Raw genomic sequence first — 54179 nt, 5'->3', positions numbered from 1 at the left:
GAGATTCCCGAGTGCCAGTGCCGCCGACGCGCTGAATCCCGCCGAGTCGATCGGGAGGCGTGCCACGTTCGGCACCAGCCCCTTCTCGTTCGTCACCCAGTTCCCGGCGGCGGCGTGCCAGGCGTGCGCGGTCAGCATGGCCGTCGTGGTTCCGCAGAGGGAGACGTATGCGACGTCTCCCGCCTTCGCGCCCTTCACCGCCGCGTTCAGCAGGAAGTCGACCTGCCAGAGGCTCGTGAGGAACGCCTCGCGCAGCGCCGCGGGATAGGGGGTGACGCTCCGTGCCAGACCGACCAGGAGTCCCTCCGGATCGCGAAGCGGCACGCTGGTGGCCACCTCGCCCGCATAGGCGACATCGAGGAAGCCGAGGGGGTGACCCGGTTGGGTGTGGAAGGCGAACTCGCCGCGGACGGCGCGAGCGCATTGCTCTCCGACGCGGGTGACGTCGCGGAGGATGAGGTCGACCGGCACGCCGTCGACGATCAGCCAGGCGCCGCCGTCGACCCAGGGTCCCCATCCGCCGCGCTCGGCGACCTCGACGGGTTCGCCCGTCCACCCGCTCGCCACGCGCGCGATACCGGCGCGGTCGACATCCGAGTCCACGTAGAGCCCCAGATCGATGTCGGAGTCGGGTCGGTGCGTCCCGCGGGCGCGACTGCCGCCCAATGCGACGGCACGCACGCCGGGAACCCGGCTCAGTTCGTCGGCCATCGAGCGGAGGCGGTCTTCATCGAGCACGACACCGATCGTACTCACGTGGTCTCACGCCGTCGGAGAACAGACGCCATCCGGAGATCGACCCACCCGACGCGTTCTCGGGCGGCGTGGGCTCCGTCAGTCCTTCCCGCCCCGTACGAGTTCGAGCCCGGCACCCGCGAACTGGCGCAGCGTCGCATCCGGCAGGAACGCCCGCGTGAGTGCTCCACCGATGCGGGTGAGGTCGCTCTCGTCGCGGAAGAGGAGATACATGGTCTCGTAACGGGGGTGGAACTTCTGCTTGAACCGATGCAGCGACCCGAAGCCGTACACCGGTTCCAGCGCATCGGCCAGCCGGTCGCTGAGAGCGGCGATCATCCCGGCATCCGGCGGATAGTCGTGGGCGAGGGGCGCGCCGGAGAGCGACATGATCTGCGCGCCCTCCTCGGCGAACTGCTTGGCCGAGGAACCGATCAGATACTCCATGACGGGCCCGAAACCGCCTTCGCGGCGACGCATGAGGTCGAGGGTCCAGCCCCGCACCGCACCGTCGTCGCCGTACACCGGCAGCCAGGAGAGGAAACCGTCGACGTCGCCGTTGGGAGCGAGCGCCAGGGCGAGCCGCACCTCCGGATCCTCGGCCTCGTCGAGGGTGCCGAGCGTGAAGCGCATCTCGGGCAGGTCCTTGTCTCCGACCCAGGCCTCCGAGATCGCTCTGAGCTGCTGCTGCACACCCCACGGCTCCGCTTTGAGGTGTGTCATCCGGAAGGTCATCTCCTCGCGACCGGCCTTGTTCAGTGAGGTGCGCACCGAGTTCCAGCGCTTGCCCGTGAACTCCAGCCCCGGCAGGTCGACGATCGTGTCGTCGGCCACGACGATGCTGCGCCAGGTCGAGGGGACGGCCGCCCGCGTGGCCTCATCCGCACTGAAGAAGCAGGGAACGAGGCCGGCGAGCTCCACGGCGTGGATGAAATCGTTCACGGCTTCTGCGCGTGTCTCCGCAGGGCCGATCGGGTCGGCCAGGGCCAGGGCGACGCCGTTGCGACGCTGGTACGCGACGATGCCGCCGGCCACCCGGGCATAGCTGTTGCCCTCCCAGGTGGTCATCCACGAGAGCGTTCCGCCGCCATGAGTGCGCAGCTCGCGCTTCATGTCATCGACGTTCGGAGCGGGCTGGATGCCCAGCTTGGCGCGGCGCTTGGCTCGGAACGCGCGTCGCACCCACACCAGGTATACGAGCATGATGAGCCACAGGAAGCCGTTGGCCATCGCGAGCTCGGTCTCACCGTCCCAGCGCAGATCGAGCTCCGCCTGGCTCGTGATGATGATGAGGGTGAGCACCAGCGCGGCGCCCGAGATGTTGAACAGGCCGAGCAGGATCGCGAGCACCCACGCGAAGCGCCGCCCGCGACGGAGCCCGTTCACGAGCACGACGATCACGACGAGGTCGATCGCGAGGTCGATGAATCCTCCCGACGCGGGATCGGTCGGTCCGAAGGGTCCGTCCGTGGGCAGGAAGGTCGTGATGATCTCGACGGCGCCCAGGACGAGGATCGCCACCACGGCGATCAGCCGCTGCTCGCGGACCGTCGTGTGCCGCACCCGCAGCGATCGGTCGACGACGAGGATCAGCAGCACCGCGAGCAGGTGCTCGAGGTCGGCGACCTTGCCCCAGAAGAGCATCGCGATGAACACGAAGCCGAGCAGGATGAGCCAGCCGCGCACCCGCCACGGCGGACGGAACAGGCCGACCGCGGCGGCGATGCACGCCATGGTGCCGCCGGATGCTCCCACGTCGAGCGCCTGGGCCTGCTCCGCCGCCCACGCCCACGGGAACTGCGAGAGCACGTACAGCAGCAGGGCGGTGGCGAAGATCGCGAACAGCTGACCGAGCCAGTAGTAGGCGAGCGCCACGCGCGATCCGCGACGGAACTCCAGGTAACCCATACCCCAGAAGCCTGCGATCGTGAACAGGTACACCCAGGGCTGGTTCACGAAGAACGTGCCGGTCAGGGGCGTCCACCACTTGCCGTCGGCGAGGTTCGGGAGCCCGTAGGCGACTGTCTGGAAGAGCGCGGTGTCCTCGAACGGCGCCCAGAGGCCGCTCCAGACGACCCCCACCGCGATGATCAGCAGCACCATCGTCAGCGTCGCCGGAATGCGCCGGACGACGGCCATCACCGGATGGGGAGAGGGGGAGTGCTCCTCGGTCATGCGCTCAGCGTAGCGAGGGCTGCGTCCGCACGGGCGCGGGCACTCCTACTCCCCGCGAAGCACTCGACGAAGGTCGGCGATCTCGTCGTCGGTCAGACCGCCGCTTCGCAGATAGCCCGCGACGTCGCCGTGGTTGTCGTCGATCCAGTCCATCGCAGCCTCGATGGCGGATGCCGGAGCCTCGGTCGCGAGCGTCTTCAGGGCCGGCGTGAGGGGGACGCCGAGCGAGGTGATCAGTGCGGTGAGGGCTTCGGCGAAACCCCGCGCCAGATTCTTCTCCGTCTGCGTGTAGTCCTCGACGATCGCCTCGCGAGGTGCTTCGGCGACGAGCAGCAGGATCGCGGCGGCGAGCCCCGTGCGGTCCTTGCCCGCAGTGCAGTGGAACAGCACGCCGGGTCGTTCGGTGCGCGAGGCTTCGAGCACCGTCCGCGCGATGGTCGCGAACGGGGTGGCGCTGGCCGCCAGGATCGAGACGTACAGCTCCTCCAACGTCGGCACCTGCTTCAGCACCTCGGCGACCTGGGTCACCGAGAGTCCCGCTCCGCCGGTTGCAGGGAGCAGCTGCTTCACCATCTCGTCCATCGCGCCGCCCTGCATGGGCAGAGTCAGGAGCGTCACGCTGCCGTCGTCGGGCAGGCGATCCGCGGCGCGTGCGCGTTCGCCCTCGGTGCGCAGATCGATCACGGTGCCGATGCGGAGGTCGGCCAGCGCCTGCATCCCCTCGTCGGTCAGCGCTGCGAGCGCGTCCGATCGGAAGAGCAGACCGGAGGCGAGCGTGCCGCCGCCCGAGGTCGGGATCCCGGCGAGTTCGCGGGCGTTGTGGGTCGTCTGCAAGGCGGTCGTGATGTCGATGGTCATTCTGGCCCTCTCCTGGGTAGGCGGCCAGAATATCGGTGCGGCGGGATCGCGCGGCTTCGACACGGAAGCCGCGCGATCCGCCTTTCCATGTCAGCCGTTCACGGCCTTCTCGATGGCCTGTTCGAGGTCATCCCACTCCTGCAACACGATCTTCTCGCCGTCGATGAAGAACGTCGGCGTGCTGTTCACCCCGAGCTTCTCGCCGTCGGCCTTGTCGGACTGCACGCGCTCCGCGGTGGCCGGGTCGGCGATCGCGGCATTGTACGCGCCCATGTCGAGCCCGAGATCCTGGGCGAACCCGCGGAACACCTCGGGGGTCTCCTCGGGCTGCTCGCCCCACTGCGCCTGCGTCTCGAACAGACGGCGGTACATGTCCTCGAAGCGGTCCTGCTGCCCGGCGGCCTCGGCGGCCAGCGCGGCCTGGGTGGAGTTGATGTGCCCGGGCAGGGGGAAGTAGCGGACGACATACGTGATCTCGCCGTCGTACTTCTCCCTGAGGTCTTCGACGACGGGGTAGAACGCCCCGCACGCCTCGCACTCGAAGTCGAGGAACTCGACCACGGTCACGGCGCCCTCGCCCCCGTCGTCGAGCACATGGGAATCGGTGCGGACGGTCTGCTGCGGCTCTCCGCCCTCCGCGGGCGCGGCGGGTTGCTGTTGGCTGATCGCGAAGACGATTCCGGCGATCAGCAGGACGATGGTGACGGCGATGGCGATCAGGGTCGCTTTGACAGAGTTCTTCATGGGGTCTCCAGACACACGGGTACGACGAGGGAAGGGTGCCGCTTTCGGGCGGCTCGATGCGCGCGTCGGCGGGTCAGGTGCGGGAGATGGAGAGCTGCGTGAGAGTCAGGGCGGGGACGAAGGCGCGCGGACCCGCGCGACTCGGCGACACCGTGCGCGGGGCGCGGGTGCCGAGCGGCCGGGTGCCCCCGGCGAGCCGGCGGAACAGCAGGACCAGCGCGACGCCGCCGAGCACCGCGAGCAGGCAGATCCCGACACCGGAGCTGAGCACGTCGATCGTGGGCGCTGCCGCCGGGTCACCTGCCGTCGGGGCGGCAGCCGTCGACTCCGAGACGCCGGAGGCGAGACACAGCGTCGCGTGCACATCGGCCGAACCCCGCGAGGTCGACCAGGCGCCGACCACGAGCAGGAGCGCGAGGCCGACGGCGGTGATCACCCGGGCGATCAGCATCCGCTCGGCCCGCGCTCGCGGCATCGGATCCGGCGATGAGGGCAGCATTTCCCGCGCAGTCTAGCAACGGCGCCTCTGTCCTCCCCGGGGCCGGGGAAGCCGTGGCGCGCCTACACTGGAGGGGTGGCGAGACTACTGATCGTCGGCGGCTTCCTCGCCGCCGTGTTCTGGGTGTTCAGCATCGTCGACTGCGCAGTGCAGCCGGCGACGCGGCACCGCGGTGTGTCCAAGCCCGTCTGGATCCTGATCGTGGTGCTCCTTCCCGTGATCGGAGGCATCCTCTGGTTCGTGATCGGCCGTCGACGTGCGAACGATCCCGGGGTCCGTCCGGTCGTCGCGCCCGACGACGACCCGGCCTTCCTGCGCAGCATCAGCAAGACCGAGCAGGATGCGCGCATCCGCCGCCTCGAAGAGGAGCTCGCCCGTCTGGACGAGGAGACCGACGAGCCTCCCGCCACGGACCAGCGCCCGTGACCCCGTCGCCGGCCATGGATGCTGCGGCATCCCTGATCGCCGACCTCGTCGCCCAGGGCGTGCGCCACATCGTGGTGTCTCCGGGCTCACGCTCGCAGGCCCTCGCGCTCGCCGCGGTACGGGCCGCCGATGAAGGACACGTCCGGGTGCACGTCCGGATTGACGAGCGGGTCGCCGGCTTCACGGCTCTCGGAATCGCCCGTGAGACGGGCGTGCCCGCCGCGGTGGTGTGCACCTCGGGAACGGCCGTCGCGAACCTGCTGCCCGCGGTGATGGAGGCTTTCCACTCCGGGGTGCCGCTGCTGCTGCTCACCGCCGACCGGCCGCCCGAGCTGCGCGGGGTCGGTGCCAACCAGGCGACGCTCCAGGACGGCCTCTTCCACCCCTGGGTGCGTGACCAGTTGGACGCTCCGGTGCCCGGGGATGGCGACTGGTCGGGACTCGCCGCGCAGGCCGTGGCCGCGGCGATGGGGGCTCGCGAGGTCGAGAGCGGCCTTCGCGGGATCTCCGGACCCGTGCATCTGAACCTCCCGTCCCGGGAACCGCTCTCGGGCGATCTGCCCTCGATCGCCATCACCCCGGGCGAGGCGCCGGAGGCTCTGAGAAGCACACCGTTCGAACTCGACCGCGGGCCGCGCACCGTCGTGGTCGCCGGGGCCGACGCCGGCCCCGATGCCGAGGAGATCGCGCACGCCGGCGGCTGGCCGCTGATCGCCGAGATCGTGAGCGGCGCGCGATTCGGACGCCAGATCGTACACGGCTACCGTCGACTGCTCGCGCGTGAGGATCTCGGCGGACGCGTCGAGCGGGTCGTCGTCCTCGGGCATCCGACACTCAGTCGCGAGGTCGCGGCACTCCTCTCGCGTCAGGATGTCGAGGTCGTGGCCGTGCACCGCGGCGGCGAGGAGCTGAACCTCAATCACCGTACGAGGGGGGTCGACGCCGTCGTCGTCGCTCCGGGCGTCGCGGATCGCAGCTGGCTCGGGGAGTGGATGCGAGCATCCGCGGCCGAGACCGTCGACCTGAGCGAGCGCGCCCCCGATCCGGAAGCGCTGGCGTCCTCCGATTTCGCGGCGCGCAGGCAAGCCGTGAAGGCCGAGCTCGACGCCGTCCGCCGTCCGCTCGATCGCGAGCTGCTCGTCGATGCCGTGTGGCGCGCCACCTGGCCGCACGACCGCCTGGTGTTCGGCTCCTCCCGGCTCGTCCGCGTCGCCGATCAGGTGCTCGGCGGCAAGAAGGTCCCCGTCCATGCCAACCGCGGTCTCGCCGGCATCGACGGCACGATCGCCACCGCGACCGGAGTCGCGATCGCGAGTCAGGCGGCCGGCGCCCCCGGCGTGACGCGGGTGCTGCTGGGCGACCTCGCCTTCCTGCACGACGTCGGCGCCCTGCTGCTGCCGCCTGACGAGACCGAGCCCCGGTTGCAGGTCGTCGTCGGCAACGACGGCGGGGGCACGATCTTCGACTCTCTCGAGGTCGCATCGTCAGCACGCCCCGGCGACCTCGATCGCGCCTTCTACACGCCGCACACGGTCCGCCTCGAGCACCTCGCCCTCGCGTACGGCTGGGAGTACCAGCGGGTCACCACCCGCACGGCACTGGATCAGGCCCTGACCTCGCCTCGTGGTGGACGTCAGATCATCGAGGTGCCACTGGCGCGTTGACTGGCAGGATGTGCGTATGAACGCGCACACCTGGACGCAGACGCTGCGAGTCGACGAGGGATTCCGTCTCGCCGACATCGACCCCGACGCCAAGCCCGGATACGACCACGGCAAGTCCCGCGGGGTCTCCGACCTCGCAGCCGGGCTCACCGACCTCAATGTGCTGCAGGAGCGGCTCTTCGCCGAGAGCCGGGCAGGGGTGGCGAAGGATGCGGTGCTGCTGGTGCTGCAGGCGATGGACTCGGCCGGCAAGGGCGGCATCGTGCGGCACGTCGTCGGCGGCGTCGACCCGCAGGGCGTCGCGCTCGCCGCGTTCAAGGCGCCGACGGCAGAGGAACGCGCGCACGACTTCCTCTGGCGCATCGAGAAGCGTCTGCCTGAACCGGGGTTCATCGGGGTGTTCGACCGCTCCCACTACGAGGATGTGCTGATCGGGCGTGTGCGCGAACTCGCCCCGCCGGACGAGATCGAGCGCCGCTACGACGCCATCAACGAGTTCGAGTCCCGGGTCGCGGCATCCGGTACCCGCATCGTCAAGGTCATGCTGCACATCTCACCGGATGAGCAGAAGTCGCGGCTGATGGAGCGACTCGAGCGTCCGGACAAGCACTGGAAGTACAACCCCGGCGACGTGGACGAGCGCATGCTGTGGCCGCAGTACATGGAGGCGTACCAGACGGTGTTCGAGCGCACCTCGACCGAGGTGGCCCCGTGGCACGTGATCCCGGCGAACGCCAAGTGGTACGCCCGGCTGGCCGTGCAGGAACTGCTGCTCGCGGCCCTGGAAGACATCGACCCGCAGTGGCCACGTGCCGACTTCGATGTCGAGGCCGAGAAGAAGCGTCTCGCCGCCAGCTGAGGGTCGGCCGCGGTCAGGCCAGCGCGTCGACCAGGGGGCGGAACTTCACGCGCGTCTCGAGCAGTTCGCTCTCCGGGTCGGAGCCCGCGACGATCCCGGCGCCCGCGTAGGCCGTCACCCCGATCTCTCCCTGGCGCACGGTGAACTGCGCGCAGCGCAGCGCGATCGCCCACTCGCCGTTGCCGGCGGCATCCACCCAGCCCACGGGGCCGGCGTAGCGCCCGCGGTCGAAGGGTTCGAGCTCGCGGATCGCGTCGATCGCCGCCGGTGTCGGCGTGCCGGCGACGGCGGCGGTCGGATGCAGTGCCCGCACCAGGTCGAGCGCGCTCTCCCCATCGGCCAGCTCGCCCTCGACGTCGGTGGCCAGATGGAACAGATTCGGCAGCTTCAACAGGAAGGGCTGCTCGCTCGCCGCCAGCGCCCGGGTGTGGGATCGGAGCGAGGCGAGCACGCTCTGCACGGCGTACTGGTGTTCGTCGAGGTCTTTGACGCTCGACGCGAGGTGAGCGGATGCGGCGGTGTCGGCGTCGGCGTCCGCGCCACGGCCGATCGTCCCCGCCAGCACCCGTGCGGTGACGGTTCCGTCGTGCACGGTGACGAGCGTCTCCGGGCTCGCACCGATCAGCCCGTCGACGGCGAACGCCCACGTGTCGGGGTAGCCGGTCGCAAGGGCGCGCACGAGCCGACGCAGGTCGGAGCCTGCCGGGATGCTCCCGGTGAGGTCGCGGGCCAGCACGACCTTGCTCAGGTCTCCGTCGGCGATGCGGGCGAGGGCGCGGCGCACCGAATCCTGGTATCCCTGCGGGCTCTGCGCTCCGGGGCCGACGGTGCCGGCCCAGTGCGGGCCGTAAGGCTGGGTGACGAGCTCGTCACGGTCGTCCGGAGCGCCGGCGAGGCGGAGCGTGGTGCGCCAGAACCGGTCGCCGTGTCGCCCCACCACCTGCGTGGGCACCACGAGCACGCTGTCCGCGGCCGAGTCCTCGTCGAACGCGAATGCCCCAAAGGCCACGAGCCCCGTGCCCGGGAGGCCCATCGGGTCGGAGATCTCGGACTGCGCCGCCATGGTGCGCCAGGCAGCCGCGAGGGTCTCGACGCGTGACGTTCCCGCTTCGACCGCGGGACGGATCTCCGTGAGCGGTCGGCCGACGGCGACGATCCCGTCTCCGCGGCGCAGCCAGGCAAGAGGGCGGGCGGGGTCCGCGTAGGCCAGGAGGTCTTCGACCGGGTCGATCTCGCGGGTCTCCACGACCAGGTGGGTGGTGTGCACGTCTCCAGCCTATGCCGCTCAGGGCGCATGGATCCGCGTGGTCGTAGGGTGAGCGGATGAGCGACGCACGTCCTGCACCCGGCACCGAGATGGTCTTCCAATGGCGCAAATGGGATGGCTCGCCGCACTGGCGGCACGAGTGCGTCTATCTCGGCGCCGACGAGTGGGGCGACTGGATCGGGCAGCCCGTCGGATGGCACAGTGTGCGCCCCGGCGCCGAGTTCCACGCGGGCGGTCCGAACGTCACCCTGGTCCCGGCGAGCGGTGACCATGCGCTCACCGTCAATCGCCGTCACCGCAAGGGCATGCGCATCTACATCGATCTGGGGTGGGACATCCGCTGGTCCGATGATCCGCTGCTGGCGACCGGGATCGACATGGACCTCGACGTGGTGCGCGTGGAAGGGGAACGGGGAACGTGGGTCGACGACCGCGACGAATGGGCCGACCACAGTGCCCGTTACGGCTACCCGACCGATGTCATGGCGCATCTGGAAGCCCTCGCGCTCGACCTCGAGGAGCGGGTGCGGGCCCGGGTCGCGCCGTTCGACGATGCGACCGCCGATCCCTGGCTCGACCGCCTCGAAGCGCTGGGCCTCGCGCCTAGACTGAACTCGTGACCTCGAACGAGAAGAACCGCGCCGATCTCGGCAAGGACCCCGCCCGCGTCAGCGGCATGTTCGACCAGGTCGCCGCAGGGTACGACCGGACGAACACCGCGATGACCTTCGGCAACGACGTGCTGTGGCGTGCGGCGACCACCCGAGCGGTCGCTCCGAAGCCGGGGGAGCGGATCCTCGACCTGGGGGCGGGCACGGCCTCGTCGTCGGCGTCCCTTGCGCGGAGCGGTGCCCAGGTGGTCGCGGCCGATTTCTCTCCCGGCATGCTCGCCGAGGGCGAGCGCCGGCACGGCGCCATGCGCAACCTGTCGTTCGTGCAGGCCGATGCCACGGATCTTCCGTTCCCGGATGCGACGTTCGACGCGGTCACGATGTCGTACGCGCTGCGCAACGTGAACGATCCGAAGAAGGCGCTGAGCGAGCTCTACCGCGTGACCAAGCCCGGAGGACGGCTCGTGATCAACGAGTTCTCGACCCCGCCGGGAAAGCTCTTCCGCAGTGCCTACCGCTTCTACAACGCCCAGGTGCTCCCGCGGGTGGCCCGCGTCGCCGGTACGAACGGCGAGGCCTACGACTACCTGAACGAGTCGATCCGCGAGTGGCCGGACCAGAAGCGGCTCTCCGCCTGGATCCGCGAGGCGGGCTGGAGCGACGTCGCCTACCGCAATCTCTCGTTCGGCATCGTGGCCCTGCACAGAGCGCGCAAGCCGGAGTGAGTCTCTCGGGCGAAACCTCGACATCCGACGAAGGTAGGCTGAGAACGTGACTTCGAGCCCCATCGCCCCGGGTTCGCGACTGGCGAGCCGTCTCGGCTTCAGCGATCGCGTCTTCATCGGCCCTGCCGCCCGACGTGTCGCGCGCGCCATCGAAGACGGGCTGGAGCTCGTCGAGACCGGCCTGGCCGACGACGTCCGCGTCGCCGACCCGCTGGCCGACGCCGCCAGCCGTTACCTGTACGAGGCGGGTGGGAAGCGCATCCGCCCCGTGCTCACGCTCCTCGCCGCGCAGCTCGGCGACGGCAACACCACCGAGGTCATCGACGTCGCGAAGGCCCTCGAGATCACGCATCTCGGCTCGCTGTACCACGACGACGTGATGGACGGTGCCGACCGCCGCCGAGGGGTTCCCGCCGCGCATGCCGTGTGGGGCAACAACATCGCGATCCTCACGGGCGACATCCTGTTCTCCCGCGCCAGCCAGCTGATGTCGCGGCTGGGGGAGCGTGCCATCCGTCTCCAGGCCGACACGTTCGAGCGTCTGGTGCTCGGTCAGATGCACGAGACCCTGGGACCGCAGGACGGCGACGACCCGATCGAGTTCTACATCCAGGTGCTCGCCGACAAGACGGGCTCCCTGATCGCCGCGGCCACGCAGGGCGGGGTGATCTTCTCGAACGCTCCCTCGGAGTACGAGGAGCCCCTGCGCGTGTACGGCGAGAAGATCGGAGTCGCGTTCCAGCTGCTCGACGACGTGATCGACCTCTCCGCGAAGCCCGAGGAGACCGGCAAGGTGCCGGGCACCGACCTGCGCGCCGGCGTTCCGACGATGCCGTATCTGCTGCTCAAGGCGGAGGGGGACGAGGCGTCGATCGACCTCGCGGCGCGCATCGATGACGGCGTCGCCCTCATCGCCGACGGAGCGGACCCGGCCATCCTCGACGGCCCGTTGGACGAGTTGCGCGACCATGTCGTGACGCAGAAGACCCTCGAGCTCGCCCACGCGTGGACGCGCGACGCCGTCGACGCTCTCCGGCCTCTCCCGCGCGGAACCGTGCGCGAGGCGCTGACCCGATTCGCTGAGACCCTCGCCGAACGCTCCAGCTGACTCCGCGCGGCGGCCCTTCGGGCCGCGGGCACCGGCTGCGACGGCATACGAAAGGACCTCCCATGACCAAGCTCAGACTGGCCATCGTCGGTGCGGGCCCCGCCGGCATCTACGCGGCAGACATCCTGCTGAAGGCGGAGCGCAAGTTCGACGTCTCGATCGACCTCTTCGAACAACTCCCCGCGCCGTACGGACTGGTGCGCTACGGCGTCGCCCCTGACCACCCCCGCATCAAGGGCATCATCACCGCCCTTCGCGACGTGCTGGACCGCGGTGACATCCGCCTGTTCGGCAACGTACGCTTCGGCGAGGACATCACCCTCGAAGACCTCAAGAAGCACTACAACGCGGTGATCTTCGCGACCGGTGCGATCCGTGACACCTCGCTCGACATCCCCGGCATCGATGCCGTCGCCTCGTACGGGGCGGCGGACTACGTCAGCTGGTTCGACGGCCACCCCGACGTGCCGCGTGAATGGCCGCTCGACGCCGCTTCCGTCGGCGTGCTCGGCAACGGCAACGTCGCGCTCGACGTGGCCCGCATGCTGGCCAAGCACGCGGAGGACCTGCTCGTCACCGAGGTGCCGGCCAACGTTTACGAGGGCCTCAAGGCCAGCGAGATCACGGATGTGCACGTGTTCGGGCGGCGGGGGCCGGCGCAGGTCAAGTTCACCCCGCTCGAACTGCGCGAGCTCGGCGAGCTGCGCGACGTCGACATGGTCGTCTACGACGAGGACTTCGACTACGACGATGCCGCCAAAGACGCCGTCGCCAGCAACAAGCAGGTCATGGTCATCGATCGCATCCTGCAGTCGTGGCGCAAACGGGGGTCGGTCAACAACGCCGGAGGCACGGCATCGCGCCGTCTGCATCTGCACTTCTGGGCGAAGCCGGTCGAGGTCCGCAAGGACGAGAACGGTCGCGTCGCGGCTCTCGTGTACGAGCGCACCCGGCCCGACGGCCAGGGTGGCGCGGTCGGCACCGGCGAGTTGCGCGAGGTGCCCCTGCAGGCTCTCTACCGTGCCATCGGCTACTTCGGATCCCCGCTTCCCGGCGTTCCGTTCGACAAGAAGCACGGGGTGATCCCGAACCGCGAGGGCCAGGTCCTCGCGAAGGACTCGAACGACCGCGTGCCCGGCATCTACGCGACCGGATGGATCAAGCGCGGCCCGGTCGGGCTGATCGGGCACACGAAGTCCGATGCGATGGAGACCGTGCGCCACATCATCAACGATCAGGGTTCCTGGTGGCACCCGGAGGACCCATCGGAGGAGGCGATCGTCGAACTCCTGCAGGAGCGCGGTGTGCGCTGGACCGACCTCGATGGCTGGCACCGCCTCGACGAGCACGAGATCGCTCTCGGCGCCCCGGAGGAGCGCGCCCGCGTGAAGGTGGTCCCGCGCGACGAGATGGTCCGCGTCTCGCGCGGCGAATAGCGCGGTCGCGGTCGGCCTTCCCCCGACCGGTCGCGCTCTCGGCTAGCCTGGCGACGACGGGGGAGGAACGCATGGCCGAGTGGATCCCTGATGTCCTGGGCGACGAGTTCGAGCAGCTGACGCTCGATCTCGGCACGGACGATCAGGGCCCCGTGGTGGCGACTCTGGTGCGTGCGCTGCCGAAGAGGCCCGGTCTGTGGGCGCGGGCGAGCGGCAATCGTCCGCCTCTCGACGGAGTCGATGTGCTGTACGTGCACGGCTGGTCCGACTACTTCTTCCAGAAGCGGCTCGCTCGATTCTGGACGTCTCGGGGGGCCCGCTTCTTCGCCCTCGACCTGCGCAAGTACGGTCGCAGCCTCCGCGACGGGCAGACCCCGGGCTACATCGCCGACCTCGCCATCTACGACGAGGACATCGGGGCGGCGCTGGATGGGATGGGTCGAGGTGAGGGCGGCCTCGAATCCGATCGACGACTCGTTCTTCTCGGGCATTCCACGGGCGGCCTGACGTTGAGCCTGTGGGCTTCCCGGCACCCGGGCGCGGCCGACGCGGTGATCCTCAACAGCCCCTGGCTGGAATTCCAGTTCGCGCCGGCGAGGGCCGCGATCGCGCCGATGGTCGAACTGCAGGCGCGGATCCGGCCGATGGAGGCCGCACCGCAGATCGACCTCGGCTTCTACACCCGCGCGCAGCAGGAGGTCGCCGATCCCGACGACCCGATGGAGGTCAACCCGGTGTGGCGCCCCGCGCAGACCATGGCGGTGTACGCGGGGTGGCTGCACGCCGTGCTCTCCGGGCACAAGACGGTGGCCGCGGGGCTGTCGATCACCGCACCGGTATGTGTGCTGCTCTCGGCACGATTCGTGCCGCCGACGCGCTGGTCGAACGATCTCACCTCCGCCGACTCGGTGCTGGTGGTCGACGACATCGCGCGTGCGGCACTCCGCCTCGGTCCCAGTGTGACCGTCGAGCGCATCGACGGCGCGCTCCACGACGTCTTCCTCTCCCGACACGACGCGCGGGAGGACGCCTACCGGCGCTTGGACAGATGGGTCACGGGTTGGCGCGCGGCGCTGTGACGGGGCTCACAGGTAGTACATCGCCCTGACCAGGCGTTCGGCTCCATCGCCGTCGGCATCGCGCACGGCGTCGCGGAAATCGTCGTAGACCTGCCCCATCCGCGCCCGATCGGACGCGGGAACCACCCAGTCCCGAAGGTTGCGGAAAAGCACCATGCTCGCATCGTCGATCAGTGTGCGATGCTGCTCGTTGCCGCTGTGCGAGCCCAGGTACGAGAACACGGCCCAACGGGCGCCGGAGGTCGTCGCCAGGTCGTCCAATGACGCATTCATCGCGGCGACGAGCGTGATGACATGCTCGCGCTGAGCCGCCGTGAGCCTCGGCACCGCCAGTCGCGCCGCGATTCCGGCCTGATACCCCGCGAACTCGAGCGACTGCGCCATCGTCTCGGGCGTCACCGCCGTGACCTCGGTGTACCGGCTCGGGTACATCGTGACCATTCCCAGTCGCTCCAGGCGCTGAAGCGCCTCTCGAACAGGTGTGCGCGACACATGCAGCTCTTCGGCGACGTCGACATCGCGGATGCGCTCACCCTCTGCCAACGTGCCGTCGATGATCTGCCTTCCGATGTGGTGGAAGACCTCCTCGGCCAAGAGCTGCTTGCTCTCTCCGATGTTCGTCGATCCGATACTCGCCATGGACCTGCCCCCAGTTGTCCTTCTGATCCCGAGCGCCCCATGATTCGCCCGGGAGGGCAACTACATCATGAAGTCGCATCGGATGCCAACAGCCCCACCCGAGTCCGCGAACCGCGTGGGGGCGCGCAGCGTGACTCAGGTGGGCTCTTCTTACTCGCGGTCTCCTTGCTCGCGGTTCCGTGGCCGGCGGATGCAGGGCATCCGCCGGCCACCGAAGACGCGAGCGCATGGAACTGCCGCGGCCTCGTCCCCACGAGGGCAAGCTCGCAATCCCGAGATCGCGTAGCCCTACGACGGCAGTGCGTCATGCGGCGTTCGCGTCATCGGTCGCATTGAGTCGACCACTCCCAGTCTTGGGCACCGCAACCCATATATCGGTATGCAATCCAACAATGACGAGAGAGGGGGCCGAGTGCGCTGCACCCGACCCCCTCCCCGCGACGTGTCGCGGCGGCTTACCGGTAGTTGATGAACTGCAGATCGAGATCGAGGTCGGCACCCTTGAGCAGTGCGATGACCGACTGCAGGTCGTCTCGGCTCTTGGATTGCACGCGCAGCTCGTCGCCCTGGATCTGGCTCTTCACTCCCTTGGGGCCCTCGTCGCGGATGATCTTGTTGATCTTCTTCGCGTTCTCCGAGGAGATGCCGTCCTTGAGTGTCGAGACGATGCGGAACTCCTTGCCGCTGGCGAACGGGTCGCCCGACTCGAGGCTCTTCAGGGAGATGCCCCGCTTGATGAGCTTGGACTGGAACACGTCGAGCACGGCCTTGGCCCGCTCCTCGGTGTTCGCGATGATGAGGATGCTCTCGCCGCTCCAGGCGATCGACGCACCGGTGCCCTTGAAGTCGTAGCGCTGCTCGATCTCCTTGCGGGCCTGGTTCAGGGCGTTCTCCGCCTCCTGGTGGTCGACCTTCGAGACGATGTCAAATGAACTGTCAGCCATGGTTTCATCCTACTCAGGGGCTCAGCGCGTACACATTGTCGGAGATCCGGGTGGCTCCGTCCGGGGCGGGGTAGTCGTCCGGAACGGTCACGAAATGGCCGGCGGGGCCGCTCATCTCGACGGGGCCGCCTTCGCTGCCGCACCCCATGATCCCTGCGGTCTCGTCCCGGTAGGCGAGTATGCAGACAGAGCCCTGATCCAGCCCGCGCAACAGCCAGAGCGAGCTGCCGGAATGCTCGCCGACGTACCGCGCCGACGAAAGGTCGGCGATGTCTGCGGGGTCCTGCTCGATGAACGCGTCCGGAAGGGCGTCTGCGCCTTCGGCTTCACGGTCCAGAACGGCGTAGCCGGTGGCGAACGCGGTGCACCCGCTGAGGACAGCAGCGGAGAACGCCAGGACGAACCCTGCCGTCATCCGCGCGCTGCGAAGCGAACCATCAGCCATGTCGGCAGTCTACGGGGCGACCTCTTCTCCGCAGGTGGAAGCGTTTTCACACCTGACGGCCACTCCTCTTCTCGGTCACGGGTTGATATCGACGCCCGGTCTCATTGCAAACAGCGTCGTTTTCGATGCATACTGTAAGCGCTTGCAGTCCTTGCAGGTGATCAGCACTGAGAGAGGCACACACCAATGAAGGTGAACAAGAGGGGCATCGTCGCCGCGGGCGCGATCGCCATCGTTTCGACTCTGACGCTTGCCGGCTGCTCCACGGGGACCAGCAGCGACGACACCTCGGGCTCCGACGACAGCGGGAAGCTGGTCGTCTGGGTCGATGCCGAGCGCGTCGATGCACTGCAGGGCGCGGCAGACGCCTACCAGGAGAAGACCGGCGTCAAGGTCGAGCTCACGGGCAAGTCGGTCGACGACATGAAGGACGACTTCATCCAGCAGGTCCCGACCGGCAAGGGCCCCGACATCGTCATGGGCGCACATGACTGGCTGGGTGAGCTCTCCACGAACGGCGTGGTCGCCCCGATCGAGCTCGGCGACAGTTCGGAGGACTACCTTCCCGTCGCCCTCCAGGCCGCCACGTACGAGGGCACCGTCTACATGCTCCCGTACGCCGTCGAGAACATCGCGGTGCTGCGCAACGCCGACCTCGTCCCGACCGCTGCGACCAGCTTCGACGACATGGTCGCCAAGGGCACGTTCGTCGTGGAGCAGGGCGCCGAGGGCAACCCGTACCACCTGTACCCGTTCCAGACGGCCTTCGGAGCCCCGGTCTTCGGCACGGATGACACCGGCAGCTACGACCCCACCGACCTCCAGCTCGGTAGCGAGGGCGGCTTCGCCTTCGCCGACTGGCTGGGCGCGCAGGGCGCAGCGGGTGTTCTGAACACCGACGTCGACGGCGAGATCGCCAAGCAGCAGTTCCTCGACGGCACCGCGGCCTTCTGGCTCACGGGTCCGTGGAACGTGGGTGCGGCCACCGACGCGGGCATCAACGTCGCGATCGACCCGATCCCGAGCCCGACCGGTGAGACTGCTTCGCCGTTCGCCGGCGTGAAGGGCTTCTTCGTGAGCTCGGAGTCGAAGAACAAGGTCGCGGCCAACGACTTCCTCGTCAACTACATCGGCACCGAAGACGTTCAGCTCGAGCTGTTCAAGGCCGGCAACATCCTGCCCGCCCTGACCGCTGCCGCCGACACTGCCGCCGCTGACCCGATCATCGCCGGCTTCCAGGCCGTCGGCGCCGACGCTGTGCCGATGCCGGCCATTCCGGCCATGGGTGCGGTCTGGCAGTACTGGGGCGTGGCCGAGGCCGCGATCATCAATGGCGAGGACCCGGCGACGACGTGGCAGAAGCTCGTCGACGACGTGACCGCCGCGATCAAGTAACAGCCAGCACACTGACCCTGCCGGGGTGGGCGTATTCGCCCGCTCCGGCAGGATCATGACGAGGACGACATGACTGACACCGACGAGCGCACGGCTCCTCCGACCAGACGCCAGCGCCAGGCCGCGAAGATCGCGGAGGCCGCATCCGGACCGATCGGGTGGATGCTGCTGAAGATCCTCCTGCTGGCCGTCGTCGACGCGATCGCGCTCTATGCCGCGTTCGTGCTCTTCGCCCACCAGGAGTGGTTGATCCTCGGCATCGTCGTGGTGGTCGCCGTGCTCGTCAACTACATCTACTTCTCCCGCAAACGCATCGCGGCGAAGTACCTCACACCGGGCATCATCTTCCTGATCGTGTTCCAGGTTTTCACCCTGCTCTACACGGGGTACATCGGCTTCACCAACTACGGAACCGGCCACAACGGCACCAAGGATCAGGCGATCTCCTCGCTCCTCGCCTCGGCGCAGGAGCGGGTCGAGGACTCGCCGACCTATCCGGTGACGGTGGTGGAGCAGTTCGGCACCTATGGTCTGCTCGCGACCGACCCGGAGTCGGGCGACGCGCTCCTGGGCACTTCGGAGCAGCCGCTCGAAGAAGTCGACGCCCAGTTCGAGGGCGGCAAGGCCGTTGCCGTCGACGGGTGGACGACCCTTCCCCTGGCGACCGTCTTCACGCTCTCCGAAGAGCTCGAGAAGCTGTCGGTCCCGTTCAGTGACGACCCGAACGACGGAAGCCTGCGTGCTCCTGACGGCCAGAAGGGTTACCTGTACGTCTCGACGCTCGAGTATGACGAGGCCGCGGACACCATCACCGACACCACCACGGGCACGGTGTACTCCGACACGGGCGACGGAGCCTTCACAGCCGAAGGCGGAGAGCAACTGCTCCCCGGATGGCAGACCACGGTTGGCTTCGACAACTTCGTCCGCGCGGTCACCGACTCCTCGATCCGCGGGCCGCTGATCTCGGTCACGCTGTGGACCTTCGCGTTCGCGCTGATCTCGGTCGCGACGACGTTCTTCCTCGGACTCCTGCTCGCGCTCGTCTTCAACAACACCCGCATGCGATTCCGCAACGGGTACCGGATCATCCTCATCCTCCCGTACGCGTTCCCCGCCTTCCTCTCGGCGCTCGTCTGGGCCGGCATGATGAACGAGAGCTTCGGCTTCATCAACCAGGTGATCTTCGGCGGGGCCGCGATCCCGTGGCTCACCGACCCCGTGCTCGCCAAGGTGTCGGTGCTGCTGGTGAACCTGTGGCTCGGCTTCCCGTACATGTTCCTCGTGTGCATGGGGGCTCTGCAAGGAATCCCCGAGGACGTCAACGAGGCGGCCGTGATGGACGGCGCGAACCCCTGGCAGGTGTTCCGTCGGATCAAGCTTCCGCTGCTTCTGGTCACCGTCGCGCCGCTGCTGATCTCGTCGTTCGCGTTCAACTTCAACAACTTCAACCTGATCTACATGCTGACCAACGGTGGTCCGCGGTTCAGCGACGTGTCGATCCCGGTCGGGCACACCGACATCCTGATCTCCATGGTCTACAAGGTGGCGTTCACGGGCCAGACGCGCGACTACGGTCTGGCGTCGGCCTTCACGATCCTGATCTTCATCGTGGTGGCCACGATCTCGATCATCAGCTTCCGCAAGACCAAGGCCTTCGAGGAGCTGAACTGACATGAGCACCGCAAGCCGCGCCACCACTCGCTCCACCTCCCCTCGCTCGACCGACGACGTGCAGACTCTCGCCCCACGGCGCCGCAGCTTCGGTGCCTGGTTCGCAGACACCGGATGGCGGCACCTCGTCGCGATCGTCGTGAGTGCGTTCGCGCTGTTCCCGCTGCTGTACGTGGTCTCCGCCTCGCTGAACCCGAAGGGGACGTTGACGGGCTCGAACCAGCTCTTCTCCGCGATCGGGATCGACAGCTACGTGCGCATCCTGAGCGACCCGCAGAACCCTTACGGCACGTGGTTCCTCAACACGCTTCTGATCGCGGTCGTCACCGGAGCGGTCACCGTGTTCATCGGAGCCTGCGCCGCATATGCCTTCTCGCGTATGCGCTTCGCCGGGCGCCGCGTGGGACTGGTGACGATCGTGGTCGTGCAGATGTTCCCGCAGCTGCTCGCCGTGGTCGCGATCTTCCTGCTCATGTCGACGCTGGGGGACTGGTTCCCCGCCATCGGTCTGAACACGCACACAGGGCTGATCCTGGTCTATCTCGGCGGAGCGCTCGGCGTGAACACCTACCTGATGTACGGCTTCTTCAACACGATCCCGAAAGAGATCGACGAGGCGGCGCGCATCGACGGCGCCGGCCACGCGCGGATCTTCTTCACGATCATCCTGCGCCTGGTCGCGCCCATTCTCGCGGTGGTCGGACTGCTGTCGTTCATCGGCACGGTCAACGAGTACGTCATCGCCAGCGTGATGCTCGTCGACGTCGAACAGCAGACGCTCGTCGTCGGACTCACCAAGCTCGTCGCGAACCCGCGGTACGCGGACTGGTCGGCGTTCTCCGCCGGCGCGGTGATGGCGGCGATCCCGGTGATGATCCTGTTCCTCTTCCTGCAGAAGTACATCGTGGGCGGGCTGACGGCAGGCGCGACGAAGGGCTGATGGCACGGGCGGTCGTCCCTTCGGTGGCGACCGCCGTCCCTCCCCGGGTCCTCCTCTCCCCGGCGCTTCCCGCTCACTTGTCTCGCATGCTACCTTGTCATGCATGACAGCGGACGTCGGCGCCCAGATGCGCAAGGGCGTGGTCGAGTACTGCGTGCTCGGTCTGCTCGCGCGTGAGCCGATGTACGGCTGGCAGCTGGCCGACGCACTCACCGGCGCGGGATTGATCGCCAGTATCGGGACGCTGTACCCGCTGCTCGGGCGGCTGAAGGACAACGGCTGGGTCACCACCTTCGACCAGCCCTCCGGAAGCGGTCCGGTGCGCAAGTACTACCGGCTCACCGCCAGCGGGACCGATCAGCTCGAGCGGTTCCGTGCGCAGTGGACACCATTCGCCCGTGTCGTCACGGGCATCGTCGGAGAGGGACGACCATGACAGAGCTCACCGCAGACGACCTCCGTGCGGATTACCTCGCGCGGCTCGACGAGGCCATGCGCAACTTGCCGCACGGTGTCGCGAGCGACATCCGTGCCGGCATCCTCGAAGAGCTGCAGGGACTCGACGCCGAAGCGACGGCGGCGCGCATCGCGCATCTCGGCGATCCGGTCGTGATCGCGGATGAAGCCCAGGCGGAGGTGCCCTCGGCGACGATCGTCGGTGCTCCCACGATCGCCGCAGCGCCCACACCCCGTCCGCCCGCGACATCGACGAGAGGGTTCGCGATCGCTGCGGCGCTCACGTTGAGCTTCGGAGGGATCGTGGTGCCCGCGGTCGGCTGGTTCGTCGGCGCCGCGCTCGTGAGCGCGAGTGCACTCTGGAGGGCCTGGGAGAAGGCGATCGCTATCGTCGTGCCGTTCGTCGTCACCGGCATCTCGTTCCTCACGGTCTCGACGCTGACGGCCCTCGCCTCGTCGGAGACGGGAAGCAGCTCCTCGGGGACCGGGACGCCCCCGGAGGTTGCCGCCGTCAACCCCCTCGTCCCCGGCGTGGGGGAGTGGCACGTCCTCATCCTCCTCGGGTTCCTCCTCGTCCCCCTCTCGGGGCTGTGGCTGCTGTGGCGACTTCGCGGGCGCACCGCAGGATGACAGGCGCTGCCGTTGCCGGATATCGGCGTTGCTCCGCAGCCTGTCGGGGCTTCGGCCGTAGCGTGGAGCCATGGCACGGGTGGGGGGACGCAACCTCGGGATGAGCTGGTTCGCCGGGATCGTGTGCGTCGGCATCATCGGGGCTCTCGTGTGGCTGTCCCTGCCGATGGTCCCCGTGCTCGCGCAGTTCGCGGGCGATGCGCTGCGCAGCGCGCTCCCCTGAACCCGCGTCACGACGACCGGTCCTCGCGGATGACGACGCGTCTCCGCGTATGACGACACGTCGGCACGCCTCCGCGAGCGGTCGTTCGCGCGGAGGTACCCTCGCAGTGCACGTATCCGATGAGAGGCGCACCCCATGAGTGACCCCAACGTTCCCCAGCCCGAGAAGCCGGCTGACGTTGACGACGTCGTCGGCAGTGCGAACGAAGGCCTGGACGCCGCTGCGGCTGCGGGTGCTGGCGTTCCCGGCAACAACGACGGCGTGAACGACGGCATCGATCAGAAGCCCGTCGCAACGCCGGTCGACCCCGACCTCGCCGCTTTCGAAGAGGCCGAGCGTGATCACCCCGGTACGTTCGCCTCCCCGCCGCCGGCCGTGACGCCTGCTCCGGTCGCTCCGTCGCGCGACTACGCCGACGAGGTCAGGGCTCAGGCCGACGCCGAGACCACCTCGTTCTACCCCGAGCCCGTCGTGGGCGAGCCCGTCCCGTTCGGCCACGAGCAGTCTGGGATGGCCGGTGCGGCGTACGCCCAGTACGGCGATGAGGTCGAGACGCGCGTCGTCCCGTCGGAGCCGCTCGTCGCCGCTGCCGCCGCACAGCCGCAGCCCATCTTCGTCCAGGCGCCCGAACCGCCCCGTGACCGCGGCAACCGCGGCACCGCGGGAGCCATCGGACTCCTGGCGACACTCGTCTTCGCGGTGCTCTACCTGGGGGCTGCGCTCGGACTCGGTGCCATCGCCGGAGATGTGACCGGCGAGAACATCGGCCAGACCGCGATCGCACCCCTGATGACATGGGGGTTCTGGACGCCCGTCGTCGTGTTCTTCCTCGGATTCTGGCTGCTGGGTGCGGTCATCAACCGTGGACGCTGGGGCCTCTGGGTCGTCTTCGGCCTCATCGTCGGCGTCATCGCGTATGGGGGCCACATCCTCGGGCAGCTCTTCGAAGCTCCGTTCTGGAAGCTCAGCGCCAGCCAGGGACTCGACCTCGTCGGGGAGCAGATGCTCGCCCCGCTCGCGATCGCGGCCTTCGTGTTCGCCCGCGAGCTGACCATCTGGTTCGGTGCCTGGGTCGCCCGAAGCGGTGCTCGCAAGACCGAGCTGAATGCCGAGGCGCAGCGCGAGTACGAGCGCACGCTCGAGGCCGGCCCGACGTTGTCGAGGTAATCACGAACTCCACCACGCCGAACCCCCGGGGACCCGAGTCCGCGGGGGTTTCGGCCATCCTGGCGGTGGTGCTCGCCACCATCAGCTTCTTCGCGCTCGCGGTGTTCGGGCTCGGCGCCGTGAGCATCGCCACCGACACGGACATCATCGCGGTCCCCGATCTCGGCCAGACCCCTGGCGTGCTCGGCATGATCGCGGCTGTCGTCTCGTTCGCGCTCGTGCTGTGGTCCACTCTGCGTCGACCGCATCCGTCGTATGTCGCCACGATCGCGATCGCGCTGGTCGCCGGCCTCGTCCATCTGATCGCGGTATGGGTCGCCGTCCTCGTCGGCGCCGGGAGCATCGTGCTCGCGACAGCGGTCGCCGGCGGTCTCGTGCGAGGCGGCGCGAGCGCCGTCCTCGTGCTGGCGGGCCTGATCGCCGGATGGGGTGGGATCGCGCTGCGTCGCACGCGCGCCGAGCATCCGCGTTGGCCGTGGGAGCGCGACGAAGAGGAATGACGTCCGAGCGATCCTCCCTCCGCGCCCCGCCGGGACCGGGAAATCGCGACGGTGACGGGCGACGCGCCGTACTCTGGTGGGGTGGAGCGCTCGTTGGAGACGCAGGTGGACCAGGCCGTGGAGGCATGGTTGCGCTGGGTGCCGCGCTGGGAGCCGGCAACCCATCGTGGTCGCGTCGCGCCATGCCGCCGGTGCCTCGGATCGCCGATCCTCTCCGCAGCCGGTATTGGTGCCAACGTGCCGCACGGCGTGCAGCACGGCCTCTCGACGCGTATCAAGACCATCGTCGATCACGCCGTCGCGGAGTACACGGCGCGGAATCTGCCGATGCTGCAGCGCGAGCTGGATCAGCAGGCTGCGCGGAACCGCGCCCGCAGCTACCGCCCGGCCGAGGACCTCGATCCCGAGTTCGACGGGCTGCCCCTCGATCCGGATCCGGTGCCCGGAGCACCGTTCCTGTTCACGATCGCGGGGCTCGCAGACGAATCCGCCGCCGCGCTGCCCGCGCTGCCCCCGCTCACGGAGGAGGCGAAGATCGCCCTCCGCCAGGAGGTCGCCCTCGCCGACGAGTACGCCAACATGGTCGGCCGCGAGATCTGCGGGATCCTGTTGCGTCATCGCATACACATCCAGGCCGCGATCTCTCAGCACGTCGAACCGCAGATCGAGGCACTGCTGGCTGAGCTGACCGAATCGCTGGACTCGCCGTTCGATCCCGATCTGCCCTGATCCTGCACTCGGGTCGCGCGGCCGGAGTTGCGCTCATTTGACCGCTACGTTACGCGGCATTACACTTGATCAGGTGTGTGCACGCCTCCGCGTGTGCGCTGGGCGCCGGCACCATGCCGGTCCGCCCCCACGGCATACCCATCACACCAAAAGCTCGTCGGTTCCGGCGTGCCGGTGGGTCATGATGTGAAACCCATCACGCTGTCACCGTGCAGCACTATGAGGAGAGAACGTGCCAACCATTCAGCAGTTGGTTCGCAAGGGTCGCTCGCCCAAGGTCACCAAGACCAAGGCGCCGGCGCTCAAGTCGAACCCGCAGCAGGCCGGGGTCTGCACCCGCGTCTACACCACCACCCCGAAGAAGCCGAACTCGGCGATGCGCAAGGTCGCTCGTGTGAAGCTCCGCAACGGCACCGAGGTCACCGCGTACATCCCCGGTGAGGGTCACAACCTGCAGGAGCACTCGCTCGTGCTCGTGCGTGGCGGTCGTGTCAAGGACCTCCCCGGTGTGCGTTACAAGATCGTCCGTGGCGCCCTGGACACCCAGGCAGTCAAGAACCGTAAGCAGGCTCGTTCCCGCTACGGCGCGAAGAAGGGTTGAGTTAGATGCCTCGTAAGGGACCCGCCCCGAAGCGCCCCGTCGTCAACGACCCGGTATACGGCGCACCCATCGTCACCTCGCTGGTGAACAAGATCCTCGTCGACGGCAAGAAGTCGCTGGCCGAGTCGATCGTCTACGGCGCCCTCCGCGGCGTCGAGGCGAAGAACGGTCAGGACGCCGTCGCCACGCTGAAGAAGGCGCTCGACAACGTGCGCCCGACCCTCGAGGTCCGCAGCCGCCGCGTCGGTGGCTCGACCTACCAGGTGCCGGTCGAGGTCAAGCCTCACCGCGCCAACACGCTCGCTCTGCGCTGGCTCGTGAGCTACGCGAAGGGCCGTCGTGAGAAGACGATGACCGAGCGTCTGCAGAACGAGATCCTCGACGCATCCAACGGCCTGGGTGCCGCGGTCAAGCGCCGCGAGGACACGCACAAGATGGCCGAGTCGAACCGCGCGTTCGCTCACTACCGCTGGTAAACAGCTTCGCCCGCCCCTCGGCCACTCGCCGCGGGGCGGGCACCCCCTCTTCGCAGTACGACTGCTCGAAAAGATAAGGACACTCCTGTGGCACAAGACGTGCTCACGGACCTGAGCAAGGTCCGCAACATCGGCATCATGGCGCACATCGATGCCGGCAAGACCACGACGACCGAGCGCATCCTGTTCTACACGGGCGTCAACCACAAGCTCGGTGAGACGCACGATGGCGCTTCGACCACCGACTGGATGGAGCAGGAGAAGGAGCGCGGCATCACGATCACGTCTGCCGCCGTGACCTGCTACTGGAACAAGAACCAGATCAACATCATCGACACCCCCGGCCACGTGGACTTCACGGTCGAGGTGGAGCGCTCGCTCCGCGTGCTCGACGGTGCGGTCGCCGTGTTCGACGGCAAGGAGGGCGTCGAGCCCCAGTCCGAGACCGTCTGGCGTCAGGCCGACAAGTACAACGTCCCGCGCATCTGCTTCGTCAACAAGATGGACAAGCTCGGCGCCGACTTCTACTTCACTGTCGACACCATCATCAACCGCCTCGGCGCCAAGCCGCTCGTGATCCAGCTGCCCATCGGCGCGGAGAGCGACTTCATCGGCGTCGTCGACCTGATCGAGATGCGTGCACTGGTCTGGGCCGGAGACGCCAAGGGTGATGTCACCATGGGCGCCTCCTACGAGATCCAGGAGATCCCGGAGGACCTCAAGGAGAAGGCAGCGGAGTACCGCCAGCAGCTCCTCGAGACCGTCGCCGAGACCGACGACGCGCTGCTCGAGAAGTTCTTCGGTGGCGAGGAGCTCACGGTCGCCGAGATCAAGGGTGCGATCCGCAAGCTGACCGTCGCCAGCGAGATCTACCCGGTGCTCTGCGGTTCCGCGTTCAAGAACCGTGGCGTCCAGCCGATGCTCGACGCGGTCGTCGACTACCTCCCGAACCCGCTCGACGTGGGCTCGATCGAGGCGCACGACCCGAAGGACTACGACACGATCATCGAGCGTCACCCCGACGCCAATGACCCGTTCGCCGCCCTCGCGTTCAAGGTCGCCGTGCACCCGTTCTTCGGTCGCCTCACCTACGTGCGCGTCTACTCGGGTCACCTGGACTCCGGTTCTGCGGTCGTCAACTCGACCAAGAACAAGAAGGAGCGCATCGGGAAGATCTTCCAGATGCACGCCAACAAGGAGATCCCGGTTCCCTCGGTCACCGCCGGAAACATCTACGCGGTCATCGGCCTCAAGGACACCACCACGGGTGACACCCTCACCGACCCGACGGCTCCGGTCGTCCTCGAGTCGATGACGTTCCCCGAGCCCGTCATCGAGGTCGCGATCGAGCCGAAGACCAAGGCCGACCAGGAGAAGCTGGGTGTCGCCATCCAGAAGCTCGCTGAAGAGGACCCGACCTTCCGCACGGAGCTCAACCCCGAGACCGGTCAGACGACCATCAAGGGCATGGGCGAGCTGCACCTCGACATCCTCGTGGACCGCATGAAGCGCGAGTTCAACGTCGAGGCCAACGTCGGCAAGCCGCAGGTGGCGTACCGCGAGACGATCCGCAAGACCGTCGAGAAGCACGACTACACGCACAAGAAGCAGACCGGTGGTTCTGGACAGTTCGCAAAGATCCAGTTCACCATCGAGCCGCTCGACCTCGACTCCGAGAAGACCTACGAGTTCGTGAACGCCGTCACCGGTGGTCGCATCCCTCGTGAGTACATCGGCTCGATCGACGCCGGTTTCCAGGACGCGATGAACGTCGGCGTGCTCGCGGGCTACCCGATGGTCGGCGTCAAGGCGACCATCGTCGATGGTGCAGCGCACGACGTCGACTCCTCGGAGATGGCGTTCAAGATCGCGGGCTCCATGGGCTTCAAGGAGGCCGCTCGTCGTGCCAACCCCGTGCTGCTCGAGCCGCTGATGGCCGTCGAGGTCCGTACTCCCGAGGAGTACATGGGCGACGTCATCGGCGACCTGAACTCGCGTCGTGGCCAGATCCAGTCGATGGAAGACGCCGCAGGCGTCAAGGTCGTCCGCGCTCAGGTCCCGCTGTCCGAGATGTTCGGCTACATCGGCGACCTGCGCTCGAAGACCTCGGGCCGCGCCGTCTACTCGATGGAGTTCCACAGCTACGCTGAGGTTCCCCGCGCAGTGGCCGACGAGATCGTCCAGAAGACCAAGGGCGAGTAATCGTCCTTCTGGGAGCCGGGCCCCGGTCCGGCTCCCAGGACACCTACAACTTCACATTCCCTCTCTACTAAACTGAGAACCTAACCCGTAGAGAACCGGTCGCAAACCAGTGCCCGGTCACCTCTACAACGACGTCCTGAGGAGGACCCAGTGGCTAAGGCCAAGTTCGAGCGGACCAAGCCGCACGTCAACATCGGAACGATCGGTCACGTCGACCACGGCAAGACCACGCTCTCCGCAGCGATCTCGAAGGTGCTTGCTGACAAGTACCCGTCCGACACCAACGTGCAGCGTGACTTCGCTTCCATCGACTCGGCGCCGGAAGAGCGCCAGCGTGGTATCACCATCAACATCTCGCACATCGAGTACGAGACCCCGAAGCGCCACTACGCGCACGTTGACGCTCCCGGCCACGCCGACTACGTCAAGAACATGATCACCGGTGCGGCTCAGATGGACGGCGCGATCCTCGTGGTCGCCGCCACCGACGGCCCCATGGCTCAGACGCGTGAGCACGTGCTGCTCGCCAAGCAGGTCGGCGTTCCGTACCTGCTGGTCGCGCTGAACAAGTCCGACATGGTCGACGACGAGGAGATCCTGGAGCTCGTCGAGCTCGAGGTCCGCGAGCTGCTCGCCGGCCAGGGCTTCGACGAGGACGCTCCTGTCGTCCGCGTCTCCGCTCTCAAGGCCCTCGAGGGCGACGAGAAGTGGACCCAGGCGATCCTGGACCTGATGCAGGCTGTCGACGACAGCGTTCCGGACCCGGAGCGTGACCGTGACAAGCCGTTCCTGATGCCCGTCGAGGACGTCTTCACGATCACCGGTCGTGGAACCGTCGTCACGGGTCGCGCCGAGCGTGGCACGCTGGCCATCAACTCCGAGGTCGAGATCGTCGGACTCCGTCCGACCGTCAAGACCACGGTCACGGGTATCGAGATGTTCCACAAGCAGCTCGACGAGGCCTGGGCCGGCGAGAACTGTGGTCTGCTGCTCCGCGGCACCAAGCGTGAGGACGTCGAGCGCGGTCAGGTCATCGTCAAGCCGGGTTCGGTCACGCCGCACACCGACTTCGAGGGCACCGCGTACATCCTGTCCAAGGACGAGGGTGGCCGTCACAACCCGTTCTACACGAACTACCGCCCGCAGTTCTACTTCCGCACCACCGACGTCACCGGCGTCATCTCGCTGCCCGAGGGCACCGAGATGGTCATGCCCGGCGACACCACCGACATGACGGTCGAGCTGATCCAGCCGATCGCCATGGAGGAGGGCCTCGGCTTCGCCATCCGTGAGGGTGGACGCACCGTCGGCGCCGGTACGGTCACGAAGATCATCAAGTAAGCATCTGCTTCCTCGCAAAGGGGTCGGACCTTCGGGTCCGACCCCTTTGTCGTCGATGCCGCCCTGTGGGGCGCGGTGCTGTCGTAGACCCGGGACGCGAGGGTTCCGTTTGCCGGGGTGGACATGCACAATGAGTGTGGTCGACTCGATCGGTCGGCGGCACACCTTCAGAAGGGGAATCACATGGGTATCGAAGACGCCGTGAACAAGGGCAAGGATCTGTACGAGCAGAACAAGGACAAGATCGCCGAGGCCGTCAAGAGCGAGCAGGCCGAGGACATCAGCGACAAGGTGCTCGACGGCGTCGCGGACTTCGCCAAGAAGATCGCCCCCGGCGCCGCGGACAAGATCGATGAGATCCGCGACGGCGCTGACAAGGCCGTCGGCAACGAGTAAGAAAGACCGCAAGCCCCGAGCGGCGATCCACGACCTGTGGGTCGCCGCTCGTGCGTGCTGGAGGGGCAGCGTCCGTGCCGGAATGTCGTCGGATGTGGCGCATTCACGGTTGTATCCAGTAGGATCGTCTCGACCGCCTGGGGATCTTGCGGTCGGGGGAGCCGAAGGGGTTCGGTTTCCCGAAGCACGCGGAGTTCCGCGTACAAACTGGGGATATGCGATCTTGGGGATCATCGTGCGACGCGCGCACTCATTGCGCCTGAGCGTCACCCCGCCTGCGCGGCGGGTCTTCCGCCGCGCCCTCGGTCGAGGAGTTCGGCGTCCCTTCACGCCGGGCTACTCGCGTTCGGTGTGCCCCCTCGCACTGAACGCCCTCCCCAAGCGGGGCGAGGCATGGGGATGCCTCGCCCCGCTATCTCCCGCACTCTGACCTGTTCACGCACCGTCTGGAGTCGCGTTCGACGGACCGCGACACGCCCGGGTTTGCACAAGTGAAATCAGCCGTGGCAGAATAGACAGGTTCGATATTCCGTCGCCGCTGTGCGTGCGTCGGATCACTGCCAGGGCAGTGCATAGACGGCGCCTCCTCCGGGACGGTGCAGGGTTCTAGGCCGCGGGTAGCAGAACACACCCCGACACCCTTCTTCACGAAGGCTTCCGCCGTGCGCGGCGGAAGGTCGGCATCCGGTCGCCTCACGGCTTCCGGCTGACAGAAGAACAGTGGTGCAGCAGATCGACTCGCGAGGGTCGTTCTCGTGCCGAGGCGCGAACAGCGCCGACGTGCGTCCAATGCCCCAGGGCCACCCGGTCCCGGTCGGTAAGACGCTTAAAGAGAGAGAGCAGACAATGGCGGGACAGAAGATCCGCATTCGCCTGAAGTCGTATGACCACGAGGTCATCGACACGTCCGCACGCAAGATCGTCGACACCGTGACCCGTGCGGGCGCAACCGTCGTCGGCCCCGTGCCCCTTCCGACCGAGAAGAACGTCGTGTGCGTCATCCGGTCGCCGCACAAGTACAAGGACAGCCGCGAGCACTTCGAGATGCGCACCCACAAGCGTCTGATCGACATCGTCGACCCGACGCCCAAGGCCGTCGACTCGCTGATGCGTCTCGACCTGCCGGCCGATGTCAACATCGAGATCAAGCTCTGAGGTTCGACATGGCTGACATCAACTCCAAGGTTTCCAAGGGCATGCTGGGCACGAAGCTCGGCATGACCCAGGTGTGGAACGAGAGCGGCAAGCTCGTTCCCGTCACCGTCATCGAGCTGGCACCCAACGTGGTCACCCAGGTCCGCACGCCCGAGAAGGACGGCTACAACGCCGTGCAGATCGCGTACGGCCAGATCGACCCCCGCAAGGTCAACAAGCCGCTCTCCGCTCACTTCGAGGCAGCCGGCGTCACGCCGCGTCGTCACGTCACCGAGATCCGCACCGCGGACGCCGGCGACTACAACCTGGGCCAGGAGCTCACGGTCGACGGCACCTTCGAAGCGGGCCAGCTCGTCGACGTCGTCGGCACGAGCAAGGGCAAGGGCTTCGCCGGTGTCATGAAGCGTCACAACTTCAAGGGCGTCTCGGCTTCGCACGGTTCGCACCGCAACCACCGCAAGCCCGGCTCGATCGGCGCATCGTCGACCCCGAGCCGCGTCTTCAAGGGCATGCGCATGGCCGGCCGTATGGGTGGCGAGCGCGTGACCGTCCTCAACCTCACGGTGCACTCCATCGACATCGAGAAGGGACTCATGCTCGTCAAGGGCGCAGTCCCCGGTGCTCGTGGCCGCATCGTCTATGTCCGCAACGCAGTGAAGGGTGCCTGATCATGGCTGACTCCACTCTCGCGCTCGACGTCCTCAAGGCAGACGGCAAGAAGGCAGGCTCGATCGAGCTTCCCGCCGCGCTGTTCGACGCCAAGACGAACATCCCGCTCATCCACCAGGTCGTCGTCGCGCAGCTCGCGGCGGCTCGCCAGGGCACGCACTCGACCAAGCGTCGTGGCGAGGTCTCGGGTGCCGGTCGCAAGCCCTTCAAGCAGAAGGGCACGGGTAACGCCCGTCAGGGTTCCATCCGCGCGCCGCACATGACCGGTGGTGGCATCGTGCACGGCCCCAAGCCGCGCGACTACTCGCAGCGCACCCCCAAGAAGATGATCGCCGCCGCCCTGCTGGGCGCGCTCAGCGACCGCTTCCGCGGTGACCGCATCCACGCCATCGAGTCCTTCGGGATCGACGGAACGCCTTCGACCAAGACCGCGGTGAACTTCCTCACCAACGTCGTCTCGTCGAAGAACGTGCTCGTCGTGATCGAGCGCAACGACGACGTGACGCTGAAGAGCATCCGCAACCTGTCGAACCTGCACGTGCTGACGTTCGACCAGCTCAACGCATACGACGTGCTCGTCTCCGACGACATCGTCTTCACCCAGGCCGCGCTCGAGGGCTTCATCGCCTCCAAGTCCGGCGCCAACCAGGAGGTCTCCGCATGAGCGAGCAGGCATCTGTTCTCCAGACGGCCCTGAACAAGGACCCGCGCGACATCATCCTGAAGCCGGTCGTGTCCGAGAAGAGCTACGGTCTCATCGATGAAGGCAAGTACACCTTCCTCGTCGACCCGCGCGCTTCGAAGACCGAGATCAAGCTCGCCATCGAGAAGATCTTCGGCGTCAAGGTCGCAGGGGTCAACACCCTCAACCGCGTCGGCAAGGCACGCCGCACCCGCTTCGGCACCGGCAAGCGCAAGGACACCAAGCGCGCCATCGTCACCCTGAAGTCGGGCACCATCGACATCTTCACGGCAATCGGCTGATCCGGGGGATAAGGACAATAATGGCTATTCGCAAGTACAAGCCCACGACCCCGGGCCGTCGCGGCTCGTCGGTGGCTGACTTCGCCGAGATCACTCGATCGACGCCGGAGAAGTCGCTGCTGCGCCCGCTCTCGAAGACCGGTGGTCGCAACAACCAGGGCCGCATCACGACCCGTCACATCGGTGGTGGCCACAAGCGCCAGTACCGTGTCATCGACTTCCGTCGTAACGACAAGGACGGCGTCAACGCCAAGGTCGCTCACATCGAGTACGACCCCAACCGCACCGCGCGCATCGCGCTGCTGCACTACTTCGACGGTGAGAAGCGCTACATCCTCGCTCCGGCGAAGCTGAAGCAGGGCGACATCGTCGAGTCGGGTGCCGGGGCTGACATCAAGCCGGGCAACAACCTCCCGCTGAAGAACATCCCCACGGGTACCGTCATCCACGCGATCGAGCTCCGCCCCGGCGGCGGCGCGAAGATGGCACGTTCGGCCGGTGCATCCGTCCGTCTCGTCGCCAAGGACGGCCCCTACGCCCAGCTGCGTCTGCCCTCGGGCGAGATCCGCAACGTCGATGCGCGCTGCCGCGCGACCATCGGCGAGGTCGGCAACGCCGAGCAGTCGAACATCAACTGGGGTAAGGCCGGCCGCATGCGCTGGAAGGGCGTCCGCCCGACCGTGCGTGGTGTCGCGATGAACCCGGTCGACCACCCGCACGGTGGTGGTGAGGGTAAGACCTCCGGTGGTCGTCACCCCGTCTCCCCGTGGGGCCAGGCTGAGGGTCGTACCCGTCATGCCAACAAGGAAAGCGACAAGTACATCGTGCGTCGTCGTAACGCCGGCAAGAAGCGTAAGTAGGAGTAAGAGAAGATGCCTCGCAGTCTTAAGAAGGGCCCCTTCGTCGACGATCACCTGCTTCGCAAGGTGGTCGTGCAGAACGAAGCCGGCACCAAGAACGTCATCAAGACCTGGTCCCGTCGGTCCATGATCATCCCGGCCATGCTGGGTCACACGATCGCGGTCCACGACGGACGCAAGCACATCCCTGTGTTCGTGTCCGAGACCATGGTCGGTCACAAGTTGGGCGAGTTCGCGCCCACCCGCACCTTCCGCGGCCACGAGAAGGACGACAAGAAGGGGCGGCGCCGCTAATGGTCGAATCGATCGCACGCGTGCGACACATCCGCGTGACCCCTCAGAAGGCTCGTCGTGTCGTCGCGCTCATCAAGGGCAAGCAGGCACAGGAAGCTCTCGCGATCCTCAAGTTCGCACAGCAGAGCGCCAGCGAACCGATCTACAAGCTTGTCGCGTCGGCCATGGCCAACGCGCAGGTGAAGGCGGATCGCGACGGCGAGTTCCTCGACGAGCAGGACCTGTACGTGGCCAACGCGTACGTCGACGAGGGCACCACGCTCAAGCGTTTCCAGCCCCGTGCTCAGGGTCGCGCTTTCCAGATCAAGAAGCGCACGAGCCACATCACGGTCGTGCTCTCGACGCCTGAGGCAGCTCCGGCCGCCACGGGCGACAGCAACAAGAAGGCGAGCAAGTAATGGGACAGAAGGTAAACCCGTACGGCTTCCGTCTCGGCATCACGACGGACCACGTCTCGCGTTGGTTCTCTGACTCGACGAAGCCGGGTCAGCGCTACGCCGACTACGTCGCCGAGGACATCAAGATCCGTAACCTGCTCAAGACGCAGCTCGACCGCGCCGGTGTCTCGAACATCGAGATCGAGCGCACCCGTGACCGCGTCCGCGTCGACATCCACACCGCCCGTCCGGGCATCGTGATCGGTCGTCGTGGGGCCGAGGCGGAGCGCATTCGCGGCGACCTCGAGAAGCTCTCGGGCAAGCAGATCCAGCTGAACATCCTCGAGGTCAAGAACCCCGAGGCCGACGCTCAGCTGGTCGCACAGGGCATCGCCGAGCAGCTCTCTGCTCGTGTGGCGTTCCGTCGTGCGATGCGCAAGGGTCTGCAGGGCGCGCAGCGCGCCGGCGCCAAGGGCATCCGCATCCAGGTCTCCGGCCGCCTCGGCGGCGCCGAGATGAGCCGTTCGGAGTTCTACCGCGAGGGTCGTGTGCCGCTGCACACGCTGCGCGCGAACATCGACTACGGCTTCTACGAGGCGAAGACCACCTTCGGCCGCATCGGCGTGAAGGTCTGGATCTACAAGGGCGACCTGACCGCGAAGGAGCTCGCTCGCGAGCAGGCCAACGCACCCAAGGCTCGTCGTGACGACCGTGGTGGCGACCGCCGCCGTGCCCCGCGCAACGAGGCACCTGTCGCAGAAGGAGCGTCGGCATAATGCTCATCCCCCGTAAGGTCAAGTTCCGCAAGCAGCACCACCCGGGTCGCTCGGGTCAGGCCACCGGCGGCACGAAGGTCTCCTTCGGCGAGTACGGTATCCAGGCCCTCACGCCCGCTTACGTGACGAACCGTCAGATCGAGTCCGCTCGTATCGCGATGACCCGTCACATCAAGCGTGGTGGAAAGGTGTGGATCAACATCTACCCCGACCGTCCGCTCACGAAGAAGCCTGCCGAAACCCGCATGGGTTCCGGTAAGGGTTCCCCCGAGTGGTGGGTCGCCAACGTCAAGCCGGGCCGTGTCCTCTTCGAGGTCGCGGGTGTCGACGAGGAGCTCGCACGCGAAGCTCTGACCCGTGCAATTCACAAGCTGCCGCTCAAGGCACGCATCATCAAGCGCGAGGAGGGCGACGCGTAATGGCGATCGGCACCAAGGAGCTCGCCCCGGCAGAGCTCGACACATTCGAAGACCAGCGCCTCGTCGAGGAGCTGCGCAAGGCCAAGGAGGAGCTGTTCAACCTCCGTTTCCAGTCGGCCACGGGCCAGCTGGAGAGCCACGGCCGCATCCGCGCCGTCAAGCGCGACATCGCGCGCCTCTACACCGTGATCCGCGAACGCGAGTTGGGCATCCGTGCGACGCCCGCTCCGGTCGAGGCTCCGGCCAAGAAGGCGACCAAGTCGAAGGCGAAGAAGGCGGACTCCGCCGACGACGCCGTGAAGGAAGAGGCTGAGTGATGGCCACCAAGAAGGAAGCGACTGTGGAGACGCAGGCCGCAGGACACGAGTCGTCCGAGCACGACGTCCGCGACTCCGCTGCCCGCGGTTACCGCAAGGCACGTCGCGGCTACGTCGTCAGCGACAAGATGGACAAGACCATCGTGGTCGAGGTCGAGGACCGCGTGAAGCACCCGCTTTACGGCAAGGTCATCCGCCGCACCTCGAAGGTCAAGGCGCACGATGAGGCGAACTCCGCCGGCATCGGCGACCTGGTCCTGATCAACGAGACCCGCCCGCTGAGCGCCACGAAGCGCTGGCGCCTGGTGGAGATTCTGGAGAAGGCCAAGTGATCCAGCAGGAATCCCGACTCAAGGTCGCCGACAACACCGGCGCCAAGGAGCTGCTCACCATCCGTGTTCTCGGTGGCTCGAAGCGCCGTTACGCGGGACTCGGCGACACCATCGTCGCGACCGTCAAGGACGCGATCCCCGGTGGCAACGTCAAGAAGGGCGATGTCGTCAAGGCGGTCATCGTCCGCACCAAGAAGGAGGTCCGTCGTCCGGACGGCTCCTACATCAAGTTCGACGAGAACGCCGCAGTGATCCTGAAGAACGACGGGGAGCCCCGCGGCACCCGTATCTTCGGGCCGGTCGGTCGTGAGCTTCGCGACAAGAAGTTCATGAAGATCGTCTCGCTGGCGCCGGAGGTCATCTAATCATGGCGAAGATCAAGAAGGGTGACCTGGTTCAGGTCATCACCGGTGCCACGCAGGAGCGTGGCGGCGACCGCGGCAAGCAGGGCAAGGTCCTCGACGTCCTTTCCGACAAGAACCGCGTCATCGTCGAAGGCGTGAACTACGTCACCAAGCACACCCGCGTCGGCCAGACGCAGCGTGGCACCAAGACCGGAGGCATCGAGACCGTCGAAGCCTCCATCCACATCTCGAACGTCGCACTCGTCGACCCCTCGACCAAGAAGCCGACCAAGGTCGGCCACCGGGTCGAGGAGCAGACCAAGGACGGCGTCAAGCGCACCGTCCGCGTGCGCTACGCGAAGAAGAGCGGTAAGGACCTCTGATGAGCACCGACACTGCCGCGCCGGCTGGCAAGATCCAGCCGCGCCTGAAGCAGAAGTACAACACCGAGATCAAGAAGGCGATGCAGGACGAGTTCGGTTACGCGAACGTCATGCAGATCCCCGGACTGGTCAAGGTCGTCGTGAACACCGGTGTCGGCGAGGCAGCTCGCGACAGCAAGGTGATCGATGGCGCGGTCGACGATCTCACCAAGATCACCGGCCAGAAGCCGATCGTCACGAAGGCTCGCAAGTCCATCGCGCAGTTCAAGCTGCGCGAGGGTCAGGCCATCGGCGCGCACGTCACCCTCCGTGGTGACCGCGCGTGGGAGTTCGTGGATCGCCTCGTCTCGCTCGCACTGCCCCGTATCCGCGACTTCCGCGGTCTCTCGGGCAAGCAGTTCGACGGCAACGGCAACTACACCTTCGGTCTCCAGGAGCAGAGCGTGTTCCACGAGATCGATCAGGACAAGATCGACCGGGTTCGCGGTTTCGACATCACCGTCGTCACCACCGCGAAGACGGATGAAGAGGGCCGGGCACTGCTCCGTCACCTCGGATTCCCGTTCCGCTCGGAAGACGCACAGGCGTAACACCCTCGACGGGCTCAGTGGTCTCGTGTCACTGAGCCCGTCGATGTGCACGTACAATTGAAAATTGCGTGTCATCGCAGGCCGTCTGTCGTGTAACGGCAGCCGGAACCTCATGAACAAAGGAAATCAACAATGACAATGACAGACCCGGTCGCAGATCTGCTGACCCGTCTGCGCAACGCGAACTCGGCGCACCACGATTCCGTGACCCTGCCGTCGAGCAAGCTCAAGACGCACATCGCTCAGATCCTCCAGCAGGAGGGCTACATCGCCGGCTGGGAGACCTCTGACGCCCGCGTCGGACAGAACCTCACGCTGACGCTGAAGTACGGTCCCAACCGTGAGCGCTCCATCGCTGGCATCAAGCGCGTCTCGAAGCCCGGTCTCCGCGTCTACGCGAAGTCGACCGAGCTTCCCACGGTCCTCGGCGGCCTTGGCGTGGCGATCCTGTCCACCTCCTCCGGTCTTCTCACCGACCGTCAGGCAGAGCAGAAGGGCGTGGGCGGAGAAGTTCTCGCCTACGTGTGGTAATTCGAAATGTCGCGTATTGGACGACTTCCCATCGACGTTCCCGCGGGCGTGACCGTTTCGGTCGACGGCCGCGAGGTCGCGGTGAAGGGCCCCAAGGGTGAACTCACCCTCACGGTGGCCAGCCCCATCGAGGTCGCGGTCGAGGAGAACCAGGTTCTGGTCTCCCGTCCCGACGACGAGCGCGAGTCGCGGTCGCTTCACGGCCTGACCCGCACGCTCATCAACAACAACATCATCGGCGTGACCCAGGGCTACACCAAGGGTCTCGAGGTCGTCGGCACCGGTTACCGCGTGCAGCAGAAGGGCAGCTCGGTCGAGTTTGCCCTCGGCTTCTCGCACCCGGTCCTGATCGACCCGCCCGCCGGCATCACGCTCACGGTCGAGGGCACCACCAAGCTCACCGTCAGCGGGATCGACAAGCAGGCTGTCGGCGAGGCAGCTGCCAACATCCGCAAGATCCGCAAGCCCGAGCCGTACAAGGGTAAGGGTGTGCGCTACGCCGGCGAGAACGTGCGTCGCAAGGCCGGAAAGAGTGGTAAGTAACCATGGCTCTCAAGTCAAAGTCTGACGCCCGCGCGCGTCGTCACGCCCGCCTTCGCAAGAAGGTCGTCGGCACCGAGGCGCGTCCGCGTCTCGTCGTCAACCGCTCGGCCCGCCACGTCTTCGTGCAGCTGGTCGACGACAGCAAGGGTCACACCGTGGCGTCGGCTTCGACGCTCGAGACCGACCTGCGCTCGCTCGAGGGTGACAAGACCGCCAAGGCCCGCAAGGTCGGCGAGCTCCTCGCCGAGCGTGCGAAGGCTGCCGGCGTTTCCGAGGCAGTGTTCGACCGTGGCGGCAACCGCTACGCCGGTCGTGTCGCCGCCATCGCCGACGGCGCCCGCGAGGGGGGTCTGGCACTGTGAGTGACAACAAGGAGAACGAAGTGACCGAAGCGGCTGCTGCCACTTCCGAGACGGCTGCCGGCACCACGCAGGCTGAGCCGGCTCGCGATTCGCGTGATGGCCGCCGCGGCGGTCGTGACCGCAACCAGGGTGGCGGCCGTGACCGCAACTCCCGTGACCGTGGCGACAACCAGTTCCTGGAGCGCGTCGTCACCATCAACCGCGTCTCGAAGGTCGTGAAGGGTGGTCGTCGCTTCAGCTTCACCGCCCTCGTGGTCGTCGGTGACGGCAACGGTCTGGTCGGCGTCGGCTACGGCAAGGCCCGCGAGGTCCCTCTGGCGATCTCGAAGGGTGTCGAAGAGGCCAAGCGCAACTTCTTCCGCGTTCCGCGCGTCGGCAGCACCATCCCGCACCCCGTGCAGGGTGAGGCGGCCGCTGGTGTGGTCCTGCTCCGTCCGGCCGCTGCCGGTACCGGTGTCATCGCCGGTGGTCCGGTCCGCGCCGTGCTCGAGTGCGCCGGTATCCACGACGTGCTGTCGAAGTCGCTCGGCTCGTCGAACACGATCAACATCGTGCACGCGACGGTCACCGCCCTGAAGCAGCTCGAGGAGCCTCGTGCGGTCGCCGCGCGTCGTGGCCTCGAGTTCGACCAGGTCGCCCCTGCGCGCCTCGTGCGCGCCGAGGCCGAGGCCATCGCCGCACAGAAGGTAGGTGCCTGATGGCCGCGCGACTGAAGGTCACGCAGATCAAGTCCAAGGTGAGCGAGAAGCAGAACCAGCGTGACACGCTGCGCAGCCTCGGTCTGAAGCGGATCGGTGACACCACCGTCCGCCCCGACGACGCGCAGACGCGCGGTTACGTCAAGACCGTCGCCCACCTCGTCAAGGTTGAGGAGATCGACTAATGGCTGAGAAGAACGAGGCCGTCGAGGCTGAGAAGGCCACGAAGAAGGCTGCAGCTCCCAAGGCTGCCGCCGAGAAGAAGCCGGCCGCGAAGAAGGCTCCGGCCAAGACCGCTGCCGCCGACGCCAAGGCTGAGGGCGCTGCCAAGAAGCCGGCCGCCAAGAAGGCTGCGCCGAAGAAGGATGCTCCGGCGTCCCGCCCCGGCGTGCTGAAGGTGCACCACCTGCGTCCCGTGCCCGGATCCAACACCGCCAAGACTCGCGTCGGCCGTGGTGAGGGCTCCAAGGGTAAGACCGCTGGTCGTGGAACCAAGGGCACCAAGGCGCGCAACACCGTTCGCGTCGGCTTCGAGGGTGGGCAGATGCCGCTGCACATGCGCACCCCGAAGCTGCGCGGGTTCAAGAACCCGTTCCGCGTGGAGTACCAGGTCGTGAACCTGGAGAAGCTCGCGGAGCTGTACCCGAAGGGTGGCGATGTCACCATCGGCGACCTCGTCGCCAAGGGTGCCGTTCGCAAGAACGAGAAGGTCAAGGTTCTCGGAAACGGCGACATCGCCGTGAAGCTCACCGTTTCGGTCGACAAGGTCTCGGGTTCTGCCGAGCAGAAGATCGTCGCGGCTGGCGGATCCGTCAAGTAACCGCTTAGCAAGAGGGGTCGGAGATTCTCCGGCCCCTCTTGTGGTTTCACACTCCGAGACCTCGCTCTGGGGCCGCATCCGGCGGGCCTGGTATCGGTGGCGAATTCCGGGAAGCCCGGTTTGCGTTACCCTGGTCTTTCAGCCGTCCTTCGGGAATCGGCAACCTTTTCAGGAGGAACGTCCTTGTTTAGCGCCATCGCGCGGATCTTCCGCACCCCCGACCTGCGTCGGAAGATCGGTTTCACACTCGCCATCGTTGCGATCTACCGGCTCGGCTCCAACGTCCCGGCGCCGTTCGTGAACTTCCCGAACGTCGAAGAGTGTCTTGCCGCCAACGCGGGCACCGATGGGCTGCTCGGACTGGTCAACCTCTTCTCCGGCGGCGCGCTGCTGCAGCTGTCGATCTTCGCGCTCGGCGTCATGCCGTACATCACCGCGACGATCATCACGCAGCTCCTGCGCGTGGTCATCCCGCACTTCGAGGCGCTGCACAAGGAAGGACAGGCCGGCCAGGCCCGTCTGACCCAGTACACGCGTTACCTCACGATCGCCCTCGCGCTGCTCCAGTCGACGACTCTCGTCACGGTGGCCCGTAGCGGCCAGCTCTTCGGCACGACCGATCTCGCGGCCTGCCAGCAGCTTCTGACGAACGATGTGTGGTGGGCGCAGCTGCTCATCATCATGGCGATGACGGCCGGTACCGGCCTGATCATGTGGTTCGCCGAGCTCGTCACCGAGCGCGGCATCGGCAACGGCATGTCGCTGCTCATCTTCACCTCGATCGCCGCCACGTTCCCCGGTGCCATGAGCCTCATCTGGCAGACCAAGGGCTTCGAGGTCTTCCTGCTGGTGCTGCTGGTCGGAATCATCGTGATGGGGCTCGTCGTGTTCGTCGAGCAATCCCAGCGACGCATCCCGGTGCAGTACGCCAAGCGCATGGTGGGTCGACGCACCTACGGTGGCACGAACACCTACATCCCGATCAAGGTGAACATGGCGGGCGTGATCCCCGTGATCTTCGCCTCGTCGCTGCTGTACATCCCGGCGCTCATCGCGCAGTTCAACACCCCGCAGGACGGATCGACTCCGGCCGCCTGGGTGACCTGGATCACGACGAACTTCACGTCGGGCAACAGCCCGGTCTACATGGCCGCGTACTTCCTGCTGATCATCGGGTTCACGTACTTCTACGTGGCGATCACGTTCAACCCGGTCGAGGTCGCGGACAACATGAAGAAGTACGGCGGTTTCATCCCCGGCATCCGCGCGGGCCGCCCGACGGCCGAGTACCTCGACTACGTGCTCACCCGCATCACGCTCCCCGGCTCCCTGTACCTCGGTCTGATCGCGCTCATCCCGCTCATCGCTCTGGCCACCGTCGGCGCCAACCAGAACTTCCCGTTCGGCGGCGCCTCGATCCTCATCATCGTCGGTGTGGGTCTCGAGACGGTCAAGCAGATCGACGCGCAGCTGCAGCAGCGACACTATGAAGGGCTCCTCCGATGACAGCATCCGCACGTCTTCTCATCGTCGGCCCGCAGGGCTCCGGCAAGGGCACGCAGGGCGTGCGCATCGCCGAGTCCTACGGCATCCCGGTCGTCTCGACCGGCGACATCTTCCGGGCGAACATCAAGGAGGGGACGCCCCTCGGGCAGCAGGTCACCGCGATCCTCGACAAGGGCGACCTCGTTCCGGACGAGCTGACGAGCGAGATCGTGCGCGACCGCCTGTCACAGGAGGATGCCGCTCACGGCTTCCTGCTCGACGGCTACCCGCGCAACACCGCGCAGGTCGCCCACCTCGAGTCGTTCCTCGCCGAACGGGGACAGGCGCTCGACGCCGTCATCCTCCTCGACGTGCCGCGCGAGGAGAGTCTGGAGCGTCTGACGCTCCGTGCGACCGAGCAGGGACGCTCCGACGACACCCCGGAGGCCATCGGCCACCGCCTCGACATCTACGAGCGCGAGACCGCCCCGATCCTCGAGGTCTACGGGGCCAAGGGCATCGTCGACCGTATCGACGGCGTCGGCTCCCTCGACGAGATCACCGAGCGCATCGCCGAGGCCCTGGCCGCGCGCGGTCTGCGTCTCGCGGCCTCCGCCTCCTGAGATGTTCCGCCGGTCGATCTACAAGACCCCGGCTCAGCTGCGAGCCATGGTGGAGCCCGGCCTCATCACGGCGGCGGCACTGGATGCTGTCCGCCCGCTGATCAAGGCCGGTGTGACGACGCTCGAGCTCGACACGGTGGCGAACCGCACGATCCTCGCCCGCGGCGCCGAGTCGAATTTCCAGCTGGTGCGCGGCTATCACCACACCACCTGCATCTCGGTGAACGAGCAGGTCGTGCACGGGATCCCGGGGGAGCGGGTGCTCCAGCCGGGTGACATCGTGTCGGTCGACTGCGGTGCGCAGTTCCAGGGGTGGAACGGCGACAGCGCCATCACCGTGGTCGTGCCCGACCCGGAGCGCCCCGAGGTGGTCGCCCGTCGCGAGGAGCTCTCCCGCGTGACCGAGGGGTCCATGTGGGCGGGAATCGCCGCCATGGCCTCGGTCTCGTCCATCGACGAGATCGGTGCGGCCATCCAGGACTACATCGAGGCTCAGGGACCGTCAGCGGTCTCCGGCGAGCCATACGGCATCCTGCGCGAATACGTCGGACACGGCATCGGTCGCAAGATGCACGAAGCCCCCAGCGTCTTCAACTACCGCACACCCGACCGCGGTGAAGACGTGAAGCCCGGCCTCGTGCTCGCGATCGAGCCGATGGTCACCGCCGGTGGGGAGGCGACCTTCATCGAGGAGGACGACTGGACCGTCACCACGGTGGACGGCACAGACGGCTCCCATTGGGAACATAGCGTCGCCCTGCATGATGGGGGTATCTGGGTGCTGACTGCGCCCGATGGTGGAAGAGCCGGACTCGCCCCGTTCGGGGTCGAGCCTCGAGAGATCGGAAAGTAATGGCAGCGGCGAAGAGCAACACCAACTGGTTCGCGATCGGCGTCTCCATCGCCGTCGTCGTGGTGCTGGTGGCGATCGGTGGACTCGTGGTGTTCCTCAACAACCAGGCGACCTCGCCCGGCGCGGCGCCGAAGGCCAACGACACCTTCAACTCCGAGACCGGTGCGGTCTCGTTCGGCGACGGTGAAGACACCATCGCGGTGTTCGTCGACTTCCAGTGCCCGGTCTGCAAGACCTTCGAGGACCAGTTCGGTGCTCAGCTCGAAGCCGCGGCTGCCGACGGCCGCATCACGCTCGAGTACCACCCGATCGCGATCCTCGACCGTTTCTCGCAGGGCACCGAGTACTCCTCGCGGTCGGCAGGTGCCGCGTTCTGCGTCGCCGAGTCGAACCCTGACCTGTACCTCGACTTCGCCAAGACGCTCTTCGAGAACCAGCCCGAGGAGAACTCGACCGGTCTGACGAACGACCAGCTGGCCGGCTTCGCGACACAGGTCGGTGCGGACGACGCGGTCTCGTGCATCACCGACGAGACGTACCGCAAGTTCGGTGCGGCGCAGGCGAAGTCCCACGAGATCGCCGGCACGCCGACGGTGGACATCAACGGCACGCGCCTCAACCTGCAGGACCAGGCCGACCTGAAGAAGTTCACCGACCTGATCAGCTGAACCGGCGGCTTCCCGGCCCTGGCCGTCAAGTTGCCGGATGGCTCCGGAGCGTCTAACATAGATCTTTGGTGCTTTGTGCCTTGATTCGGCGTGTCCGGCGGTGCAGCACCACAAACCAATCACCCACCGCAGATCGACCGATCTGCAGAAGCGTCAGCGAGGCTATGGCTAAGAAAGACGGTGTCATCGAGATCGAGGGCGTGATCTCCGAGGCTCTGCCCAACGCGATGTTCCGCGTTGAGCTCAGCAACGGACACAAGGTCCTTGCAACGATCTCCGGCAAGATGCGGCAGAACTACATCCGTATCATCCCCGAGGACCGTGTGGTCGTGGAGCTCAGCCCCTACGACCTGACCCGCGGCCGTATCGTCTACCGCTACCGCTGATCGGTCGAGAAGTAACGGCCTGCCCCTGCCTGGGGCGGTACGAAGACAGCGAACAGGAAACATCATGAAGGTCAACCCCAGCGTCAAGCCCATCTGCGATCACTGCAAGGTGATCCGCCGTCACGGCCGCGTCATGGTGATCTGCAAGAGCAACCCGCGTCACAAGCAGCGCCAGGGCTGAGTCCCTGGCGGGCCCGCCGGTCTGATCGACGGGCCCGCGCTGCGCGGCATCGCTCACGCACATCTCACAACTGAAAACACAACGGCAGGATCAGAACTCGCGGAAGCGGGGGACACCTCGGGGCGGAGGCCCGGGCACCGATCCTGTTCCATACCTCCACAACACCCAGGAGAACCGCATGGCACGTCTTGCCGGCGTTGACATCCCGCGCGACAAGCGCGTGGTGATCGCCCTTACCTACATCTACGGCGTCGGCCGTACCCGCTCGGTCGAGATCCTCAAGGCGACGGACATCGACGAGAGCATCCGCGTGAAGGACCTCAGCGACGACCAGCTGATCGCCCTCCGCGACCACATCGAAGGCAACTACAAGGTGGAGGGTGACCTGCGCCGCGAGGTTGCAGCAGACATCCGCCGCAAGGTCGAGATCGGCTCCTACGAGGGCATCCGCCACCGTCGTGGTCTCCCGGTCCGTGGTCAGCGCACCAAGACCAACGCCCGTACCCGCAAGGGCCCGAAGCGCACCGTCGCAGGCAAGAAGAAGGCCCGCTAAGCGCGGCCCCAGGGACTAGGAGAACACTTTCATGGCTGCACCCAAGGCCGCCGCGCGCAAGCCGCGCCGCAAGGAAAAGAAGAACATCGCGCTGGGCCAGGCCCACATCAAGTCGACGTTCAACAACACGATCGTCTCGATCACCGACCCGTCCGGCGCCGTCATCGCCTGGGCATCGTCGGGTGGCGTGGGCTTCAAGGGCTCCCGCAAGTCGACCCCGTACGCCGCAGGCATGGCCGCCGAGTCGGCTGCCCGCCAGGCTGCGGAGCACGGCGTCAAGAAGGTCGACGTCCTCGTGAAGGGTCCGGGCTCCGGCCGCGAGACCGCGATCCGCTCGCTGCAGGCCGCCGGCCTCGAGGTGGGTTCGATCCAGGACGTCACCCCGCAGGCGCACAACGGCTGCCGTCCGCCGAAGCGTCGCCGCGTCTGATTCGCGTGTCGAGCCGCTCGGTCCCTTCGTGGTCTGAGCGGCTCGACGCCCGCGTGCGGGCATCGACTTCCACAACTCAAAACCTCACCCCACCACATGTCATATAGCGGGCATGTGATCGAAAGGAACACAGAGTGCTTATTGCACAGCGTCCCACACTGACCGAGGAAAAGATCGTCGAGAACCGTAGCCGGTTCATCATCGAGCCTCTGGAGCCCGGCTTCGGTTACACGATCGGCAACGCGCTGCGTCGCAGCCTGCTGTCGTCGATCCCCGGTGCTGCTGTCACCAGCGTTCGCATCGACGGCGTGCTGCACGAGTTCAGCACCATCCCCGGCGTGAAGGAGGATGTCACCGAGATCATCCTCAACATCAAGCAGCTCGTCGTCTCGTCGGAGCGTGATGAGCCCATCACCGCGTACCTGCGCAAGACCGGTGCGGGCGAAGTCACCGCCGCTGACATCTCGGCTCCGGCCGGTGTCGAGGTGCAGAACCCCGAGCTCGTCATCGCGACGCTGAACGACACCGCGAAGTTCGAGCTCGAGCTCACCATCGAGCGTGGCCGTGGCTACGTCTCGGCGACGCAGAACCGCAACGAGTACGCCGAGGCCGGTCAGATCCCGATCGACTCGATCTACTCGCCGGTCCTCAAGGTCAGCTACCGCGTCGACGCGACCCGTGCCGGGGAGCGCACCGACTTCGACAAGCTCGTCCTCGACGTCGAGACCAAGTCGGCCATCAGCCCCCGCGACGCCGTCGCTTCGGCTGCGAAGACGCTCACCGAGCTGTTCGGTCTCGCCCGCGAGCTGAACGTCGAGGCCGAGGGCATCGAGATCGGCCCGGCGCCGGTGGAGGCAGTGAACTCCAGCGAGCTGTCGATGCCGATCGAGGACCTCGACCTGTCGGTCCGCTCGTACAACTGCCTGAAGCGTGAGGGCATCAACACCGTTTCCGAGCTCGTCGCCCTGTCGGAGACGCAGCTCATGAACATCCGCAATTTCGGCCAGAAGTCGGTCGACGAGGTGCGCGACAAGCTCATCTCGCTCGGTCTGTCGCTCAAGGATTCGGTGCCCGGTTTCGACGGCGCCCACTTCTACGGCGGCAGCGAAGACGAGTCCTTCTGATACCCGACCTTTCTGACCAGGAGTTAGACGATTATGCCCAAGCCCACTAAGGGTCCCCGCCTCGGAGGCGGCCCCGCACACGAGCGCCTGATGCTTGCCAACCTCGCGGCGGCGCTCTACACCCACAAGTCGATCAAGACGACCGAGACCAAGGCCAAGCGCCTTCGTCCGCTCGCCGAGCGTCTGATCACCTTCGCCAAGCGTGGCGACCTGCACGCGCGTCGTCGCGTGCTGTCGGTCATCGGTGACAAGGAAGTCGTGCACGTCCTGTTCTCCGAGATCGCGCCGCTCGTCGCTGACCGTGAGGGCGGCTACACCCGCATCACGAAGGTCGGCAACCGCAAGGGCGACAACGCGCCTATGGCCGTGATCGAGCTCGTCCTCGAGCCCGTCACCCCGAAGGCGAAGTCGACCAAGAAGGCTGCTGCTCCGAAGGCCGAGAAGGCCGAGAAGCCGGCTGAGGTCGTCGAGGAGGCTCCCGCTGAGGAGGCTCCCGCCGACGAGACCGTCGAGGCCGGCGCCGAGTCGCAGGCCGAGGGCGAAGCAGCCGAGGCTGCCGCCGAGGACGCTGTCGAGAAGAAGTCCGAGTAAGTACTTCGCTCACGAAGAAGCCCGCCACCCCGAAAGGGATGGCGGGCTTCTTCGTGTACCCGGTGACGTCGTCAGCGGGTACGCAGATCCTTGCGCAGGATCTTCCCCGAGCTCGACTTGGGGATCACATCGATGAACTCCACCTGGCGTACCTTCTCGTGCGGCGCGACATGCGAGGCGACGTGGGCCATGACCGCCTCGGCATCGAGTTCGGCTTCCGGCTGGCGTACGACGAAGGCCTTGGGCACCTCCTGGCCGTCCTCATCGAGTGCGCCGATCACGGCGGCATCGGCGATGGAGGGATGCTCGAGCAGCACGGCTTCCAGCACGGCCGGAGCCACCTGGTAGCCCTTGTACTTGATGAGTTCCTTGAGCCGGTCGACGATACGGTAGATGCCCTCATCGGTGACGGTGGCGACATCACCGGTGTGCAGCCAGCCGTCGGCATCGAGCATCTCTGCCGTGGCGTCCGGGCGGTTGAGGTAGCCGACCATGACCTGCGGTCCCCGCACCCACAGTTCGCCGGGCTCGCTCGCGCCCTCTGCCGGCACTGTGACGTCTTCGCCCGAATCGGGATCGACGAGCCGTGCTTCGGTGTTCGGGACGAGCGGCCCGATGGTCGAACGGTCGATGTCGGTGCGCGCCTCGGAGATGAGGTTGACCGCGGGGCTGGTCTCGGTCATGCCGTACCCCTGGGTCACGATGCACCCCAAGCGGTTGGCCACCGCCGAGGCCAGGGCGCCGTCGAGAGGCGCGGCGCCGGAGAAGATCACCTTCACGGCGGAGAGGTCGTACTGGTCGACGATCGGATGCTTCGCGAGCGCGACTGCGATCGGGGGAGCGACGAACACCCAGGTGGTGCGGTGATCGGCGATGATGCGCAGGAACTCGGGGAGGTCGAACTTCGGCATCGTTACGAGCCCGGCCCGTTGACGCAGCGCGAAGTTCAGCAGCACCGTCATGCCGTAGATGTGGAAGAAGGGCAGGACGGCGAGCACCCGGTCACTGGCATCGACGCCGAGGACCGGACGGCACTGCGACACGTTGGCCACCAGGTTGCGGTGCGTGAGCATGACGCCCTTCGGGCGGCCGGTCGTTCCCGAGGAGTAGGGGAGGACGGCGAGATGGGTCGCCGGGTCGAATGTCACGTCCGGTGCGGGGTGCCCTTCGCTGAGCAGCGCGGGGAGGGACGGGTGGCCCTCGGCGCCATCGAGAACGATCACGTGGTCGGCGTCGAACCCGAGCTTGTCCGCGGCGGCCTGTGCGCCGGGAAGCAGAGGGGAGACCGTCACGAGCCAGGTCGCTCCGGCGTCGGTGAGCTGGTTCGCGATCTCGTCGGCGGTGTAGAGGGAGTTGATGGTGGTGGCCGTCGCCCCCGCGCGGAGGATGCCGTGGAAAACGGTGGCGAAGGCCGGGATGTTCGGACAGAGGACGCCGACAGTGGTGCCCACCCCGACTCCGCGTGCCGCGAGGGCGCCGGCGAAAAGGTCGATCTGTCCGACGAGCTGCCGGTAGGTGGTGGTCGCCCCGCTCATCCCGTCGACGAGGGCGATGGTGTCGAGTTCGGCTTCGGAGAGATCGCCGAACAGGAACTCGTGGATGGAGACCTCGGGGATCTCCACATCGGGATAGGTACTGCGAACCATGAGATCTCCTTCGATCCGGGCAGGCTGACGACGACGTCGAATGCGATCCAGTGTCGCACACAATGGCACTGCGTCCCAGGGGTGACGGGCTTCAGACGGCGTCGTTCGACCGGTAGCGGGTACTCGGGCGGCCCTTGGTCGAGTAGTCGAGCGTGCGGGTCGCTCGGCCGGAGCCGGCGAGATGCTCGAGGTAGCGGCGGGCGCTGACGCGCGAGATCTCGAGGTCGTCGCCGATCTCGGTCGCCGAAGCGTCGGGGCGCGCAGCGAGAGCTGCGCAGACACGATCGAGCGTCTCGGCGCTCAGTCCCTTGGGGAGCCCGAGTCGCTGTCGGAACGCGATGATCGCATCCGCGGCCTCGACCCGTCGCACCACGTCATGCAACTCGGTGTGATCGCGCAACAGCAGCGTCGCTCCGATGCCTTCGCCGTCTGCCTCGCTTCCGGTGCTGCGGGCGACGAGCACGTGCGCCCCGACGATCACCGGCCGGCCGGCGGACTCGCCCTCCCGGAGCACCGTGGCGAGCTCTGTGCCCAGGACCTCGGCGGCGGGTTCGCCATCGAGATCGGCGGCATCCCTGTCGAGGAATCGGGCGGCGGCGTCGTTGACGAGCGTGATCCGCCCGGTGCCGTCGACCGTGATGACCCCTTCGCTCAGACCGTGCAGCGTGGTCTCCTGGTTCTTCACGAGAGCGGCGATCTGGTGGGGTTCGAGACGGTAGATGCGCCGCCGGATGATGGAGGTCACCCACGCCGAGCCGAACACCCCGAGAACAGCAGCCGCCAGCATCGCCGAGATCAGCCAGACGAGATTGGCCGAGAACTCCTCGTTGAGCTCCGACTCGAGAATCCCGACGGATGCGGTGCCGATAACGTCGCCCTCATCGTCACGGATGGGCACCTTGACCCGCCACGACGTGCCGAGCGTGCCGGTCTGCGTGCCGACGTAGATCTCGCCGGCGAGAGGGATCGACGGGTCGGTGGAGACCTTCTCGCCGATGCGCTCCGGATTCGGGTGCGAGTAGCGGATGCCGTCTTCGTTGGCGACGACGACGTAGGCGAGATCGGAGGCCTCGCGGATGACCTCGGCGATCGGCTGGATGGCTGCGGAGGGCTCGGCATCGTCGAACGCCGCGTGCACCGTCGGGAGCGCGGCGATCGACTGGGCCACGGCCTGCATCCGGTCCTTGTACGCCTCGCGGAGAGCCTGCTCCTGGAACGCGCCGGCCACGATGCCGGTCGCCAGGGTCACCAGGAACACGATCAGCGCCTGCAGCACGAGCAACTGCACGCGGAGCGTCATCTTCGAGGCCACCTGCTCATTCTGGCCCTTCGGCGAGTGCGGTGCGAGCGGGCGGGAGAGCCGCTCGTGACCAATAGTTCCGAAACTCCGACCAATGGTTTCCGAAGCTGGAGCAGGCGCAGCTCCCGCTCCAGGGTGGAGCCACAGCACCACGAACGCTCAAGGAGGAGCGCACATGAAGAACGCACGCATCGCAACCCTGGCCGGGCTGGCCGCGGTCGCAGCCCTCACACTCACCTCGTGCGCGGGAGGCAGCGCAGCGACCGACGACGGTGGAGGGGAAGCAGAGACCGCCACCGTCACCGACGTCTCGATCGTGGTCCCGGCGGATCCCGGTGGGGGATGGGATCAGACGGGCCGGGCGCTGTCGCAGGTGCTCACGCAGGACGACCTCGTGGCCTCCGCCCCGGTGACCAACGTGGGCGGTGCCGGTGGCACGGTCGGCCTCGCCCAGCTCGCCAACGAGAAGGACCCGAACACGCTGATGGTGATGGGCCTGGTCATGGTCGGAGCGGTCGAGACCAACGCCTCGGCCGTGCGGATCGAGGACACCACACCGATCGCCCGGCTCACCGACGAACCGCTCGTCGTGGTGGTGCCGGCCGACTCGAAGTACGACACGCTCGAAGACCTCGTCGAAGACGTCGTCGACAACGGCCAGGCGGTCACGATCACCGGCGGCTCGGCGGGCGGCGCCGACCACATCCTCGCCGGTCTCATGCTCGAGGAAGCAGGACTCGACGGGGCCGAGATCGCCGAGAAGCTGAACTACACGCCGAACTCCGGCGGCGGCGAGGCCGTTCCGCTGCTGATCGGCGGCAAGGTCGCCGCGGGCATCTCGGGCGTCGGCGAGTTCGCGCAGCACATCGAGAGCGGCGCGCTCAAGGCTCTGGCTGTCTCGAGCGAGGAGCCGGTGTCTCAGCTCCCGGATGTCCCGACCATCACCGAGGAGGGGTACGACGTGGTCCTGACCAACTGGCGCGGCGTGATCGCCCCCGGTGGCATCTCCGACGGCGAGAAGGACGAGCTGGTGCGCGTGATCACCGAGCTGCACGAATCCGAGGCGTGGACGGAGCAGCTGGAGACCAAGGGGTGGACCGACGCGTTCCTGGTCGGCGCGGAGTTCGATGACTTCCTCACCGGGAACATCGAAGAGGTCACGGCGACGCTGAAGAACATCGGTCTGGTGCAGTGACATGACGGTCCCCGCCTCATCGGGGACCGAGGAGCAGGGGGTGCGGGTCGACCACGATGGTCGACCCGCACGCCGCTCTCCCTCCGTCCCCCTCGGCGAGCTCGTGTTCGCCGGAATCATGGTCGCGCTCGGCGTCTTCGCCGTCGTCGGCATCTTCCTGATCCACGTCCCCGTCGGGATGAAGGCCGGTCCGACGGTCTTCCCGATCTTCGTCTCGGTCATCCTGCTCGCCTCGGCCGTCGCCGTTCTCATCGGCGTGCTGCGCGGGGAGCGCGGCGGTGCGGAGGAGGCGGAGGACATCGATGAGAGCCTGCCGACCGACTGGGTCACCCTCGCCAAGCTGGCCGGTCTCGTCGTCGCGCACCTGCTCCTGATCGAGCCGCTGGGGTGGGCGCCGGCGGCCGCTCTGCTGTTCGGCGGGGTCGCGTGGTCGCTCGCCGCCAAGCGGTGGTGGATGGCGTTCCTGATCGGCATCGTGGTCGCGCTCGTGATCCAGGTCGTCTTCGGCGGTCTGCTCGGCCTGTCGCTGCCCTGGGGCCCTGCTCTCGGCTGGCTCGGAAGGATGTTCTGATGGACAGTTGGACCCTGCTCCTGGAGGGCTTCGCGACCGCGCTGCAGCCGCAGTACCTCGCCTTCGCCTTCCTCGGCGTCTTCGTCGGCACCGCGGTCGGGGTGCTCCCGGGCATCGGCCCCGCGATGACGGTGGCGCTGCTGCTTCCCCTCACCTACACGCTCGACCCCGCAGCGGCGTTGATCACATTCGCGGGCATCTACTACGGCGGCATGTACGGCGGCTCGACGACGAGCATCCTCCTGAACACACCGGGGGAGTCGGCCTCGATAGTCACAGCGATCGAGGGCAACAAGATGGCCAGGATGGGGCGGGGCGCTGCCGCGCTCGCCACCGCCGCCATCGGGTCCTTCATCGCCGGCACCCTGGCGACGCTGGGCCTCACGCTGCTCGCACCGCTGCTCGCGCAGTTCGCCGTGAACCTCGGGCCCGCCGACTACGTGGCCCTCATCGTCATCGCGTTCATCACGGTCGGCGCGCTGATCGGCAGCTCGATCTCGCGCGGCATGCTCTCGCTCGGCGTCGGCCTGTTCCTCGGGCTGGTCGGCACCGACTGGCTCTCCGGTCAGCAGCGCTACACGCTGGGGCTTCCCGCACTGTCGGACGGCGTCGACATCGTGCTGGTCGCCGTCGGCCTGTTCGCGGTCGGGGAGACGTTCTACATCGCCGCCCGGTTGCGGCACGGCGGGGTCGATGTGATCCCGGTCACCCGAGGATGGCGTTCATGGATGACGAGGTCCGATTGGCGGAGGTCCTGGAAGCCGTGGCTGCGCGGCACGGCGATCGGCTTCCCGATCGGCACGATCCCCGCCGGCGGCGCGGACGTCGCCACGTTCCTGTCGTATGCGACCGAGCGCAAGCTGTCGAAGCACCGCGACGAGTTCGGCCGCGGTGCGATCGAGGGCGTCGCCGGTCCGGAGTCGGCGAACAACGCCGCGGCCGCCGGAGTGCTGGTGCCCCTGCTCACGCTGGGCCTGCCGACGACGGCGACTGCGGCGATCATCCTCACGGCGTTCCAGTCGTACGGCATCCAACCGGGACCGCTGCTGTTCGAGAGCCAGTCGAACCTGGTGTGGGCGCTCATCGCGAGCCTCTACATCGGCAACGTGATCCTGATCGTGCTCAACCTGCCGCTCGTGGGCATGTGGGTGAAGCTGCTGCAGATCCCGCGGCCGTATCTGTACGCGGGCATCCTCCTGTTCGCGGTGTTCGGGGCCTACGCGCTGCACAGTTCGCCGGCGGACATCGTGATCCTGCTGATCGTCGGCATCCTCGGATACTTCATGCGCCGGTACGGCTATCCGGTCGCACCGCTCGTGGTCGGCATGATCCTGGGGCCGATGGCCGAGGAGCAGCTGCGCAAGGCGCTGCAGCTGAGCCAGGGGGATCTGAGCACGCTCGTCATGCAGCCGTTCGCGGCGATCGCCTACGGGGTGCTCGCCCTGCTGATCGTCGGCGGACTCTGGTTGCGGCGTCGCCAGCGCCGGTACGAGCAGGCGCTGACCGCGTCGATCGCGGTGCCGATCAAGGCGGACTCCGAGGTCTGATCCGCGACGCGGGTTCGAGAGGGGAGGAGGCCGCGAGTAGGCTGATCCGGTGAGTGACGTACAGGCCCCCGCACGAGGGCCTCGCGCCTACGCGGCGTTCATCGGCATCGGCCTTCTCGCCGGCCTCCTCTCCGGACTCTTCGGCGTGGGCGGTGGCACGGTCATCGTTCCGCTTCTCGTGCTCCTGCTGCACTTCGATCAGCGCCTCGCGGCAGGGACATCCCTCGCGGCGATCGTGCCGACGGCGAGCGTCGGCGTCATCTCCTACGCCACGACCGGGTCTGTCGCCTGGATCCCCGCGATCATCCTCGCCGCCGGCGCCGTGGTGGGTGCGCAGATCGGCACACGGCTGCTGCCGCGCATCTCGCAGACCGCCCTGCGCTGGGGTTTCGTCGGCTTCCTGCTGGTCGTGATCGTCAGCCTCTTCCTGGTCATCCCCTCGCGCGATGCCGCGTTCGAACTGTCCTGGCTGACAGGTATCGCCCTCGTCGGCGTGGGCATCGGCACCGGCATCCTCGCCGGGCTCATCGGCGTCGGCGGCGGTGTGATCGTCGTGCCCGTGCTGATGCTGGCGTTCGGCACCAGCGACCTGGTCGCCAAGGGCACGTCGCTGCTCATGATGATCCCGACGGCGATCTCGGGCACCGTGGGAAACCTCCGCAACCGCAACGTCGATCTGCTCGCCGCGCTGCTCATCGGCGTCTCCGCCTGCACGACGACGGCGCTCGGGGCATGGTTGGCGACGATCGTCGATCCGACTCTCGGCAACATGCTGTTCGCGGCATATCTGGTCGTGATCGCGGTGCAGATGGCGATCAAGGCGGTCAGAGGGCGCAAACGGGCCTGAGCGTGTCCGGATGAAGGGATCTTCATCCACGGCTCATCTGCCCATCATGATCGACGGGCATCATGGGGTCATGCCCACTCCACGTCGCCTTCTCGTCACCGGCGCCCTGATCGCGATCCCGGTCGCCTTCGCGGTCGGAAGCGTCGTGCTGGCGCAGATGCCGCCCTCGCCGCGGATCCCTACCGAACCCGTGTCGGTGCAGCTCGCGCCGCCGGTGCCGAGCGAGGTGCCTGCGCCCGTGCCTGCGCCGGCACCTGCGCCTGCGCCGGGACCTGCGCCGGCCCCTGCCCCGGCACCGGTACCTGCGCCTGCGCCCGCCCCACCCGCTGGCGACGACGACGATGACGGTGGCGGCGATGATGACTGACGCCCCTACCCTGCCCCTGGATCTCGACGAGAGCGCCACGCCGCACGCGCCGACGCGTGCGGCGGCGCAGGGCCTCGCGGCCACCGGTGCGCCGCTGCGCACCTTGCGCCGACGCACTCTGCCCGCCCGCTGGCGTATCACGCTGTGGATCATCCTCAGCACCGCCATCACGCTCCTCGCCGTCGGCATGGTCGGCCGCAGCATCTTCCTCGCCGGTGTGGAGCAGTCGGCCAACGCCGAGATCGAGCAGGAGGCCTCCGAGTTCTCCCGATTCGCGGAGGATGCCGCGGCCAGTGGTCACACGACGGCCGAGGAACTGGTCAGCGAGTACGTCGCCCGCCAGTCCGTGCACGAGAACGAGGTCGTGATCGCCACCGTCGAGGGGGCGGTGATCGCGGTCGCGAACGGCCGGGT

69 protein-coding genes (2 of these 69 cut by a window edge) are annotated in these 54179 nt (G+C 67.2%); 58 read left to right on the top strand and 11 right to left on the bottom strand.

What is annotated here, in order from left to right:
* The 5 genes from L687_RS38380 to L687_RS38360 all read right to left on the bottom strand — a co-directional run.
* Positions 1-738, bottom strand: the 5' portion of a protein-coding gene (locus L687_RS38380; RefSeq protein ID WP_031207988.1) for a nucleotidyltransferase domain-containing protein. It extends 78 nt beyond the left edge of the window; only the first 738 of its 816 coding nucleotides appear in the window; its start codon is at positions 736-738; its stop codon lies beyond the left edge, outside the window.
* A gap of 96 nt (positions 739-834) precedes the next feature.
* A complete protein-coding gene (locus tag L687_RS38375) occupies positions 835-2910 on the bottom strand; it encodes a bifunctional lysylphosphatidylglycerol flippase/synthetase MprF (RefSeq protein WP_040569821.1) in 2076 nt (691 codons plus the stop codon).
* Between the two features lie 45 nt (positions 2911-2955).
* Positions 2956-3768 (bottom strand): tyrosine-protein phosphatase, encoded by an 813-nt coding sequence (locus L687_RS38370; protein ID WP_021201148.1) that lies wholly within the window; start codon positions 3766-3768, stop codon positions 2956-2958.
* 90 nt (positions 3769-3858) lie between these two features.
* Positions 3859-4512, bottom strand: a complete 654-nt coding sequence (locus tag L687_RS38365; protein ID WP_021201147.1) for a DsbA family protein — start codon at positions 4510-4512, stop codon at positions 3859-3861.
* 73 nt (positions 4513-4585) lie between these two features.
* On the bottom strand, positions 4586-5011 hold the full coding sequence (locus L687_RS38360) for a hypothetical protein (protein WP_021201146.1): 426 nt from the start codon (positions 5009-5011) through the stop codon (positions 4586-4588).
* A gap of 75 nt (positions 5012-5086) precedes the next feature.
* Between L687_RS38360 and L687_RS38355 the strand changes: the two genes are divergently transcribed.
* Genes L687_RS38355 through L687_RS38345 form a run of 3 tightly spaced genes read left to right on the top strand, consistent with a single transcriptional unit; the run spans position 5087 to position 7960 of the window.
* Positions 5087-5437: a PLD nuclease N-terminal domain-containing protein gene (locus L687_RS38355; protein WP_021201145.1), complete on the top strand. Its 351-nt coding sequence runs from the start codon at positions 5087-5089 to the stop codon at positions 5435-5437.
* A gap of 14 nt (positions 5438-5451) precedes the next feature.
* Positions 5452-7101 (top strand): 2-succinyl-5-enolpyruvyl-6-hydroxy-3-cyclohexene-1-carboxylic-acid synthase, encoded by a 1650-nt coding sequence (gene menD, locus L687_RS38350; RefSeq protein WP_046399023.1) that lies wholly within the window; start codon positions 5452-5454, stop codon positions 7099-7101.
* A 16-nt stretch (positions 7102-7117) separates the two neighbouring features.
* The gene (locus L687_RS38345) at positions 7118-7960 is read left to right on the top strand and encodes a polyphosphate kinase 2 family protein (protein WP_021201143.1); all 843 of its coding nucleotides are present in this window, start codon (positions 7118-7120) and stop codon (positions 7958-7960) included.
* A 13-nt stretch (positions 7961-7973) separates the two neighbouring features.
* Here the strand turns inward: L687_RS38345 and L687_RS38340 are convergent, their stop codons facing one another.
* Positions 7974-9227: an isochorismate synthase gene (locus L687_RS38340; protein ID WP_021201142.1), complete on the bottom strand. Its 1254-nt coding sequence runs from the start codon at positions 9225-9227 to the stop codon at positions 7974-7976.
* A gap of 56 nt (positions 9228-9283) precedes the next feature.
* On the opposite strand from L687_RS38340, the gene L687_RS38335 reads away from it, so the two are divergent.
* The 5 genes from L687_RS38335 (at position 9284) to L687_RS38315 (ending at position 14186) form a co-directional block, all read left to right on the top strand.
* Positions 9284-9847, top strand: coding sequence for a hypothetical protein (locus L687_RS38335; protein ID WP_021201141.1), 564 nt, complete (start codon positions 9284-9286; stop codon positions 9845-9847).
* Entirely contained in the window at positions 9844-10563 is a 720-nt protein-coding gene (locus tag L687_RS38330; RefSeq protein WP_021201140.1) for a class I SAM-dependent methyltransferase, read from the top strand. The genes L687_RS38335 and L687_RS38330 overlap by 4 nt, the downstream gene beginning before the upstream one ends.
* A 46-nt stretch (positions 10564-10609) precedes the next feature.
* Complete coding sequence (locus L687_RS38325) at positions 10610-11671, top strand: polyprenyl synthetase family protein (RefSeq protein WP_021201139.1); 1062 nt, start codon at positions 10610-10612, stop codon at positions 11669-11671.
* A 62-nt stretch (positions 11672-11733) separates the two neighbouring features.
* Positions 11734-13107, top strand: a complete 1374-nt coding sequence (locus L687_RS38320) for an FAD-dependent oxidoreductase (protein WP_021201138.1) — start codon at positions 11734-11736, stop codon at positions 13105-13107.
* 71 nt (positions 13108-13178) lie between these two features.
* Complete coding sequence (locus L687_RS38315) at positions 13179-14186, top strand: alpha/beta hydrolase (RefSeq protein ID WP_021201137.1); 1008 nt, start codon at positions 13179-13181, stop codon at positions 14184-14186.
* A 6-nt stretch (positions 14187-14192) separates the two neighbouring features.
* Here the strand turns inward: L687_RS38315 and L687_RS38310 are convergent, their stop codons facing one another.
* From L687_RS38310 to L687_RS38300, 3 genes are all read right to left on the bottom strand, one after another.
* A complete protein-coding gene (locus L687_RS38310; RefSeq protein ID WP_021201136.1) occupies positions 14193-14825 on the bottom strand; it encodes a GntR family transcriptional regulator in 633 nt (210 codons plus the stop codon).
* Between the two features lie 455 nt (positions 14826-15280).
* Positions 15281-15769, bottom strand: a complete 489-nt coding sequence (locus tag L687_RS38305) for a YajQ family cyclic di-GMP-binding protein (protein WP_017829222.1) — start codon at positions 15767-15769, stop codon at positions 15281-15283.
* 13 nt (positions 15770-15782) lie between these two features.
* Positions 15783-16214: a hypothetical protein gene (locus tag L687_RS38300; RefSeq protein WP_021201135.1), complete on the bottom strand. Its 432-nt coding sequence runs from the start codon at positions 16212-16214 to the stop codon at positions 15783-15785.
* A gap of 186 nt (positions 16215-16400) precedes the next feature.
* Here L687_RS38300 and L687_RS38295 point away from each other — a divergent pair, with 186 nt between their 5' ends.
* From L687_RS38295 to rplQ, 44 genes are all read left to right on the top strand, one after another.
* Positions 16401-17609 carry a sugar ABC transporter substrate-binding protein gene (locus tag L687_RS38295; protein WP_021201134.1) on the top strand — a complete coding sequence of 403 codons (1209 nt, stop codon included), beginning with the start codon at positions 16401-16403 and terminating at the stop codon, positions 17607-17609.
* A 69-nt stretch (positions 17610-17678) separates the two neighbouring features.
* Entirely contained in the window at positions 17679-19283 is a 1605-nt protein-coding gene (locus L687_RS38290) for an ABC transporter permease subunit (RefSeq protein ID WP_021201133.1), read from the top strand.
* 1 nt (position 19284) lies between these two features.
* Positions 19285-20223 carry a sugar ABC transporter permease gene (locus L687_RS38285; protein WP_021201132.1) on the top strand — a complete coding sequence of 313 codons (939 nt, stop codon included), beginning with the start codon at positions 19285-19287 and terminating at the stop codon, positions 20221-20223.
* Positions 20224-20326: 103 nt separating this feature from the next.
* On the top strand, positions 20327-20659 hold the full coding sequence (locus L687_RS38280; protein ID WP_036271430.1) for a PadR family transcriptional regulator: 333 nt from the start codon (positions 20327-20329) through the stop codon (positions 20657-20659).
* Positions 20656-21309: an HAAS signaling domain-containing protein gene (locus L687_RS38275; protein ID WP_021201130.1), complete on the top strand. Its 654-nt coding sequence runs from the start codon at positions 20656-20658 to the stop codon at positions 21307-21309. The genes L687_RS38280 and L687_RS38275 overlap by 4 nt, the downstream gene beginning before the upstream one ends.
* Before the next feature lie 70 nt (positions 21310-21379).
* On the top strand, positions 21380-21532 hold the full coding sequence (locus tag L687_RS42905) for a hypothetical protein (protein WP_021201129.1): 153 nt from the start codon (positions 21380-21382) through the stop codon (positions 21530-21532).
* Between the two features lie 135 nt (positions 21533-21667).
* The gene (locus L687_RS38270; protein WP_021201128.1) at positions 21668-22699 is read left to right on the top strand and encodes a hypothetical protein; all 1032 of its coding nucleotides are present in this window, start codon (positions 21668-21670) and stop codon (positions 22697-22699) included.
* Positions 22700-22767: 68 nt separating this feature from the next.
* On the top strand, positions 22768-23199 hold the full coding sequence (locus L687_RS38265) for a hypothetical protein (protein WP_031207980.1): 432 nt from the start codon (positions 22768-22770) through the stop codon (positions 23197-23199).
* Between the two features lie 81 nt (positions 23200-23280).
* Complete coding sequence (locus L687_RS0122030; RefSeq protein WP_029258210.1) at positions 23281-23928, top strand: hypothetical protein; 648 nt, start codon at positions 23281-23283, stop codon at positions 23926-23928.
* 232 nt (positions 23929-24160) lie between these two features.
* Positions 24161-24529, top strand: coding sequence for a 30S ribosomal protein S12 (gene rpsL, locus L687_RS38260; protein WP_017201609.1), 369 nt, complete (start codon positions 24161-24163; stop codon positions 24527-24529).
* A 5-nt stretch (positions 24530-24534) separates the two neighbouring features.
* Positions 24535-25005, top strand: coding sequence for a 30S ribosomal protein S7 (gene rpsG / locus L687_RS38255; RefSeq protein ID WP_017201608.1), 471 nt, complete (start codon positions 24535-24537; stop codon positions 25003-25005).
* 87 nt (positions 25006-25092) lie between these two features.
* The gene (gene fusA / locus L687_RS38250; RefSeq protein ID WP_021201125.1) at positions 25093-27207 is read left to right on the top strand and encodes an elongation factor G; all 2115 of its coding nucleotides are present in this window, start codon (positions 25093-25095) and stop codon (positions 27205-27207) included.
* A 150-nt stretch (positions 27208-27357) separates the two neighbouring features.
* On the top strand, positions 27358-28548 hold the full coding sequence (gene tuf / locus L687_RS38245) for an elongation factor Tu (protein WP_017829210.1): 1191 nt from the start codon (positions 27358-27360) through the stop codon (positions 28546-28548).
* 183 nt (positions 28549-28731) lie between these two features.
* Positions 28732-28944, top strand: coding sequence for a hypothetical protein (locus L687_RS38240; protein WP_021201124.1), 213 nt, complete (start codon positions 28732-28734; stop codon positions 28942-28944).
* Between the two features lie 846 nt (positions 28945-29790).
* Positions 29791-30099, top strand: a complete 309-nt coding sequence (gene rpsJ / locus L687_RS38235; protein WP_017201594.1) for a 30S ribosomal protein S10 — start codon at positions 29791-29793, stop codon at positions 30097-30099.
* Between the two features lie 8 nt (positions 30100-30107).
* Positions 30108-30767 carry a 50S ribosomal protein L3 gene (gene rplC, locus L687_RS38230; protein WP_021201123.1) on the top strand — a complete coding sequence of 220 codons (660 nt, stop codon included), beginning with the start codon at positions 30108-30110 and terminating at the stop codon, positions 30765-30767.
* 2 nt (positions 30768-30769) lie between these two features.
* A complete protein-coding gene (rplD, locus tag L687_RS38225) occupies positions 30770-31432 on the top strand; it encodes a 50S ribosomal protein L4 (protein ID WP_021201122.1) in 663 nt (220 codons plus the stop codon).
* Positions 31429-31752: a 50S ribosomal protein L23 gene (gene rplW, locus L687_RS38220; RefSeq protein ID WP_017829206.1), complete on the top strand. Its 324-nt coding sequence runs from the start codon at positions 31429-31431 to the stop codon at positions 31750-31752. Before rplD ends, rplW begins: the two co-directional genes overlap by 4 nt.
* A 20-nt stretch (positions 31753-31772) precedes the next feature.
* Entirely contained in the window at positions 31773-32612 is an 840-nt protein-coding gene (gene rplB / locus L687_RS38215) for a 50S ribosomal protein L2 (protein ID WP_017201590.1), read from the top strand.
* Between the two features lie 12 nt (positions 32613-32624).
* Entirely contained in the window at positions 32625-32906 is a 282-nt protein-coding gene (gene rpsS / locus L687_RS38210) for a 30S ribosomal protein S19 (protein WP_017829205.1), read from the top strand.
* Positions 32906-33304: a 50S ribosomal protein L22 gene (gene rplV / locus L687_RS38205; RefSeq protein ID WP_021201121.1), complete on the top strand. Its 399-nt coding sequence runs from the start codon at positions 32906-32908 to the stop codon at positions 33302-33304. The genes rpsS and rplV overlap by 1 nt, the downstream gene beginning before the upstream one ends.
* On the top strand, positions 33304-34059 hold the full coding sequence (gene rpsC, locus L687_RS38200) for a 30S ribosomal protein S3 (RefSeq protein ID WP_017201587.1): 756 nt from the start codon (positions 33304-33306) through the stop codon (positions 34057-34059). The genes rplV and rpsC overlap by 1 nt, the downstream gene beginning before the upstream one ends.
* Positions 34059-34478: a 50S ribosomal protein L16 gene (rplP, locus tag L687_RS38195; RefSeq protein WP_017829203.1), complete on the top strand. Its 420-nt coding sequence runs from the start codon at positions 34059-34061 to the stop codon at positions 34476-34478. The genes rpsC and rplP overlap by 1 nt, the downstream gene beginning before the upstream one ends.
* The gene (rpmC, locus tag L687_RS43180) at positions 34478-34795 is read left to right on the top strand and encodes a 50S ribosomal protein L29 (protein ID WP_017829202.1); all 318 of its coding nucleotides are present in this window, start codon (positions 34478-34480) and stop codon (positions 34793-34795) included. Before rplP ends, rpmC begins: the two co-directional genes overlap by 1 nt.
* Complete coding sequence (gene rpsQ, locus L687_RS43265) at positions 34795-35127, top strand: 30S ribosomal protein S17 (RefSeq protein WP_021201120.1); 333 nt, start codon at positions 34795-34797, stop codon at positions 35125-35127. Before rpmC ends, rpsQ begins: the two co-directional genes overlap by 1 nt.
* Positions 35124-35492, top strand: coding sequence for a 50S ribosomal protein L14 (gene rplN, locus L687_RS38180; protein WP_017201583.1), 369 nt, complete (start codon positions 35124-35126; stop codon positions 35490-35492). The genes rpsQ and rplN overlap by 4 nt, the downstream gene beginning before the upstream one ends.
* A 2-nt stretch (positions 35493-35494) precedes the next feature.
* A complete protein-coding gene (rplX, locus tag L687_RS38175; RefSeq protein ID WP_021201119.1) occupies positions 35495-35854 on the top strand; it encodes a 50S ribosomal protein L24 in 360 nt (119 codons plus the stop codon).
* On the top strand, positions 35854-36444 hold the full coding sequence (gene rplE / locus L687_RS38170) for a 50S ribosomal protein L5 (protein WP_021201118.1): 591 nt from the start codon (positions 35854-35856) through the stop codon (positions 36442-36444). The genes rplX and rplE overlap by 1 nt, the downstream gene beginning before the upstream one ends.
* 132 nt (positions 36445-36576) lie before the next feature.
* A complete protein-coding gene (rpsH, locus tag L687_RS38165) occupies positions 36577-36975 on the top strand; it encodes a 30S ribosomal protein S8 (RefSeq protein WP_021201117.1) in 399 nt (132 codons plus the stop codon).
* A 6-nt stretch (positions 36976-36981) separates the two neighbouring features.
* Positions 36982-37518 (top strand): 50S ribosomal protein L6, encoded by a 537-nt coding sequence (gene rplF / locus L687_RS38160; protein WP_017829197.1) that lies wholly within the window; start codon positions 36982-36984, stop codon positions 37516-37518.
* 2 nt (positions 37519-37520) lie between these two features.
* Positions 37521-37880 carry a 50S ribosomal protein L18 gene (gene rplR / locus L687_RS38155; protein WP_017201578.1) on the top strand — a complete coding sequence of 120 codons (360 nt, stop codon included), beginning with the start codon at positions 37521-37523 and terminating at the stop codon, positions 37878-37880.
* Positions 37881-37900: 20 nt separating this feature from the next.
* Entirely contained in the window at positions 37901-38578 is a 678-nt protein-coding gene (gene rpsE / locus L687_RS38150) for a 30S ribosomal protein S5 (protein ID WP_017829196.1), read from the top strand.
* The gene (gene rpmD, locus L687_RS38145) at positions 38578-38763 is read left to right on the top strand and encodes a 50S ribosomal protein L30 (RefSeq protein ID WP_017201575.1); all 186 of its coding nucleotides are present in this window, start codon (positions 38578-38580) and stop codon (positions 38761-38763) included. Before rpsE ends, rpmD begins: the two co-directional genes overlap by 1 nt.
* Positions 38763-39398 (top strand): 50S ribosomal protein L15, encoded by a 636-nt coding sequence (gene rplO / locus L687_RS38140; RefSeq protein WP_021201116.1) that lies wholly within the window; start codon positions 38763-38765, stop codon positions 39396-39398. Before rpmD ends, rplO begins: the two co-directional genes overlap by 1 nt.
* A gap of 183 nt (positions 39399-39581) precedes the next feature.
* The gene (gene secY / locus L687_RS38135) at positions 39582-40904 is read left to right on the top strand and encodes a preprotein translocase subunit SecY (protein WP_021201115.1); all 1323 of its coding nucleotides are present in this window, start codon (positions 39582-39584) and stop codon (positions 40902-40904) included.
* A complete protein-coding gene (locus tag L687_RS38130) occupies positions 40901-41506 on the top strand; it encodes an adenylate kinase (RefSeq protein WP_021201114.1) in 606 nt (201 codons plus the stop codon). Before secY ends, L687_RS38130 begins: the two co-directional genes overlap by 4 nt.
* A gap of 1 nt (position 41507) precedes the next feature.
* Positions 41508-42359: a type I methionyl aminopeptidase gene (gene map / locus L687_RS38125; RefSeq protein WP_021201113.1), complete on the top strand. Its 852-nt coding sequence runs from the start codon at positions 41508-41510 to the stop codon at positions 42357-42359.
* Positions 42359-43027 carry a DsbA family protein gene (locus tag L687_RS38120; protein ID WP_021201112.1) on the top strand — a complete coding sequence of 223 codons (669 nt, stop codon included), beginning with the start codon at positions 42359-42361 and terminating at the stop codon, positions 43025-43027. Before map ends, L687_RS38120 begins: the two co-directional genes overlap by 1 nt.
* Positions 43028-43191: 164 nt before the next feature.
* A complete protein-coding gene (infA, locus tag L687_RS38115; RefSeq protein WP_017201569.1) occupies positions 43192-43413 on the top strand; it encodes a translation initiation factor IF-1 in 222 nt (73 codons plus the stop codon).
* A gap of 64 nt (positions 43414-43477) precedes the next feature.
* Positions 43478-43594, top strand: coding sequence for a 50S ribosomal protein L36 (rpmJ, locus tag L687_RS38110; RefSeq protein WP_005050492.1), 117 nt, complete (start codon positions 43478-43480; stop codon positions 43592-43594).
* Between the two features lie 178 nt (positions 43595-43772).
* Positions 43773-44147: a 30S ribosomal protein S13 gene (gene rpsM, locus L687_RS38105; RefSeq protein ID WP_017201568.1), complete on the top strand. Its 375-nt coding sequence runs from the start codon at positions 43773-43775 to the stop codon at positions 44145-44147.
* A gap of 31 nt (positions 44148-44178) precedes the next feature.
* The gene (rpsK, locus tag L687_RS38100) at positions 44179-44577 is read left to right on the top strand and encodes a 30S ribosomal protein S11 (protein ID WP_017829189.1); all 399 of its coding nucleotides are present in this window, start codon (positions 44179-44181) and stop codon (positions 44575-44577) included.
* A gap of 134 nt (positions 44578-44711) precedes the next feature.
* Positions 44712-45701 carry a DNA-directed RNA polymerase subunit alpha gene (locus L687_RS38095; protein WP_021201111.1) on the top strand — a complete coding sequence of 330 codons (990 nt, stop codon included), beginning with the start codon at positions 44712-44714 and terminating at the stop codon, positions 45699-45701.
* Positions 45702-45734: 33 nt separating this feature from the next.
* On the top strand, positions 45735-46292 hold the full coding sequence (gene rplQ / locus L687_RS38090) for a 50S ribosomal protein L17 (RefSeq protein ID WP_031207971.1): 558 nt from the start codon (positions 45735-45737) through the stop codon (positions 46290-46292).
* A 71-nt stretch (positions 46293-46363) separates the two neighbouring features.
* Here rplQ and L687_RS38085 read toward each other — a convergent pair whose 3' ends face one another.
* Together L687_RS38085 and L687_RS38080 are read right to left on the bottom strand one after the other, a co-directional pair.
* Positions 46364-47938 carry an AMP-binding protein gene (locus L687_RS38085; RefSeq protein WP_021201109.1) on the bottom strand — a complete coding sequence of 525 codons (1575 nt, stop codon included), beginning with the start codon at positions 47936-47938 and terminating at the stop codon, positions 46364-46366.
* Positions 47939-48029: 91 nt separating this feature from the next.
* Positions 48030-49250, bottom strand: a complete 1221-nt coding sequence (locus L687_RS38080) for a PAS domain-containing protein (RefSeq protein WP_021201108.1) — start codon at positions 49248-49250, stop codon at positions 48030-48032.
* A gap of 163 nt (positions 49251-49413) precedes the next feature.
* Between L687_RS38080 and L687_RS38075 the strand changes: the two genes are divergently transcribed.
* The 6 genes from L687_RS38075 to L687_RS38050 form a co-directional block, all read left to right on the top strand.
* Positions 49414-50433 (top strand): Bug family tripartite tricarboxylate transporter substrate binding protein, encoded by a 1020-nt coding sequence (locus L687_RS38075; RefSeq protein ID WP_021201107.1) that lies wholly within the window; start codon positions 49414-49416, stop codon positions 50431-50433.
* A 1-nt stretch (position 50434) separates the two neighbouring features.
* Positions 50435-51004 (top strand): tripartite tricarboxylate transporter TctB family protein, encoded by a 570-nt coding sequence (locus tag L687_RS38070; RefSeq protein ID WP_021201106.1) that lies wholly within the window; start codon positions 50435-50437, stop codon positions 51002-51004.
* Entirely contained in the window at positions 51004-52551 is a 1548-nt protein-coding gene (locus L687_RS38065; protein WP_021201105.1) for a tripartite tricarboxylate transporter permease, read from the top strand. Before L687_RS38070 ends, L687_RS38065 begins: the two co-directional genes overlap by 1 nt.
* Before the next feature lie 49 nt (positions 52552-52600).
* Positions 52601-53398, top strand: coding sequence for a sulfite exporter TauE/SafE family protein (locus tag L687_RS38060; protein ID WP_017829181.1), 798 nt, complete (start codon positions 52601-52603; stop codon positions 53396-53398).
* Between the two features lie 70 nt (positions 53399-53468).
* A complete protein-coding gene (locus L687_RS41665; protein WP_136025474.1) occupies positions 53469-53765 on the top strand; it encodes a hypothetical protein in 297 nt (98 codons plus the stop codon).
* On the top strand, positions 53758-54179 hold the 5' end (the start) of the coding sequence (locus tag L687_RS38050; RefSeq protein WP_084487451.1) for a sensor histidine kinase. The gene runs 1138 nt beyond the window's last position; 422 of the gene's 1560 nt are visible here — the first part of the coding sequence; its start codon is at positions 53758-53760; the stop codon falls past the right edge of the window. The genes L687_RS41665 and L687_RS38050 overlap by 8 nt, the downstream gene beginning before the upstream one ends.

This window comes from Microbacterium maritypicum MF109 (genome assembly GCF_000455825.1).
Classification (GTDB): Bacteria; Actinomycetota; Actinomycetes; order Actinomycetales; family Microbacteriaceae; genus Microbacterium; species Microbacterium maritypicum_A.
Note: the sequence above shows the minus strand (reverse complement) of the source record. Positions and strands in the feature narration are given on the sequence as shown.

Coding starts and splice junctions, on each gene's coding strand:
- rpsQ (WP_021201120.1), top strand. CDS start 34,795: ATGGCCACCAAGAAGGAAGCGACTGTGGAGACGCAGGCCGCAGGACAC.
- rplE (WP_021201118.1), top strand. CDS start 35,854: ATGAGCACCGACACTGCCGCGCCGGCTGGCAAGATCCAGCCGCGCCTG.
- infA (WP_017201569.1), top strand. CDS start 43,192: ATGGCTAAGAAAGACGGTGTCATCGAGATCGAGGGCGTGATCTCCGAG.
- rplP (WP_017829203.1), top strand. CDS start 34,059: ATGCTCATCCCCCGTAAGGTCAAGTTCCGCAAGCAGCACCACCCGGGT.
- L687_RS38075 (WP_021201107.1), top strand. CDS start 49,414: ATGAAGAACGCACGCATCGCAACCCTGGCCGGGCTGGCCGCGGTCGCA.
- L687_RS38310 (WP_021201136.1), bottom strand. CDS start 14,825: ATGGCGAGTATCGGATCGACGAACATCGGAGAGAGCAAGCAGCTCTTG.
- L687_RS38335 (WP_021201141.1), top strand. CDS start 9,284: ATGAGCGACGCACGTCCTGCACCCGGCACCGAGATGGTCTTCCAATGG.
- rplR (WP_017201578.1), top strand. CDS start 37,521: ATGGCTCTCAAGTCAAAGTCTGACGCCCGCGCGCGTCGTCACGCCCGC.
- rpsM (WP_017201568.1), top strand. CDS start 43,773: ATGGCACGTCTTGCCGGCGTTGACATCCCGCGCGACAAGCGCGTGGTG.
- map (WP_021201113.1), top strand. CDS start 41,508: ATGTTCCGCCGGTCGATCTACAAGACCCCGGCTCAGCTGCGAGCCATG.
- L687_RS38275 (WP_021201130.1), top strand. CDS start 20,656: ATGACAGAGCTCACCGCAGACGACCTCCGTGCGGATTACCTCGCGCGG.
- L687_RS38280 (WP_036271430.1), top strand. CDS start 20,327: ATGACAGCGGACGTCGGCGCCCAGATGCGCAAGGGCGTGGTCGAGTAC.
- L687_RS38085 (WP_021201109.1), bottom strand. CDS start 47,938: ATGGTTCGCAGTACCTATCCCGATGTGGAGATCCCCGAGGTCTCCATC.
- rpsK (WP_017829189.1), top strand. CDS start 44,179: ATGGCTGCACCCAAGGCCGCCGCGCGCAAGCCGCGCCGCAAGGAAAAG.
- L687_RS38240 (WP_021201124.1), top strand. CDS start 28,732: ATGGGTATCGAAGACGCCGTGAACAAGGGCAAGGATCTGTACGAGCAG.
- L687_RS38120 (WP_021201112.1), top strand. CDS start 42,359: ATGGCAGCGGCGAAGAGCAACACCAACTGGTTCGCGATCGGCGTCTCC.
- L687_RS38130 (WP_021201114.1), top strand. CDS start 40,901: ATGACAGCATCCGCACGTCTTCTCATCGTCGGCCCGCAGGGCTCCGGC.
- L687_RS38285 (WP_021201132.1), top strand. CDS start 19,285: ATGAGCACCGCAAGCCGCGCCACCACTCGCTCCACCTCCCCTCGCTCG.
- L687_RS38300 (WP_021201135.1), bottom strand. CDS start 16,214: ATGGCTGATGGTTCGCTTCGCAGCGCGCGGATGACGGCAGGGTTCGTC.
- rpmJ (WP_005050492.1), top strand. CDS start 43,478: ATGAAGGTCAACCCCAGCGTCAAGCCCATCTGCGATCACTGCAAGGTG.
- rpsS (WP_017829205.1), top strand. CDS start 32,625: ATGCCTCGCAGTCTTAAGAAGGGCCCCTTCGTCGACGATCACCTGCTT.
- rpmD (WP_017201575.1), top strand. CDS start 38,578: ATGGCCGCGCGACTGAAGGTCACGCAGATCAAGTCCAAGGTGAGCGAG.
- rpsJ (WP_017201594.1), top strand. CDS start 29,791: ATGGCGGGACAGAAGATCCGCATTCGCCTGAAGTCGTATGACCACGAG.
- rpsC (WP_017201587.1), top strand. CDS start 33,304: ATGGGACAGAAGGTAAACCCGTACGGCTTCCGTCTCGGCATCACGACG.
- L687_RS38290 (WP_021201133.1), top strand. CDS start 17,679: ATGACTGACACCGACGAGCGCACGGCTCCTCCGACCAGACGCCAGCGC.
- L687_RS38360 (WP_021201146.1), bottom strand. CDS start 5,011: ATGCTGCCCTCATCGCCGGATCCGATGCCGCGAGCGCGGGCCGAGCGG.
- rplV (WP_021201121.1), top strand. CDS start 32,906: ATGGTCGAATCGATCGCACGCGTGCGACACATCCGCGTGACCCCTCAG.
- L687_RS41665 (WP_136025474.1), top strand. CDS start 53,469: ATGCCCACTCCACGTCGCCTTCTCGTCACCGGCGCCCTGATCGCGATC.
- L687_RS38320 (WP_021201138.1), top strand. CDS start 11,734: ATGACCAAGCTCAGACTGGCCATCGTCGGTGCGGGCCCCGCCGGCATC.
- rplF (WP_017829197.1), top strand. CDS start 36,982: ATGTCGCGTATTGGACGACTTCCCATCGACGTTCCCGCGGGCGTGACC.
- L687_RS38345 (WP_021201143.1), top strand. CDS start 7,118: ATGAACGCGCACACCTGGACGCAGACGCTGCGAGTCGACGAGGGATTC.
- L687_RS38295 (WP_021201134.1), top strand. CDS start 16,401: ATGAAGGTGAACAAGAGGGGCATCGTCGCCGCGGGCGCGATCGCCATC.
- L687_RS38305 (WP_017829222.1), bottom strand. CDS start 15,769: ATGGCTGACAGTTCATTTGACATCGTCTCGAAGGTCGACCACCAGGAG.
- L687_RS38315 (WP_021201137.1), top strand. CDS start 13,179: ATGGCCGAGTGGATCCCTGATGTCCTGGGCGACGAGTTCGAGCAGCTG.
- rplC (WP_021201123.1), top strand. CDS start 30,108: ATGGCTGACATCAACTCCAAGGTTTCCAAGGGCATGCTGGGCACGAAG.
- rplO (WP_021201116.1), top strand. CDS start 38,763: ATGGCTGAGAAGAACGAGGCCGTCGAGGCTGAGAAGGCCACGAAGAAG.
- L687_RS42905 (WP_021201129.1), top strand. CDS start 21,380: ATGGCACGGGTGGGGGGACGCAACCTCGGGATGAGCTGGTTCGCCGGG.
- rplD (WP_021201122.1), top strand. CDS start 30,770: ATGGCTGACTCCACTCTCGCGCTCGACGTCCTCAAGGCAGACGGCAAG.
- L687_RS38065 (WP_021201105.1), top strand. CDS start 51,004: ATGGACAGTTGGACCCTGCTCCTGGAGGGCTTCGCGACCGCGCTGCAG.
- rpmC (WP_017829202.1), top strand. CDS start 34,478: ATGGCGATCGGCACCAAGGAGCTCGCCCCGGCAGAGCTCGACACATTC.
- rplQ (WP_031207971.1), top strand. CDS start 45,735: ATGCCCAAGCCCACTAAGGGTCCCCGCCTCGGAGGCGGCCCCGCACAC.
- rplW (WP_017829206.1), top strand. CDS start 31,429: ATGAGCGAGCAGGCATCTGTTCTCCAGACGGCCCTGAACAAGGACCCG.
- L687_RS38365 (WP_021201147.1), bottom strand. CDS start 4,512: ATGAAGAACTCTGTCAAAGCGACCCTGATCGCCATCGCCGTCACCATC.
- rpsG (WP_017201608.1), top strand. CDS start 24,535: ATGCCTCGTAAGGGACCCGCCCCGAAGCGCCCCGTCGTCAACGACCCG.
- rplB (WP_017201590.1), top strand. CDS start 31,773: ATGGCTATTCGCAAGTACAAGCCCACGACCCCGGGCCGTCGCGGCTCG.
- L687_RS38070 (WP_021201106.1), top strand. CDS start 50,435: ATGACGGTCCCCGCCTCATCGGGGACCGAGGAGCAGGGGGTGCGGGTC.
- L687_RS38370 (WP_021201148.1), bottom strand. CDS start 3,768: ATGACCATCGACATCACGACCGCCTTGCAGACGACCCACAACGCCCGC.
- L687_RS38375 (WP_040569821.1), bottom strand. CDS start 2,910: ATGACCGAGGAGCACTCCCCCTCTCCCCATCCGGTGATGGCCGTCGTC.
- menD (WP_046399023.1), top strand. CDS start 5,452: ATGGATGCTGCGGCATCCCTGATCGCCGACCTCGTCGCCCAGGGCGTG.
- L687_RS38270 (WP_021201128.1), top strand. CDS start 21,668: ATGAGTGACCCCAACGTTCCCCAGCCCGAGAAGCCGGCTGACGTTGAC.
- rpsH (WP_021201117.1), top strand. CDS start 36,577: ATGACAATGACAGACCCGGTCGCAGATCTGCTGACCCGTCTGCGCAAC.
- rplX (WP_021201119.1), top strand. CDS start 35,495: ATGGCGAAGATCAAGAAGGGTGACCTGGTTCAGGTCATCACCGGTGCC.